A 57,671-nucleotide genomic window follows, 5' to 3' on the forward strand; every position below is an offset into this window, starting at 1 on the left:
GCCAGCGTTCAATCTGAGCCATGATCAAACTCTTCAATTTAAAAGTTTGATGCTCAAAGAATTAAACTTCGTAATGAATTACGTGTTCACTCTTGAGACTTGGTATTCATTTTTCGTCTTGCGACGTCAAGAATCCGTATCTTCGAGTGCCCACACAGATTGTCTGATAAATTGTTAAAGAGCAGTGCCGCTTCGCTTTTTCTCAGTGGCGCGGGGTGTGCATATTACGCTTTCCCGCTTCAGAGTCAAGCGTTTATTTTCGCTTTTCTCCGTGAGGTTCTGGTCTGAACCCCGCTGACCCGGCGGCCTGTATGCCGTTGTTCCGTGTCAGTGGTGGCGCATTATAGGGAGTTATTTCTGCCTGACAAGAGGAAATTTAAAATAATTTTCTGAGTGTCTCTTTTTTCATCAATGGCGTGCTTAACGTGCCATAAAATAAGCAAATTGCCGTTATTGCAACTGCAATCACACTTCCAGGTGGCATACTAATAACCAAACGAAAGAGAAAGGAAGAACATTCATGCCTTTAAGCGCACAACAATTAGCCGCACAGAAAAATCTATCCTATGTTCTGGCTGAAAAGCTGGCGCAGCGGATATTAAAGGGTGACTACGCCCCCGGTACGATTCTTCCCGGCGAAATAGAACTGGGCGAGCAGTACGGCGTAAGTCGAACGGCAGTTCGCGAAGCGGTGAAAACGTTGACGGCTAAAGGCATGGTGCTACCCCGTCCGCGCATTGGTACGCGGGTGATGCCGCAGGGAAACTGGAACTTTCTGGATCAAGAGCTGCTGACCTGGTGGATGACGGAAGAAAATTTTCATCAGGTGGTGGATCATTTTCTGGTGATGCGTATTAGCCTGGAGCCGCAAGCCTGCCTGCTGGCGGCGACTCTTGGCACACCGGAGCAGAAAGCGCGGCTTAATGCCTTAATGGAAGAGATGGTCGCGCTGAAAAAGCATTTTAAGCGTGAACGCTGGATTGAAGTGGATATGGCGTGGCACGAGCATATCTACGAAATGAGCGCCAATCCCTTTCTAATCTCTTTTGCTACGCTATTTCATTCGGTTTATCACACTTACTTTACCTCAATCACCTATAACGAGGTGGTAAAGCTGGATTTGCACCAGGCCATTGTTGATGCCATCGCTGATGGCGACGGCGAACGCGCTTTCCAGGCCTGTCAGGCGTTGTTAATAGCGCCCAATGAGAGACCAGATAATTAACAGGATATTGAATGACCAGCAAAAAAGCGCGCAGTATGGCTGGCCTGCCGTGGATCGCGGCAATGGCCTTCTTTATGCAGGCGCTAGACGCCACCATTTTGAATACCGCTTTACCGGCTATTGCGCATAGTCTTAACCGTTCACCACTCGCCATGCAGTCCGCTATTATCAGTTATACCCTGACAGTAGCCATGTTAATTCCGGTAAGCGGCTGGCTGGCTGACCGCTTCGGTACGCGTCGCGTCTTTATGGTTGCCGTAAGTCTGTTTACGTTAGGCTCGCTGGCCTGCGCGCTCTCCAGTTCACTATCTGAATTGGTTATTTTTCGCGTCGTACAAGGCGTCGGCGGAGCGATGATGATGCCAGTGGCGCGACTGGCGTTATTGCGAGCCTATCCGCGTAGTGAGCTGCTGCCCGTTCTTAACTTTGTCACTATGCCGGGGCTGGTAGGTCCGATTCTGGGGCCGGTATTAGGCGGCGTACTGGTGACCTGGGCAAGCTGGCACTGGATCTTCCTGATTAATATTCCCATTGGGGTTGCAGGCATTCTGTATGCCCGCAAATATATGCCCAACTTCACCACGCCGCGTCGCAAGTTTGACATGACCGGCTTCTTTCTTTTTGGATTAAGTCTGGTTTTATTTTCCAGCGGAATGGAACTGTTTGGCGAAAAGATTGTGGCGACATGGATCGCATCCGCCATTATTTTTTGCAGTATCGTTCTACTATTGGCCTATATCCGCCACGCCCGCCGTCATCCGACACCGTTAATATCACTATCGCTGTTTAAGACACGCACATTTTCCGTCGGTATTGCCGGCAACCTCGCCACGCGTCTGGGGACAGGCTGCGTACCTTTTTTGATGCCGTTAATGCTACAGGTTGGTTTTGGCTACCCGGCTCTGATCGCCGGCTGCATGATGGCGCCGACAGCTTTGGGTTCTATTATCGCGAAATCGACCGTAACGCAGGTTTTGCGACGTTTGGGATACCGGAAGACTCTGGTCGGCATTACGGTATTTATCGGTCTGATGATTGCCCAGTTTTCGTTTCAATCTCCCGCCATGCCGATCTGGATGCTCGTGCTGCCGCTATTCATTCTTGGAATGGCGATGTCCACTCAATTTACGGCAACGAATACGATTACTCTTGCGGATCTGACAGACGATAACGCCAGCAGCGGCAACAGCGTTCTGGCGGTTACGCAGCAATTGTCTATCAGTTTAGGCGTGGCGATCAGCGCGGCGGTGTTACGTATTTATGAAGGTTTTGCGGGCACCAGTACCGTGGAACAGTTCCACTATACCTTTATCACGATGGGGGCGATCACTATCGTGTCCGCGCTGATGTTTATGCTGCTAAGAGCCAAAGACGGCAACAATCTGATTAAAGAACGGCATAAATCTAAACCGACCCACGCACCGTCAAAACCGGAGTAAGCTGAAGTCGCTGTTGTTGCAAGGCGGGCTGCGCCATCCGATGAATCAACACATCAATAGCCAGCTCGCCCAATTCATCTTTCGGCTGATGGATAGTCGTCAGCGGCGGCGTCATATAGCGCGCCAGCTCAATATCATCATAGCCAATGACTGCCATATCCTGCGGAATACGAAGCCCCGCCTGATATAGCGCCTGATAGGCGCCGACAGCCATCGCATCGTTTCCGGTAAAAACCGCTTGCGGTCGCTGTTGATGGGCGAGTAACGCCTGCATGGCGTCAAAGCCGCCGCCAAATTCAAAATCGCCGGTGATCTCATAGCCTTGCGGAATAGCCAGCCCTGCGCGTTTCATCGCCGCCCGATACCCTTCCAGCCGCAAACGCGCTGGCGTTTTGTCCAGCGGGCCGGTAATACAGGCTATTCGGGTAAATCCTTTATCGATAAGGTGTTGGGTGGCAAGATCGCCGCCTAACAACGAATTATCCTGAATGAGATCGCTATCGCCCTCACCATCAAACGGCGACCAGTCCATCATGACGGTAGGAATAGACGGATAACGCTCCATGATTTCACGAGAAGGCTGATGCGTTTCGGTACACAGCAGCAGTAAACCGTCTACCCGTTTTTGCATCAGCGTCTCCAGGTTGCGGTTCATCCGTTGCTCGTCGCCTTCGGTATTGCACAGCACCAGACTATAACCGCGCTCAAAACAGCTTCGCTCAACGCCGCGCACCAGTTCGGAATAAAAAGGGTTGGTACTGGCGGTAATCAGCATACCAATCGTGCGGGTCTGGTTTAACTTGAGGCTTCGCGCCAGCGCAGAAGGCGCATAGTTAAGTGATTTAATCGCCGCTTCAACTTTTTCGGTTATCGTCTCACTCACAAAGCGATCTTTGTTAATAACGTGAGAGACCGTCGATGTAGAGACTCCCGCCAGGCGGGCAACATCTTTCATAGTAGCCAAGCGTTACCCCTGCTGATGTAAAAACGCTTCTATCTCTTCGCGCCACGGAACGGAAGGTTGCGCGCCTTTACGCGTTACGGCAATCGCGGCGGCGGCATGGGCAAAGCGAATCGCTTCCGGCAACGGCGTCTCCTCCAGTATCGCGGTGATAAAGGCGCCGTTAAACGTATCTCCGGCGGCAATGGTATCGACAGCCTCAACGCTAAATCCAGGAACGCGGCGGCCCTCGCCGTTTACGCTGGCCCAGACGCCACGGCTTCCTAAGGTAATTAATACGGTTCGAATGCCTTTATCATGCAAAACCTGCGCAGCTTTCGCGGCATCGTCGTCATTTTCCACACGCACGCCCGTCAGCTTTTCAGCTTCCGTTTCATTTGGCGTGATGATGTCCACCAGCGCCAGCAGTTCATCCGGTAGCTCACGGGCAGGCGCCGGGTTAAGCGCAACAGTAGTATGATGTTGATGGGCGATTTTCGCCGCCGCCAGTACGCTTTCCAGCGGCGATTCCAGCTGCATCAGTAACGCATCCGCCTGCGCGATACGTTCACGTTGCGCATCAACCAACGCCGGCGATAACGCGGCATTCGCTCCGGCATGAATACCGATAACGTTCTCGCCTTCGCCGTTAACGAAAATCAGCGCCACCCCGGTAGACTCGCCTTTAATAACGCTAACTGGCGCGATATCAATACGATCGCTGACTAATTGTTTACGAATACTGTCGCCAATATCGTCATCGCCTGTGCAGGCAATAAACGCAATATTTGCCCCGCTACGTCCCGCAGCAACCGCCTGATTCGCGCCTTTCCCGCCAAACGCGACCTGATAATGGCTACCGGTTACCGTTTCACCCGGGGTAGGGAAGGACTCAAGATTAAGGATATGATCGGCATTAATGCTGCCAAGGACGATGAGATTACCTGCGGTTTTCATATTCGGGGTTCCACGTCAAAGTGCGCCACCGGTTAGGGTGGCGCGTGCCCTGCTTTTCTTTTTTTACGTTCACCTCAGCGGAGGCTCGCGTATTTCTGTCGCCATCAGGCCATAGTTGACCCGTGTCGTTTATTACTGCTTGATGACCAGTTTCAGGTCAACCGGATATTTGGCCTGAACTTTTTCGCCTTTCAGCACCTTATCCGCCACTTCAACGCCTTTGGCGCCGATTTGATCCGGTAACTGAGCGATAGTCGCTGCCAGTTTGCCATCTTTTACGGCCTTTTCGCCATCCGGCGTACCGTCAAATCCAACCACCATCACATCTGCTTTACCGGCAGTTTGCAGCGCGCGCAGTGCGCCCAGCGCCATTTCATCGTTCTGGGCGAAGACAGCCTGAACATCCGGATGCGCGGTCAGCAGGTTCTGCATGACGTTCAGACCCTTAGTACGGTCGAAATCGGCAGGCTGGCTGGCCAGGACATTAAATTTGTGGGCGGCTACCGCCTGCTGGAAACCTTCGCCACGCTCACGCGCCGCGGATGTTCCGGCAATGCCTTGCAACTCAATCACTTTGGCGCCTTCGCCAGCTTTTTTCGCGATATAGTCGCCAGCGATCTTACCGCCCAGCACGTTATCAGACGCGATATGGCTGACGACATCGCCTTTGGTTGCCTGGCGGTCAAGCGTGATAACCGGAATCTTCGCCTGGTTCGCCATCTTCACCGCGTTACCCACCGCATCGGAATCAGTCGGGTTGATCAGCAAAATTTTGGTCCCGCGAACGGTTAAATCCTGCACGTTCGCCAGCTCTTTGGCAGGGTTGTTCTGGGAGTCCAGCACCACCAGGTTATAACCCAGTTTATCCGCCTCTTTTTGCGCCCCGTCTTTTAACGACACGAAGAAGGGATTATTGAGGGTAGAGATCACCAGCGCAATGGTGTCTTTCGCCATTGCATTCGCGCTCACGGTGGCGCTCAGCGCAACAGCAGATACCAGGGTAGCCAGTTTTTTCATGTTCATATTTCAGATGTCCTGTAGTCGTTGTTACTGCTTTTTGTTGTCTACCAGTACCGCCAGCAAAATCACCACCGCTTTGACGATCATCTGGTAATAGGAGGAAACACCTAACAAATTCAAACCATTATTAAGGAAGCCGAGAATCAATGCGCCGATCAATGTCCCAACAATGCGTCCTTTACCGCCTGCAAGGCTGGTGCCGCCCAGCACCACGGCGGCAATAGCATCCAGCTCATAGCCGGTACCCGCCGTCGGCTGCGCGGAAGAGAGGCGCGCCACTTCAATGATGCCCGCCAGCGACGCTGTCAGGCCACAAAGTGAATAGACGATAATTTTCACTTTGCTAACGCTAATGCCAGACAGGCGCGTCGCCGCTTCGTTACCGCCCAGCGCGTAGATATAGCGTCCCAGACGGGTGTGATGCAGCATATACCAGGCGGCGATAAAGACGATAGCCATGATCCAGACCGGCGTAGGAACGCCCAGCGGACGGCCGATACCGAACCAGCCAAACAGATCGGCGTTATCGGTAAAGCCGGTGTTGACCGGGCTACCGTCGGTGTAAACCATCGTCACGCCACGCAGTAGCAGCATCATCACCAGCGTAGCGATAAACGCCTGTACGCGGCCCTTCGCGACGATAACGCCAGTGACGGCGCCAATCGCAGCGCCCAGCGCCAGCGCGGCGGCAACCGCGACCAGCGCATTCACTTCAACGCCGACGATTGAAGCGGCAACCGCGCCGGTGAGCGCCAGCAGGGAACCGACGGACAGATCGATCCCCGATGTCAGAATCACCAACGTCATCCCCACCGCCATAATGGCGTTGACGGAGGTCTGTTGAAGAATATTGAACAGATTATTAACGGTAAAAAAGTTGGGGCTCAACGTCGAAACAATCGCGATCAGCACCAGCAGGGCAATGAGCGACTTCTGCTCAAGAAGCCACGCTTTAGTGAAATAACGGCGACCAGAAACAGCCTGGGTTGTCATCTTTTTTACTCCTGATTCACGCGATTAAGCTTGCCCACTGCGGCAGCCATTAACACTTCCTGGGTGGCCTGCTCGCGAGTAAATTCACCGCTGAGATGCCCTTCATGCATGACGATGATGCGATCGCTCATGCCTAATACTTCTGGCATCTCAGATGAGACCAGAATGATGCTCAGGCCGTCGGCCTTAAACTGGTTGATAAGCTGGTAAATCTCTTTCTTGGCACCGACGTCCACGCCGCGGGTCGGCTCGTCGAGAATGAGCACTTTCGGGCGCGTCATCAACCCGCGAGCAATCGCCACTTTTTGCTGATTACCGCCAGAAAGCAGGCCTATCGCCTGTTCCATTGAAGGCGTCTTGACGTTGAACAGACGGATAAAATCCCCCACCGCCTGCTGCTCATCTTTGTGTTTCAGGCTTCCGCCAGCGCGGCTGAAATAGTCCAGCGCCGTCAGCGACATATTCTCTTTAACTGACATGCCGAGCACCAGTCCATCGCGCTTACGGTCTTCAGAGATATAAACGATGCCATTGGCCAGCCCGTCCTGCGGAGAGCGCGTCACCACTTCGTGTCCATCGAGCGTCACATAACCGCTGGTTCGCGGCATCGCGCCGTACAATACTTTCATCAGCTCGGTGCGACCGGCGCCCATCAGGCCGGAGATGCCAAGAATCTCGCCTTTTCGCAGCACAAAAGAGACATCATTCACGCCCGGTCCGCACAGATTATCGACCTTGAGGCGAATCTCACCCGGCGCGTTATCCAGATGCGGGTACTGATCTTCCAGCTTACGTCCCACCATCATTTCGATAAGAGAATCTTCGGTCAACGTGGCCACTTCACGCTCGGCGATAAATTGCCCATCGCGGAAGACCGTCACGTCATCGCAAATTTCGAAGATCTCTTTCATACGGTGGGAGATATAGACAATGCCGCGCCCCTGCGATTTTAATTCGCGGATAACGCGGAACAGAGAGTCGGTTTCAGTGTCGGTCAGCGCATCGGTCGGTTCATCCATAATGATGACTTTGGATTCGAAGCTCAGTACTTTGGCGATTTCCACCATTTGCTGATCGCCGATAGAGAGTTCGCCCACCAGCTTATCGCTCTTAAAGCGCAGATTGAGTTTGGCTAAGAGGTGGTCGGCTTCGGCATACATCTTTTTCCAGTCGATTTTGCCAAAGCGATTCACAAATTCACGGCCCAGGAAGATATTTTCCGCAATGGTCAACTGCGGAATCAGGTTCAGTTCCTGATGAATAATGCCGATCCCGGCTTCCTGAGACGATTTAGGCCCATTAAAGGTGGTCTCTTTACCCAGCCATAACAACGATCCCGCATCTCGCGTATAGATGCCGGTTAATACTTTCATCATGGTGGATTTTCCGGCGCCGTTTTCCCCCACCAGCGCCATAACGCGGCCAGGATAAACGTTTAACGCGGCGCCGGAGAGAGCCTTCACGCCGGGGAACGCTTTATCGATCCCTTTGAGTTGCAGTAATGCGTCCATAGCGGCCTCAGAACGTGACGCCAGCGCAAAGAATGACGTTCGCATACGGGGAACACTCCCCGCTGCGAATCACCGCCTGACTGTCTGCAGTCAATTTTTTGAATTGTTCGTGTGTCGTATAACTAATTTTTATGGTGTTTCCCTGGTGTTGCTGCAGTTGCTCAAGGTGAGTGAGCAACGTTTCGTGGAGCTGCGGATTCTGTTGTTTGATTTCCGTTGCAAGAATCGCCGCCTCAACCTGCATTTCCCGGGTCACGACATCCACCACCTGCATAAAAGAAGGTACGCCCTGGGTTAGTGCCATATCGATACGCGCGGTGCTATTCGGGATGGGTAAACCCGCATCACAGACCACCAGAGTATCAGTATGCCCCAGACGGGAAATGACCGACGAGATTTCAGAGTTGAGTACGGTGCCTTTCTTCATTTTTCTGCTCCACTAGCGAAACGTTTCGCTGGCCGCAGTGTAACCCTGGATGTGTTCATAAAACCATCATGACGTAACAGAATTGTGATCGCCGTCGAAACGTTTCGCTAGCGGAAATCAGGTGAAGATAATCGCCCAATGGCGATTATCTTGTGGGAATCTACGGATTGGCCAGGCCGGGTAAGCCAACGCGGCCCCCGGCATGTTGATGGGAGGTTAAATCTCGACCTGCGTACCTAACTCAATCACGCGGTTAGGCGGGATCTCGAACTGATCCGGCGCGCGCAGGGCGTTGCGTTGCAACAACAAATACAGCTTGCCACGCAGACGCAAATACCACGGGCGTTTGCCGACAATCAACGACTCGTGCGACATAAAGAACGACGTTTCCATCATCCGACAGCTAAGCCCTTCCAGACCGCAGCGGTGGAACACCTCTTCAACGTTTGGTGTTTCACGCCAGCCGTAGCTGGCCACCACGCGCCAGAATGTCGGAGATAACTGCTCAATCTGCACCCGGCGAACGTTATGCACATAAGGCGCATCTTCCGTACGCAACGTCAGTAAGATTACGCGCTCATGCAACACTTTGTTGTGCTTCAGGTTATGCAATAAAGCAAAAGGGATCACACTGAGCGCGCGCGACATGTATACGGCAGTACCCGGCACCCGAACCGGCGGTGACTTCTCCAGTGAAGCAATCATCGCTTCCAGCGAATTACCATGTTCATGCATACGACGCAACAGACGGAAACGCTCGCTCTTCCAGGTGGTCATGATCGTGAACATGATCAGGCCCAGGCTCAGCGGCAGCCAACCACCGGACAACAATTTATCGAGGTTAGCCGAGAACAGCGGGATATCCACGCACAGGAACGCGATGAGGATCAGCGCGACAAAATATTTGTTCCAGTGCCAGTTCTTACGCGCCACGGTCGTAGAAAGAATAGACGTCAGCACCATCGTGCCGGTCACGGCGATACCATAGGCCGCCGCCAGGTTGCTGGAGTGCTCAAAGCTAACAATAACAACCACGACCGCGAAATAAAGCAGCCAGTTAACGAAAGGGATATAGATCTGACCGGACTCCATCTCGGAGGTATGGATAATGCGCATTGGCGACAAATAGCCAAGACGCACGGCCTGACGCGTCAGCGAAAAGACGCCAGAAATAACCGCCTGGGAGGCGATCACTGTCGCCAGCGCGGCCAGAATCAGCAGCGGAATTAACGCCCAGTCCGGTGCCAACAGGAAGAAGGGGTTTTTAATCGCTTCCGGATGCTTTAGTAGCAATGCGCCCTGACCAAAGTAGTTCAGTACTAACGACGGCAATACCACGGTAAACCACGCCAGGCGAATCGGGAACTTACCGAAGTGTCCCATATCGGCGTACAACGCCTCTACGCCGGTAATCGACAGCACCACCGCGCCCAACGCAATAAACGATACGGTTTTATATTCAAGGAAAAAACGTACCGCCCAGACAGGATTCAGCGCATGTAACACTTCGGGATTGGCGATAATACTGCGCAGGCCAAGTACCGCCAGGATTAAAAACCAGGTCAGCATGATCGGCGCAAAGAGTTTCCCTACCATTCCCGTACCGTGCTTCTGAATCATAAACAACAGAGTCAGCACAATAATGGAAAGCGGGACAATCCAGGTATCCAGCTGCGGCGCGACAATTTCCAGGCCTTCAATCGCCGACATCACTGAAATCGCCGGCGTAATGACCACTTCGCCATAGAAAAAGCTGCCGCCTATCAGTCCCATGATAACTAACATGGATGTGGTGCGCGCCGAGGTATTACGCCCGGCAAGCGACATCAGTGTCAAAATTCCACCTTCACCCGCGTTATCGGCGCGCATCACGAAGGTGAGATATTTGATGGAAACCACAAAGATGAGTAGCCAGAAGATCAGCGACAGAAAACCAAACACGGCATCTCGTTCAACGCCAAAACCAAACTGACCGGACAAACATTCACGAAGCGTATAAAGCGGGCTGGTACCAATATCACCGTAGACAACCCCAATAGCTGCGAGGGTAATCGCAGGCAACGATTGCTTATTATCAGTGCTCATAGACTCATCTTTCGTTTATACACGTCACCCTTCACACTACCTCCTTGTCGGCTGCATTCGCTTACCCCAGTCACACGTTTAAGTCAGTGCCAGGGGATTCACTCCTTTGCCGCCTTGATGTAGTTTGAATGAATGAGTGTATAGATATGAAATGTGTGCTTAGTCCCTTGGCCCACAAAAAAGCGCACAGTATGCACGATTAATCATAAAATCGTACCCCTAAATGAAGCCAGATTAACCTGGCTCAAAGAAAAATAAACAGCGCGTCAGACGATTACAGCCCCGGTGGTGAAACGTCTATACTCGCAATTAGCATGATCCATTTGTCGAAAGGACGCCTCTTTATTATGGCTCACCCACATTTATTAGCGGAAAGAATTTCCCGTCTGAGCAGCGCCCTTGAGAAGGGGCTGTATGAACGTAGTCATGCCATACGCCTTTGCCTACTGGCGGCGTTAAGCGGTGAGAGCGTCTTTTTGTTGGGCCCGCCCGGTATCGCCAAGAGTCTGATTGCCCGCCGCCTGAAGTTTGCTTTCCAGCGCGCCCGCGCTTTTGAATATCTGATGACACGCTTTTCCACGCCGGAAGAGGTGTTTGGCCCGCTCTCTATTCAGGCGCTGAAAGATGAAGGTCGCTATGAACGCTTAACGACCGGCTACCTTCCCGAAGCCGAAATCGTTTTTCTGGATGAAATCTGGAAAGCCGGGCCCGCTATCCTGAACACATTGCTGACCGCCATTAACGAACGCCATTTCCGCAACGGCGCATTTGAGGAAAAAATTCCGATGCGGCTGCTGGTGGCGGCCTCTAACGAACTGCCCGAAGCGGACAGCAGCCTGGAAGCCTTGTACGACCGAATGTTGATTCGCCTGTGGCTGGATAAAGTTCAGGATAAAGCCAATTTCCGCTCCATGCTGGTTAGTCAGCAGGATGAGAGTGATAACCCGGTCCCCGCCTCGTTACAGGTTAGCGACGAAGAATATCAACAGTGGCAAAAAGATATCGGCGCGATTTCACTCCCTGATCCGGTCTTTGAGCTGATATTTACTCTGCGCCAACAGCTGGATAATTTGCCGAATGCGCCTTATGTCTCCGACCGTCGCTGGAAGAAAGCCATCCGCCTGTTACAGGCCAGCGCCTTCTTTAGCGGACGCGACGCGGTTGCGCCGATTGACCTTATCCTGCTAAAAGATTGCTTGTGGTATGACGCGCAGAGTCTGAATCTCATGCAACAGCAACTAGAAATATTGATGACCGGACACGCCTGGCAGCAGCAGGCCATGCTGACTCGCCTCGGCGGTATCGTCCAGCGCCGCCTCCAGTTGCAGCAACAGCAAAGCGATAAAACCGCCTTCACCGTCATTAAAGAAGGCGGTATGTTCAGCCGCCGCCCGCATTACACTTTACCGCCGGAAGCCAGTGCATCAACGTTGACGTTATTGCTACAAAAACCGCTAAAACTGCATGATATGGAAGTGATCCATATTACTTTTGACCGCAGCGCGCTGGAACTTTGGCTGACCAAAGGCGGCGAGATCCGCGGCAAACTGAACGGGATCGGCTTTGCCCAAACGTTGAATATGGAAGTCGATAACGCTCAACATCTGGTGGTGCGCGACATCAGTCTACAAGGTACCCGTCTGGCGTTACCGGGAACGGCTGAAGACAGTATGCCTGCGGAGATCAAACAGCAGCTGGAAACGTTAGAAAACGACTGGCGCCAGCAGCATACCCGCTTCAGCGAACAGCAACATTGCCTGTTTATTCACAGCGACTGGTTAGGGCGCATTGAGGCCAGCCTGCAGGATGTAGGAGAACAGATCCGCCAGGCGAAACAATGCTGACGCTGGATACGCTAAATACCATGCTGGCCGTCAGCGAAGAGGGAATGGTCGAAGAGATGATCCTCGCGCTACTGGCTTCCCCACAACTGGTCATTTTCTTTGAAAAGTTTCCGCGTTTAAAAAACGCCGTGACCGCCGATCTCCCGCGCTGGCGGGAAGCGCTACGCAGCCGTCTTAAAGACGCACGCGTTCCGCCGGAACTCACGGAAGAGGTCATGTGTTATCAGCAAAGCCAACTTCTCTCTACCCCACAGTTCATCGTGCAACTGCCGCAAATACTGGCGTTGCTTCACCGCCTGCATTCACCGTATGCCGCGCAGGCGAAGCAGTTGACGGAGAGCAACAGTACCTTTACCCCTGCGCTACACACGCTTTTTTTGCAACGCTGGCGGTTAAGTCTGGTCGTGCAGGCCACCACGTTAAACCAACAACTACTGGAAGAAGAGCGCGAGCAGTTGCTGAGTGACGTTCAGGAACGGATGACGCTGAGCGGGCAACTGGAACCGACGCTGGCGGAAAATGATAATGCCGCAGGCCGCCTGTGGGATATGAGCGCGGGCCAGCTTAAACGTGGTGATTATCAACTGATCGTAAAATACGGCGAATTTCTCGCCGCCCAGCCGGAGCTAATGCAACTGGCGGAACAACTGGGACGTTCGCGGGAAGCCAAATCGGTACCGAAAAAAGACGCGCCGATGGAAACCTTTCGTACACTGGTACGCGAACCCGCAACGGTGCCGGAGCAGGTTGACGGTATTCAGCAAGGCGATGATATTCTGCGCCTGTTGCCGCCAGAGCTGGCGACGCTCGGCATCACCGAGCTGGAATATGAATTTTACCGCCGGTTAGTGGAAAAACAGCTCCTCACCTATCGCCTGTATGGCGAAGCGTGGCGTGAGAAAGTGACCGAACGGCCGGTAGTACACCAGGATGTCGACGAGCAGCCGCGCGGACCGTTTATTGTCTGCGTCGATACTTCAGGCTCGATGGGAGGATTTAACGAGCAGTGCGCAAAAGCGTTCTGCCTGGCGTTGATGCGCGTTGCGCTGGCGGATAACCGCCGCTGCTTTATTATGCTGTTTTCCACTGACGTTGTGCGTTATGAACTCTCCGGCCCGGAAGGTATTGAGCAGGCCATCCGCTTTTTAAGTCAACGTTTTCGCGGCGGCACGGATATCGCCAGCTGTTTTCGCGCCATTATTGAAAGAATGCAGGGACGGGAATGGTTTGATGCCGATGCGGTGGTCATTTCGGATTTTATCGCCCAGCGCTTGCCGGATGACGTGGTGAGCAAAGTGGGAGAGTTGCAGCGTCTTCACCAGCATCGATTCCACGCGGTGGCGATGTCGGCGCACGGCAAACCCGGCATCATGCGCATTTTCGATCATATCTGGCGCTTTGACACCGGGATGCGAAGCCGCCTGCTGAGACGCTGGCGACGCTAACGGCTTATAAAATAGCAGGAATGCTTTCGCGAACCTGCGCGGGCCATACGCCGCACTGTACCTGACCAATATGCGGCAATTGCAGCAGCAACATCGTCAGACGCGACTGCCCAATCCCGCCGCCGATGGTCTGCGGCATTTCGCCGCGCAGCAGCGCCTGATGCCACTCCAGTTGCAGACGATCTTCATCACCGGTCAACGCCAGCTGGCGCATCAGCGTATCGGCATCTACGCGGATACCCATAGAGGAAAGCTCAAACGCATCTTCCAGCACCGGGTTCCACACCAGGATATCGCCGTTCAGACCGGCGTAGCCCAGCTCAGATGCGGAGCTCCAGTCATCATAATCCGGCGCGCGTACATCATGGCGGTGGCCATCGCTCAGTTTACCGCCGATCCCCACCAGGAAAACGGCGCCAAGTTCTTTGGCGATCGCGCGTTCGCGCCCTTTCGCATCCAGATCCGGGAAACGCGCCAGCAGTTCCTGACTGTGAACAAACTGAATTTGCTCTGGCAGGAACGGCGCCAGACCAAACTGTTTATGCACTTCTGCTTCCGTCGCCTTAATTCCTGCCCATATAGCCTCTACTGTGCTTTTCAGGGTGGAAAATTGGCGCTCGCCATCGCCCATGACACGCTCCCAGTCCCACTGATCCACATAGACCGAGTGGAGCGGAGAGAGTCGGTCTTCATCGGGGCGAAGGGCTTTCATGTGCGTGTACAGCCCTTCGCCCGCGCTGAAGTCATGTTGCCCCAGGGTTTGACGTTTCCACTTCGCCAGTGAATGCACCACTTCGAACTGGGCGTCAGGCAATGCTTTCACTTTTACCTGCACCGCTTTTTCACAGCCGGACAAATTATCCTGCGTACCATCCCCTACGCGACTCAGGATCGGCGCCTGGACCTCAATCAGACCCAGACGCTCCTCCAGCTGGCGAGAGAAATGTGATTTCACGAAGCTAATTTGACGTTGTTTGGCAATGTAAGCGGTTTTCATTTTTTTACTCCTGCGTCCTGTTGCCTATGATTAAGCAACAAAACGAGAGCACTATTCAATAATCAACAGATAAAAAGCTAACTTCGGTTTTGATTCGTTAAAAATAATGGCTAAAATAGAGATAATCATTAATCTGCATAAGAAAAAGCGATGGAAAATTATCAGATCGACAATCTGGACCGCGGCATCCTTGACGCCTTAATGGGAAATGCCCGCACCGCCTACGCCGAACTGGCCAAACAATTTGGCGTTAGCCCTGGAACCATTCACGTTCGCGTCGAGAAAATGAAGCAGGCCGGGATCATTACGGGCGCACGGATTGACGTCAGCCCTAAACAACTGGGCTACGATGTGGGCTGCTTTATTGGCATCATCCTCAAAAGCGCCAAAGACTATCCCTCCGCACTGGCCCGGCTGGAAAGCCTGGATGAGGTGACGGAAGCGTATTACACCACCGGTCACTACAGCATCTTTATAAAAGTGATGTGCAAATCAATCGACGCGCTTCAGCACGTACTTATCAACAAGATCCAAACAATTGATGAAATTCAGTCCACTGAGACACTGATCGTCTTGCAGAACCCGATCATGCGCACCATCAAGCCATGATCGGCTTTTTTAATCCCACATTTTTCCACAGGTAGATCCCAGCTCGTTCACAGAGTACAATGCAGCCTCTTTACCTGAGCGAGCGATCAATGGCAGACATTACTCTTATCAGCGGCAGCACCCTGGGCGGCGCCGAATACGTCGCGGAACATCTGGCGGAAAAGCTGGAAGCTGCCGGTTTTTCAACCGAAACGGTGCACGGTCCGTTATTAGAGGATCTGTCAACTTCCGGGATCTGGCTGATAATCAGCTCAACGCACGGTGCCGGAGACATTCCGGACAACCTGACCCCTTTCTATGAAGACCTTCAGACGCAGAAACCCGATCTTTCCGCGGTACGTTTCGGCGCAATTGGCATTGGTAGTCGAGAATACGACACGTTTTGCGGCGCGATTGAGAAAATAGAAGCGGAACTGAAAGGCGCTGGCGCAAAACAGGTTGGGGAAACACTGAAGATCAACATCCTTGAACATGAGATTCCGGAAGATCCAGCGGAGATTTGGCTCGGATCCTGGATTAATTTACTCAAATAAGTGTAAAGATCGTGCGATCCATTGTGGATAAATCTGGTGGAAAGCTTGGATCAACCGGTAGTTATCCAAAGAATAACCGTTGTTCACTTTTTGAGTTGTGTATAAGTACCCGTTTTGATCCCAGCTTATACGGGCCACGATCACCGATCATTCACAGCTAGTGATCCTTTCCAACGCATTGATCTTTATTACAGGATCCGGGTTATCCACAGCCTGGTGCGATCCTAATAAGAGATCACAATAGAACAGATCTCTAAATAAAAAGATCTTCTTTTTAATAGCCCGGATCCCGGGGCTTTCTCCATCGGCTAAAGTTGAGTAGAATCCACCGCCCGGGCTTCAATCCATTTTCACACCGCGTTATGCGAGGCAATTACCATGTTTTATCAGGATCCTTTTGACGTCATTATTATTGGCGGGGGTCATGCAGGCACTGAGGCCGCGATGGCCGCAGCGCGTATGGGTCAACAGACTCTGCTTTTGACACACAATATTGACACGTTGGGACAGATGAGCTGCAACCCGGCGATCGGCGGTATTGGAAAGGGACATCTGGTAAAAGAGGTGGATGCGCTCGGCGGTCTGATGGCGAAAGCGATCGATCAGGCAGGTATTCAGTTTAGGATACTAAACGCCAGCAAAGGTCCGGCCGTTCGCGCTACCCGGGCTCAGGCGGATCGAGTCTTATACCGCCAGGCGGTGCGTACCGCGCTGGAGAATCAGCCGAATCTGATGATCTTCCAGCAAGCTGTTGAAGATCTGATTGTCGAAAACGATCGCGTTGTCGGCGCCGTGACCCAAATGGGGCTCAAATTCCGCGCGAAAGCGGTGGTACTGACCGTCGGAACCTTCCTGGATGGCAAAATTCATATTGGTCTGGATAACTACAGCGGCGGTCGTGCTGGCGATCCGCCATCCATCCCGCTGTCTCGCCGTCTGCGTGAGCTTCCGCTACGCGTCAGCCGCCTGAAAACCGGCACACCGCCGCGTATTGATGCGCGTACTATCGATTTCAGCGTGTTGTCTCAACAGCATGGCGATAACCCGATGCCGGTTTTCTCGTTTATGGGGAATGCTTCTCAGCATCCGCAACAGGTGCCGTGTTACATCACGCATACCAATGAGAAAACCCATGACGTGATTCGTAATAACCTCGATCGTAGCCCAATGTACGCTGGCGTGATCGAAGGGATCGGCCCACGCTACTGTCCTTCGATCGAAGACAAGGTGATGCGTTTTGCCGATCGTAACCAGCATCAGATCTTCCTTGAGCCGGAAGGACTGACCTCTAACGAGATTTACCCTAACGGTATCTCCACCAGCCTGCCGTTTGACGTGCAGATGCAGATTGTCCGTTCCATGCAGGGTATGGAGAACGCGAAGATCGTTCGCCCTGGTTACGCGATTGAGTACGATTTCTTCGACCCGCGCGATCTGAAACCGACTCTGGAAAGTAAATTTATTCACGGCCTGTTCTTTGCTGGTCAAATCAACGGTACTACCGGCTATGAAGAGGCTGCGGCGCAGGGCTTGCTCGCTGGTCTGAATGCCGCGCGTCTTTCCGCCGACAAAGAGGGCTGGGCGCCTGCGCGTTCTCAGGCTTATCTCGGCGTGCTGGTGGACGATCTCTGTACGCTGGGCACCAAAGAGCCGTATCGCATGTTTACCTCCCGTGCCGAATATCGTCTGATGCTACGTGAGGACAATGCCGATCTGCGTCTGACTGAAATGGGCCGCGAGCTGGGTCTGGTGGATGATGAACGCTGGGCGCGCTTCAACGAGAAGCTGGAAAATATCGAACGCGAACGTCAGCGGCTGAAATCGACATGGGTAACGCCGTCTGCGGAATCCGCCGATGAAGTGAATGCGCATTTGACCACGCCTCTCTCCCGTGAGGCCAGCGGCGAAGATCTGTTGCGTCGTCCGGAAATGACCTACGCGCAGCTCACTTCGCTTGCCGCATTCGCGCCTGCGCTTGAAGATGAGCAAGCCGCTGAGCAGGTGGAAATCCAGGTCAAATACGAAGGCTATATCGCTCGCCAGCAGGATGAGATTGAAAAACAACTACGTAACGAGAATACGTTGCTGCCTGCCACGCTGGATTATCGTCAGGTTTCCGGTCTGTCGAACGAAGTTATCGCCAAGCTGAACGATCATAAACCGGCGTCTATCGGCCAGGCATCGCGTATCTCCGGCGTTACGCCAGCGGCAATCTCCATTCTGCTGGTATGGCTGAAAAAACAAGGTATGCTGCGTCGTAGCGCTTGATAACACTAATTTGGCGGGGGCGCTTCGCTTGCCCGCCCTACAAATTTGTAGGCCCGATAAGCGAAAGCGCATCGGGCATTTGATTATTAACAGGTAATGACCGTGCTCAACAAACTCTCTCGTCTGCTGGCTGATGCCGGTATTTCTCTTACCGATCACCAGAAAACGCTGCTGGTCGCCTACGTTGATATGCTGCACAAATGGAACAAAGCATACAACCTGACGTCAGTGCGGGATCCCAACGAAATGTTGGTACGCCATATTCTCGACAGCATAGTCGTTGCGCCGTATCTTCAGGGACAGCGTTTTATCGACGTAGGAACAGGACCGGGGCTGCCGGGCATCCCGCTGGCTATTGTTCTCCCTGACGCGCATTTCACCTTACTCGACAGCCTGGGCAAGCGGGTACGTTTTCTGCGTCAGGTCCAGCACGAACTGAAACTGGAAAATATCACGCCGGTTCAAAGCCGCGTTGAAGCCTATCCCTCCGAACCGCCGTTTGATGGCGTTATCAGCCGCGCTTTCGCATCGTTGAATGATATGGTGAGCTGGTGTCACCATCTGCCGGGAGAGAAAGGGCGTTTTTATGCCTTAAAAGGGCAATTGCCAGGGGATGAAATTGCCTCACTACCTGACAATTTTAGCGTCGAATCTGTTGAAAAATTACGCGTTCCGCAACTGGAAGGCGAGCGGCATCTGGTGATTATTAAGTCAAACAAAGTTTAATTTTTATCAAAAAAAATAGAAAAAAAACGACGCGGCTTGTGTTAAAAATCGACAGGTATAACGCATTTCAGCGTTGTTACATTTAACTCTGGATTTACGGTTTCGTTTCAACATGACAACGTCGCTTCTTTTGTTAAAACAGAGAGTAATCAACTTTGTAAATATCAGTCTGCTAAAAATCGAATCGAAAAATCACTTTTGCTTGTTAAATTTTTATTATAAATGTCAATGGGGCGTTTTTAAGGTGTAAGCTGGTATTTTTAAAACAGTACTTGGTTTTACGCTTAAATATCAAAAAGATGAAAAGGCATGAATTGACACGTAAATGAATTGCGTAAGCATGAATATGTTTAATGTGTGATCTGGTGCACGCTTTATCGCCAGTGTTTTCGCGCTATTTGCAGTTTTGTACGATCGTTCACACTTTGGCTAAAAGTTAAAAATGCGGGCCAGAGAAAAATATTTAAACATTTATTCACCTTTTGGCTACTTATTGTTTGAAATCACGGGGGCGCACCGTATAATTTGACCGCTTTTTGATGCTTGACTCTAAGTCTTAAAGAACGTTTTATACGACACGCGGCATACCTCGAAGTGAGCAGGAGTAAAAACGTGATGTCTGTGTCGCTCGTGAGTCGAAACGTTGCTCGTAAGCTTCTGTTCATTCAGTTTCTGGCGGTAATAGCAAGTGGATTGCTGTTTTGCCTCAAAGACCCCTTCTGGGGCATCTCCGCAGTATGTGGGGGATTGGCAGTGGCACTGCCTAATATGTTGTTTATGATATTTGCCTGGCGTCACCAGGCGCATACACCTGCTAAGGGCCGCGTGTCCTGGACTTTCGCCTTCGGTGAAGCCTTCAAGGTGTTAGCGATGCTGGTTTTACTGGTGGTGGCGTTGGCGGTTTTAAAGGCGGTGTTTTTGCCGCTGATCGTTACGTGGGTTTTGGTGCTGGTGGTTCAGATACTGGCGCCGGCTGTAATTAACAACAAAGGGTAAAAGGCATCATGGCTTCAGAAAATATGACGCCGCAGGAATACATAGGACACCATCTGAATAACCTTCAGTTGGACCTGCGTACTTTCTCGCTGGTGGATCCGCAGAACCCCCCAGCCACCTTCTGGACGCTCAATATTGACTCCATGTTCTTCTCGGTGGTGCTGGGTCTGTTGTTTCTGGTGATGTTCCGTAGCGTTGCTAAAAAAGCGACCAGCGGCGTGCCAGGCAAGTTTCAGACCGCGATTGAGCTGATAGTCGGCTTTGTGCATGGCAGCGTCAAAGACATGTACCATGGCAAAAGCAAGCTGATTGCGCCGCTGGCCCTGACGATTTTCGTCTGGGTATTCCTTATGAACCTGATGGACTTACTGCCTATCGACCTGCTGCCGTATATCGCTGAGCATTGGCTGGGTCTGCCGGCAACGCGCGTGGTGCCGTCTGCTGACGTGAACATCACCCTGTCGATGGCGCTGGGCGTATTCATCCTTATTCTGTTCTACAGCATCAAAATGAAAGGCATCGGCGGCTTCGCAAAAGAGTTGACGCTGCAGCCGTTCAATCACTGGGCGTTCATTCCTGTCAACTTAATCCTTGAAGGGGTAAGTCTGCTGTCCAAACCGGTTTCTCTCGGTCTGCGACTGTTCGGCAACATGTATGCCGGTGAGCTGATTTTCATTCTGATTGCTGGTCTGTTGCCGTGGTGGTCACAGTGGATTCTGAATGTGCCGTGGGCCATTTTCCACATCCTGATTATTACGCTGCAAGCCTTCATTTTCATGGTTCTGACGATTGTCTATCTGTCGATGGCGTCCGAAGAGCATTAATTTACCAACACTACTACGTTTTAACTGAAACAAACTGGAGACTGTCATGGAAAACCTGAATATGGATCTGCTGTACATGGCTGCCGCTGTGATGATGGGTCTGGCGGCAATCGGTGCTGCGATCGGTATCGGCATCCTCGGGGGTAAATTCCTGGAAGGCGCGGCGCGTCAACCTGATCTGATTCCTCTGCTGCGTACTCAGTTCTTTATCGTTATGGGTCTGGTGGATGCTATCCCGATGATCGCTGTAGGTCTGGGTCTGTACGTGATGTTCGCTGTCGCGTAGTAAGCGTTGCTTGAATTAAGAGCAATATCAGAAGGTTAACTAGATAGAGGCATTGTGCTGTGAATCTTAACGCAACAATCCTCGGCCAGGCCATCGCGTTTATTCTCTTTGTCTGGTTTTGCATGAAGTACGTATGGCCGCCGTTAATGGCAGCCATCGAGAAACGTCAGAAAGAAATTGCTGACGGTCTCGCTTCTGCTGAACGAGCACATAAGGATCTTGACCTTGCAAAGGCCAGCGCGACCGACCAGCTGAAAAAAGCGAAAGCGGAAGCTCAGGTAATCATCGAGCAGGCAAACAAACGCCGCGCTCAGATCCTGGACGAAGCCAAAACTGAAGCAGAGCAGGAACGTACTAAAATCGTGGCGCAGGCGCAGGCGGAAATTGAAGCCGAGCGTAAACGCGCCCGTGAAGAGCTGCGTAAGCAAGTTGCTATCCTGGCTGTTGCTGGCGCCGAGAAGATCATCGAACGTTCCGTGGATGAAGCTGCTAACAGCGACATCGTGGATAAACTTGTCGCTGAACTGTAAGGAGGGAGGGGCTGATGTCTGAATTTGTTACGGTAGCTCGCCCCTACGCCAAAGCAGCTTTTGACTTTGCCGTTGAACACCAAAGTGTAGAGCGCTGGCAGGATATGCTGGCGTTTGCCGCCGAGGTAACCAAGAACGAACAAATGGCAGAGCTTCTCTCTGGCGCGCTGGCGCCGGAAACGCTCGCTGAGTCGTTTATCGCAGTCTGCGGTGAGCAGTTAGACGAAAACGGTCAGAACCTGATTCGGGTGATGGCTGAAAATAATCGTCTGAACGCGCTCCCGGATGTTCTGGAGCAGTTTATTCATCTGCGTGCCGCCAGTGAAGCTACCTCCGAGGTAGAAGTTACGTCGGCAACCGCATTGAGTGAAGAGCAGCTTTCGAAAATCAGCGCCGCGATGGAAAAACGTCTGTCACGCAAAGTGAAGCTGAATTGCAAAATCGATAAGTCTGTAATGGCAGGCGTTATCATCCGGGCGGGTGATATGGTCATTGATGGCAGCGTACGCGGCCGTCTTGAGCGCCTTGCAGACGTCTTGCAGTCTTAAGGGGACTGGAGCATGCAACTGAATTCCACCGAAATCAGCGAACTGATCAAGCAGCGCATTGCTCAGTTCAATGTGGTGAGCGAAGCTCACAACGAAGGTACTATTGTTTCTGTCAGTGACGGTGTTATCCGCATTCACGGCCTGGCCGATTGTATGCAGGGTGAAATGATCTCCCTGCCGGGTAACCGTTACGCTATCGCACTGAACCTGGAGCGCGACTCCGTGGGTGCGGTAGTCATGGGTCCATACGCTGACCTTGCCGAAGGCATGAAGGTTAAATGTACGGGTCGTATCCTGGAAGTTCCGGTTGGCCGCGGCCTGCTGGGACGTGTGGTAAACACCTTGGGTGCGCCAATCGACGGTAAAGGTCCGGTTGATAATGACGGCTTCTCTGCCGTTGAAGCGATTGCGCCGGGCGTTATCGATCGTCAGTCTGTCGATCAGCCGGTGCAGACCGGCTATAAAGCCGTTGACTCCATGATCCCAATCGGTCGTGGTCAGCGTGAACTGATCATCGGTGACCGTCAGACCGGTAAAACCGCGCTGGCTATCGACGCCATCATCAACCAGCGCGACTCCGGCATCAAATGTATCTATGTCGCTATCGGCCAGAAAGCGTCCACCATCTCTAACGTGGTGCGTAAACTGGAAGAGCACGGCGCGCTGGCTAACACCATTGTTGTGGTGGCGACCGCGTCCGAATCCGCTGCGCTGCAATATCTGGCGCCGTATGCCGGTTGCGCAATGGGCGAATACTTCCGTGACCGCGGCGAAGATGCGCTGATCATTTACGATGACCTGTCTAAACAGGCTGTTGCTTACCGTCAGATCTCCCTGCTGCTCCGTCGTCCGCCAGGACGTGAAGCATTCCCGGGCGACGTATTCTACCTCCACTCTCGTCTGCTGGAGCGTGCTGCGCGTGTTAACGCCGACTACGTCGAAGCCTTCACTAAAGGTGAAGTGAAAGGGAAAACCGGTTCACTGACTGCGCTGCCGATTATCGAAACGCAGGCAGGTGACGTTTCCGCGTTCGTTCCGACCAACGTAATTTCCATTACCGATGGTCAGATCTTCCTGGAATCTAACCTGTTTAACGCCGGTATTCGTCCTGCGGTTAACCCGGGTATCTCGGTATCCCGTGTAGGTGGCGCAGCCCAGACCAAGATCATGAAAAAACTGTCCGGTGGTATTCGTACCGCGCTGGCGCAGTATCGTGAACTGGCGGCGTTCTCTCAGTTTGCATCCGACCTTGACGATGCCACCCGTAAACAGCTTGACCACGGTCAGAAAGTGACCGAACTGCTGAAACAGAAACAGTATGCGCCGATGTCCGTCGCGCAGCAGTCTCTGGTTCTGTTCGCAGCAGAACGTGGTTATCTGGCGGATGTCGAACTGGCGAAAATCGGTAGCTTCGAAGCCGCACTGCTGGCTTACGTCGACCGTGATCACGCTCCGCTGATGCAAGAGATCAACCAGTCCGGTGGCTATAACGACGAAATCGAAGGCAAGCTGAAAGGCATCCTCGATTCCTTCAAAGCAACCCAGTCCTGGTAACGTCTGGCGGCTTGCCTTAGGGCAGGCCGTAAGGCATTGAGGAGAAGCTCATGGCCGGCGCAAAAGAGATACGTAGTAAGATCGCAAGCGTCCAGAACACGCAAAAGATCACTAAAGCGATGGAGATGGTCGCCGCTTCCAAAATGCGTAAATCGCAGGATCGCATGGCGGCCAGCCGTCCTTATGCAGAGACCATGCGCAAAGTGATTGGTCACCTTGCGAACGGTAATCTGGAATATAAGCACCCCTACCTGGAAGAGCGCGACGTTAAACGCGTGGGCTACCTGGTAGTGTCGACCGACCGTGGTTTGTGCGGTGGCTTGAACATTAACCTGTTCAAAAAGCTGCTGGCGGATATGAAGGCATGGTCCGATAAAGGCGTTCAGTGCGAACTCGCAATGATCGGCTCTAAGGGCGTGTCATTCTTTAATTCCGTAGGCGGCAACGTTGTCGCTCAGGTGACAGGTATGGGGGATAACCCTTCTCTGTCCGAACTGATCGGTCCGGTTAAAGTGATGTTGCAGGCCTACGACGAAGGCCGTCTGGACAAGCTTTACATTGTCAGCAACAAATTTATTAACACCATGTCTCAGGTGCCGACGATCACTCAACTGCTGCCGCTGCCGGCGTCAGAAGATGATGATCTGAAGCGTAAAGCCTGGGATTACCTGTATGAACCAGACCCGAAAGCGCTGCTGGATACTCTCCTGCGTCGTTATGTGGAGTCTCAGGTTTATCAGGGCGTGGTAGAAAACCTGGCCAGCGAGCAGGCCGCACGAATGGTGGCGATGAAAGCCGCAACCGATAATGGCGGCAGCCTGATTAAAGAGCTGCAGTTGGTATACAACAAAGCTCGTCAGGCCAGCATTACTCAGGAACTCACCGAGATCGTCTCGGGGGCCGCCGCGGTTTAACCAGGTTATTTCGTAGAGGATTTAAGATGGCTACTGGAAAGATTGTCCAGGTAATCGGCGCCGTGGTCGACGTCGAGTTCCCTCAGGATGCCGTACCACGCGTGTACGATGCCCTTGAGGTGCAGAATGGTAATGAGAAGCTGGTGCTGGAAGTTCAGCAGCAGCTTGGCGGCGGTATCGTGCGTACCATCGCGATGGGGTCTTCTGACGGTCTGCGTCGCGGTCTGGATGTAAAAGATCTCGAACACCCGATCGAAGTCCCGGTAGGTAAAGCCACGCTGGGTCGTATCATGAACGTCCTGGGCGAACCGGTCGACATGAAAGGCGAGATCGGCGAAGAAGAGCGTTGGGCGATTCACCGCGCAGCACCTTCCTACGAAGAGTTGTCAAACTCTCAGGAACTGCTGGAAACCGGTATCAAAGTTATCGACCTGATGTGCCCGTTCGCGAAGGGCGGTAAAGTCGGTCTGTTCGGTGGTGCGGGTGTAGGTAAAACCGTAAACATGATGGAGCTTATTCGTAACATCGCGATCGAGCACTCCGGTTACTCTGTGTTTGCGGGCGTAGGTGAACGTACTCGTGAGGGTAACGACTTCTACCACGAAATGACCGACTCCAACGTTATCGATAAAGTATCCCTGGTGTATGGCCAGATGAACGAGCCGCCGGGAAACCGTCTGCGCGTTGCACTGACCGGCCTGACCATGGCGGAGAAATTCCGTGACGAAGGTCGTGACGTACTGCTGTTCGTCGATAACATCTATCGTTACACCCTGGCCGGTACGGAAGTATCCGCACTGCTGGGCCGTATGCCTTCCGCGGTAGGTTATCAGCCGACTCTGGCGGAAGAGATGGGCGTTCTGCAGGAACGTATCACCTCCACCAAAACCGGTTCTATCACCTCCGTACAGGCGGTATACGTACCGGCGGATGACTTGACTGACCCGTCTCCAGCCACCACCTTTGCGCACTTAGATGCAACCGTGGTACTGAGCCGTCAGATCGCATCCTTGGGTATCTACCCGGCCGTTGACCCGCTGGACTCCACCAGCCGTCAGTTGGATCCGCTGGTTGTTGGTCAGGAACACTACGACACCGCGCGTGGCGTTCAGTCCATCCTGCAGCGTTATCAGGAACTGAAAGACATCATCGCCATCCTCGGTATGGATGAACTGTCTGAAGAAGATAAACTGGTGGTAGCTCGCGCGCGTAAAATTCAGCGCTTCCTGTCCCAGCCGTTCTTCGTGGCGGAAGTATTTACCGGTTCTCCGGGCAAATACGTCTCCCTGAAAGACACCATCCGTGGCTTTAAAGGCATCATGGAAGGCGAATACGATCACCTGCCGGAGCAGGCGTTCTACATGGTCGGTTCCATCGACGAAGCCGTGGAAAAAGCCAAAAAACTTTAACGCCTTAATCGGAGGGTGATATGGCAATGACTTACCACCTGGATGTCGTCAGCGCGGAGCAACAAATGTTCTCCGGTCTGGTCGAGAAAATCCAGGTTACGGGTAGCGAAGGCGAACTGGGGATTTACCCGGGGCACGCGCCGCTGCTCACCGCCATTAAGCCTGGTATGATTCGCATCGTTAAGCAGCACGGTCATGAAGAGTTTATCTATCTGTCCGGCGGCATTCTGGAAGTGCAGCCTGGCAGTGTGACCGTTCTGGCGGATACCGCGATTCGCGGTCAGGATCTCGACGAAGCGCGAGCCCTGGAAGCGAAGCGTAAAGCCGAAGAGCACATTAAGAGCTCGCACGGTGACGTGGATTACGCTCAGGCGTCTGCGGAACTGGCCAAAGCGATCGCTAAACTGCGCGTTATCGAGTTGACCAAAAAAGCGATGTAACACCGGCTTGAAAGCATAAAACCAGTCTGATTGCGGACTGGTTTTTTTTTATCCTCTCAATTTTTATTCGATAAACTAGCAACGACAAAAACAAGCGGCTGAAGGCGACGCGTTTTCAGCGACAGCGCTGTTTTCATTAAATCCTTCTTTCTGTCATTGGCATCTGCACATTGTGCGAAGAAGGAAGGAATGGATGCGTTTTTATTGCATAAAATGAGGGATTATTACTATGTCATTTCAGCCATCCTTTGCGGGTCCACAACCCGACTCAAGGATTGATCGTACTACCTTTATTCGTCGCGCTTATCTTCATCTCGCCGTCGCCATTGTCGGTTTTATCGTATTGAGCGCTGCGTGGAGTTTTATAGGGGTCGGGGAGTATGCGCTTGATGTGCTGCTGGCTGGTGGAAGATATAGCTGGTTGGTTGTTCTCGGCGCTTTTATGCTGGTGGGAATGCTGGCGACCCGTCTGGCGGATAATGCGGGGACTAATCAAACGCAACTTATCGGGCTGGGGATTTATGTGTTGGCAGAATCCCTGATTTTTGCCCCCCTGTTAACGGTGGCGGCGTATATTAACCCGTCGAGCATTGGCGCGGCGGCAATAACGACCCTGTTGCTGGTTGGCGGTCTGACGTTTACCGCTTTTTCCATAAAAAAAGACTTTTCTTTTCTGCGCTCGTTTCTGACTATGGCTGGGTTCATTGCTTTTGGCGCGATTATTGCCAGCGTCATCTGCGGCTTCTCGCTGGGCGTCTGGTTTTCTGCGCTAATGGTACTGCTGTGCGCCGGGTTTATACTTTACGATACTTCTAACATTATTCACCATTACCCTACCGATCGCCCTGCTGGCGCGGCATTACATCTGTTCGCTTCTATCGCGACCATGTTCTGGTATATTTTGCGGATTTTTATGTCGCGTAATTAAGTAAAAAATACGCGCAACGGAAAACCAGCGGCCTCTGTCGCTGGTTTTTGCTTTTCTGACTCCCCTGCGCTTTATTACGTTATCTTCTTTATTTATGGAGTAAAAAAACAGCAAAAACATCGGACTACGTTGCCAATACGCGGGTGTTTTTACTTTTCAGGAGACAAGAGGCGCGGTAATGAACGAAAATGATTCATTAGCAGGCGGGGATGTTATCCCGGTGAGCGTTTTATCCTTCTTCCATTTTACGATGAAAAAAATGTAGTATTTTCAACGTGAAACAGTATAAATTCGTTCTCAAATTACAGTCAGGACGCGTATGTTAAATAGTGCTATGAGCGTAGTGATCCTTGCCGCAGGTAAAGGCACACGCATGTATTCCGATATTCCTAAAGTGCTGCACACGCTGGCGGGTAAACCCATGGTGCAGCATGTCATTGATGCAGCTACTAAATTAGGGGCCGCACAGGTTCATCTGGTCTATGGCCACGGTGGCGAGTTGTTAAAACAGACCCTGAAAGATGACAAGCTGAACTGGGTGCTTCAGGCGGAACAGTTGGGTACAGGTCACGCAATGCAGCAGGCCGCGCCCTTCTTTAGCGACGATGAAGATATTTTAATGCTTTACGGCGACGTGCCGCTGATTTCGGTTGAAACCTTACAGCGCCTGCGCGATGCCAAACCGCAGGGTGGTATTGGGTTATTAACCGTGAAGCTGGACGATCCGAGCGGCTATGGCCGTATTACGCGTGAAAACGGTAAAGTGACCGGCATCGTTGAACATAAAGACGCCACTGATGAACAGCGTCAGATTCAGGAAATTAACACCGGTATTCTGATCGCCAACGGCGCGGACCTGAAACGCTGGCTGTCTAAGCTGACTAACAATAATGCGCAGGGTGAATATTACATCACAGATATCATCGCGCTGGCTTATCAGGAAGGACGGGAAATCGCCGCGGTGCATCCGGCTCGCATCAGCGAAACGGACGGCGTGAATAACCGTCTACAGCTTTCTCGTCTGGAGCGTATTTACCAGGCCGAACAGGCGGAGAAACTGCTGTTATCCGGTGTTATGTTGCGCGATCCGGCACGTTTTGATCTCCGCGGCACCCTTCATTGTGGAATGGATGTCGAAATTGACGCTAACGTTATCATCGAAGGTTATGTAACGCTCGGTCACCGCGTGAAGATCGGCGCGGGCTGCATTATTAAAAACAGCGTTATTGGCGATGACTGCGAAATTAGCCCATACAGCGTGGTGGAAGATGCGCATCTGGAAGCGGCCTGCACCATCGGCCCGTTTGCTCGCCTGCGTCCCGGCGCGGAGCTGTTAGCGGGCGCTCACGTCGGCAATTTCGTTGAAATGAAAAAAGCGCGTCTCGGTAAAGGTTCTAAAGCCGGCCATCTGACCTACCTGGGAGATGCGGAAATTGGCGACAACGTGAATATCGGCGCGGGGACCATCACCTGTAACTATGATGGCGCGAACAAATTCAAAACGGTTATTGGCGACGATGTGTTTGTCGGCTCCGATACCCAACTGGTGGCGCCGGTTACTGTTGGTAAAGGGGCCACCATCGCCGCAGGGACTACCGTCACCCGTAACGTAGCTGACAATGAACTGGTATTAAGCCGCGTGCCGCAGGTGCATAAGCAAGGCTGGCAGCGTCCGGTGAAGAAAAAGTGATTTTGTAAGCCGGATAAGCGTCAGCGCCATCCGGCAGACCGGAGATGAGAGGATAAAATAATCCTCCGCTCCATGAGCAGTACTTATAAAAATAACCCCACTCTCTACAAGGCTCGGGGCGCCCGCAACGACGGGCATACAGGTCAGCGACAACGCATGGCGTAATGCCATAATCAGGAAATAAAACTATGTGTGGAATTGTTGGCGCTATCGCGCAGCGTGATGTAGCTGAAATCCTTCTCGAAGGTTTACGTCGTCTGGAATACCGCGGATATGACTCTGCCGGTCTGGCCGTGGTGGATGCAGAAGGTCATATGACCCGCCTGCGTCGCCTCGGTAAAGTCCAGATGCTGGCTCAGGCAGCGGAAGAACATCCTCTGCATGGCGGCACTGGTATTGCTCACACTCGCTGGGCGACGCACGGTGAACCTTCAGAAGCTAACGCGCATCCGCATGTTTCTGAACACATTGTGGTGGTGCATAACGGCATCATCGAAAACCATGAACCGCTGCGTGAAGCGTTAAAAGCGCGTGGCTATACCTTCGTTTCTGAAACCGACACCGAAGTGATTGCACACCTGGTAAACTGGGAACTGAAACAGGGCGGTACTCTGCGTGAGGCTGTTCTGCGTGCTATCCCGCAACTGCGTGGTGCGTACGGTACAGTGATCATGGATACCCGTCACCCGGATACCCTACTGGCGGCACGTTCTGGTAGCCCGCTGGTGATTGGCCTGGGTATGGGCGAAAACTTTATCGCTTCTGACCAGCTGGCGCTGTTGCCAGTGACTCGTCGCTTTATCTTCCTTGAAGAGGGCGATATCGCTGAAATCACTCGCCGTTCGGTAAATATCTTCGATAACACCGGCGCGGAAGTAAAACGTCAGGATATCGAATCTAATCTGCAATATGACGCGGGCGATAAAGGTATTTACCGCCACTACATGCAGAAAGAGATCTACGAACAGCCGAACGCGATCAAAAACACCCTTACCGGGCGCATCAGCCACGGTGAGGTGGATTTAAGCGAGCTGGGACCGAACGCCGATGATCTGTTGTCGAAGGTTGAGCATATTCAGATCCTCGCCTGTGGTACTTCTTACAATTCCGGTATGGTTTCCCGTTACTGGTTTGAATCGCTGGCAGGTATTCCGTGCGACGTTGAAATCGCCTCTGAATTCCGCTATCGCAAATCTGCCGTGCGCCGTAACAGCCTGATGATCACGCTCTCCCAGTCTGGCGAAACGGCAGATACCCTGGCTGGCCTGCGTCTGTCGAAAGAGCTGGGATATTTGGGCTCTCTGGCCATTTGTAACGTGCCGGGATCTTCGCTGGTGCGTGAATCCGATCTGGCGCTGATGACCAACGCGGGTACGGAAATTGGCGTAGCATCTACCAAAGCCTTCACCACCCAGTTAACCGTGCTGTTGATGCTGGTGGCGAAACTGGCGCGTCTGAAAGGTCTGGATACGTCCATTGAGCATGATATCGTTCATGGCCTACAGGCGCTGCCGAGCCGTATTGAGCAGATGCTGTCGCAGGACAAACGTATCGAAGCCCTGGCGGAAGATTTCTCTGACAAACACCATGCGCTGTTCCTGGGGCGTGGCGATCAATATCCGATTGCACTCGAAGGCGCGCTGAAGCTGAAAGAGATCTCTTACATTCACGCGGAAGCCTATGCTGCAGGCGAGCTGAAACACGGGCCGTTGGCGCTGATTGACGCCGATATGCCGGTGATTGTGGTGGCGCCGAACAACGAACTGCTGGAGAAACTGAAATCCAACATCGAAGAAGTTCGCGCACGTGGCGGTCAGTTGTACGTCTTCGCCGATCAGGATGCGGGTTTCGTCAGCAACGACAACATGCACATCATCGAGATGCCGCATGTGGAAGAGGTCATTGCGCCTATCTTCTACACCGTTCCGCTGCAACTGCTGGCGTATCACGTGGCGCTGATTAAAGGCACCGACGTTGACCAGCCGCGTAACCTGGCGAAATCGGTGACGGTAGAGTAAGTACAAATGTTGCACCAGGCAGAAGGCCGTCGACAGACGGCCTTTTTTTGTGCGCTGTGACAGGCGCTGTTCTTTCTCTATGGTGGCTGAAGAGCGACTAAGAGGTGCTACGCCTGCCTGCGCTACGGGCACCCGGTCACATTCTCTTCTTTAAGGCCCTGGCTCAATCCAGGTGGATCGGAAATCAAACCACCCCAGGTTATTCAGGTGGATCCCCCTGGCCCGGTCGGGGCTTTTGAGTCGCATCCAGTGGTGAAAAAGCGGCTGTAGCCAGCCTGAACGGGTGGTTTCCCTGACCAGTTGTTCCGCGCTGATGGTTTCGGCATGCCACTGGGTTTCCCATTGGGCCAGCAGCGCATCATCCCCACCACTGATGGCGTGGCGCAGTAAAGGGGAGCCCAGTAGCCATGTACCGACGTTCCACTCTTCGGGAATGGGGAAATTGACCGTCCCCAGCCAGAGATCCACATTGGCTTTGCCATTCGCCCAGTCATCATAATTCAGCTCAACGCCCTCAAGTAAAATGCCCTGCTGGCGCATGATCTCTTGCATGATATCCAGGAGCATTGGAAATTCAGGGTGCTGATCGTGATAGGCCAGACGCAGTTTTGCGTAGGGCGACGACGAGATAAAAGGTGAACAGGCCGGGCCCGCCTCAATAGTATGAAACCAGGAGGACAGCAGGCTGCCGCCCGGTACCCAGAAGGGGCGAATTGCCTCACTCAGATGCTGGAGTATGGCGTAAGGGCTGAGTGTTTCCCGTAGCCAGCGGCGATGTTCGGCGGTATGCCAGTGCGGGGAGCGGCTGTCGCATAATAAAAAATATCCTCCACGCTCAAGAAACATCTCGCGCAGGTTGTCAGAAGGTTTGCCTGATACCTGGCTAAGCCGTCCGGAAACGTAATCCTCATCGCTCAGGCTGGAACTGAGCCAGGCTGCCGTGTCGTTATCCGACAGCGATTCCGCCAGGTTGTCTGTCTCCGTTAAATTCGGCCAGATAAAGACCTCCACTTCATCCAGCAGCCCGCGCAAACCGAAATAGTGGTCAAAGGCCTTCATTTGCAGATGAAAGCCATTGTTTTCCACCACCTCATAAGGGCCAGTCCCCACAGGATGTGCCGGGAAATCAGCGCGTTGTGTATGGTCAGGCGGTAGGATCATGGCATCAATATGGCTGAGCAGCAGAGGCAGTCGGTTATCCGGGTGCGCCAGCGTAATTTCAAGGCTCAGCGGCCCGGTGGCCTGAATGGTCTGCAAGTGCGAGAACAACGGCAGCTTAGCGCTGCGGGTCAGTGAAGCGATAACCGCGTCGATCGTCAGCTCCTGACCATCATGCCAGAGGACGGCGGGGCGCAGATAAAAACGCCAGCGCAGTGGATCAATCTGCCGCCAGTGGTGGGCAAGATCGGCTTCGACTTCACCTTTTTCCTCATTTATGCGCGTCAGGCCGCTAAAAATCTGCCTGACCAGATGCTGCTCAGAGCGACGCAACGGTATGCCGGGGCACAGCGACGGCATTGTCCGGTAATAGGGGATGCACAGCCGCTGATAGTCTGCCCGCACGCTATAGCCCAGCTTTGAACGCAACAGTTGCGCCACCTGGTGCTTATTTTTACCCAGCAGTTGAATGGCCTGATCAATATGACCAGACTCCAGTAACTGCTCCGCCTTTTCGCTTAACAGCTGTTCTGGTTTATAGCGCAGGTGAAGCCGGGCGCGATGCCCACGTCCGGCCTGTGATTGCCAGATGAGCCACTTTGCCTCCTGCATCTGAAGCAACAGATTACGCATATGCCGCCGGGTGCAGAACAACACATCCGCCAGCTCCTGTAGCGTCACGCTAACGGGCTTATCGCCATAGTGCTGGAGTAGCTTTAAGTATTTTTGTTCAGTGTGCCGGGTTGTCATAAAAGGTGAAATTTCCCGAACGGGAATGAGCAATTTTTAATATCCCCTTTTTAGCCGATGATTTTCTCTATCGCAACTTCTATGAGGATTCATCATGACAAAGCGCATTAATAAAGATACTCAGGTCTGCATGTCCCTGGCGGCACGCCCAAGTAACTTCGGTACACGCTTTCACAACTATCTGTACGAAGCGCTGGATCTCAATTATCTCTACAAAGCTTTCTCGCCGACCGATCTTACGCAGGCCATTAGCGGCGTGCGCGGTCTGGGGATCCGTGGGTGCGCGATCTCTATGCCGTTTAAAGAAGCCTGCATTCCGCTGGTGGATGAACTGGATGCTTCTGCTCAGGCCATTCACTCAGTTAATACCATTGTGAATACCAATGGCCATCTGAAGGCGTACAACACCGATTACATTGCAATAGCTCGCTTGCTGGCGAGTTACAAGGTCTCTCCCGACCTGGTGTTTGCTTTGCGTGGCAGCGGTGGTATGGCAAAGGCGGTGGCCTGCGCGCTGAAGGATGCGGGGTTTACCCGTGGTTATATTGTCGCGATTGATGAAGCGTCAGGTAAACAACTGGCCGAACTCTATGGCTATGAATGGCGCCCGGATACCGACGGTATTGAAGCCGATTTGTTAATTAACGCCACGCCTATCGGAATGGCTGGCGGTAATGATGCCGACAAACTCTCTTATTCCGAACAGGAAGTGGATAAGGCGAGCGTTATCTTTGATGTGGTGGCGCTACCGCCCGTCACGCCGCTGATCCGCTACGCCCGTGAACGCGGTAAAACCGTGATTACCGGTTCCGAAGTGTTTGCTATTCAGGCCGTGGAGCAATTTGTCCTTTATACCGGGATTCGCCCGGATGACGCGCTGTTCCAGAAAGCAGCGGCCTGGTCACGCCTGTAACATTTTTTCCCGCTTTTTCTTTAAATTAAAAGAACAGGGTACCCTACTATGACTAAAAAAATTGTTGCTGTGACGGCCTGTCCGACGGGCGTCGCCCATACCTTTATGGCGGCAGAAGCGTTGGAAATTGAAGCCCGCAAGCGTGGTGACTGGATCAAGGTTGAAACCCGCGGTTCCGTCGGGGCGAAGAACACGCTGACCGCGGAAGAGATAGCGCAAGCGGATGTGGTGATTATCGCGGCGGATATTGAGCTGGATCTGTCAGGCTTTGTTGGCAAAAGACTCTATCGCACCAGTACCGGCGCGGCGCTAAAAAAGAGTGCGCAGGAAATGGATAATGCTTTCAATAGCGCCGAGGTCTATCAGGGGAGTGCAGGGCGTTCTTCTTCAGCTGGTAAAACAGAGCTACCTGGCGTTTATAAGCATTTAATGACCGGCGTATCCCATATGCTTCCTTTGGTGGTGGCGGGAGGGTTGTGTATCGCACTCTCTTTTGTCTTCGGTATCCAGGCCTTCAACGAGCCGGGCACGCTGGCGGCTGCGTTATTTCAAATTGGTGGTAAGGCGGCCTTTGCGCTGATGGTGCCGGTACTGGCTGGGTTTATTGCCTTCTCAATTGCCGATCGTCCGGGTCTGGCCCCGGGGCTTATTGGCGGGATGTTGGCCAGCCTGTGCGGCGCCGGTTTCCTGGGAGGGATTGTGGCCGGTTTTCTGGCCGGTTACAGCGTACGGTTTCTGGCGCAAAATATTAAGCTGCCAGCGTCAATGGAAGCGCTTAAGCCTGTGCTGGTTCTGCCGCTACTGTCTACGCTGGTTACCGGCCTTATCATGATTTACGTGGTGGGTGGCCCCGTTTCTGCGGTGATGGAAGGGCTGACGACGTTCCTGGGGAATATGACCTCTACGAATGCTATCTTGCTGGGAATGTTGCTGGGCGCAATGCAAGGTTTTGACCTTGGTGGGCCGGTGAATAAAGCTGCGTATACCTTCGGCGTCGGTTTACTGGCTTCTCATTCTTATATGCCAATGGCGGCCATTATGGCGGCAGGGATGGTACCGGCATTAGGAATGGGCGTCGCAACCTGGGCGGCCAGAGCGAAATTCACTGCTTCTGAGCATGAAGCGGGTAACGCATCTTTTATCCTGGGGCTGTGCTTTATCTCTGAAGGGGCGATTCCCTTCGCCGCGCGTGACCCGATGCGCGTCATCCCTTCTACGATGGTCGGTGGCGCAATCGCCGGGGGACTATCCATGTATTTCGGTTGTACACTGATGGCGCCACACGGCGGCCTCTTTGTCCTGGCGATCCCACATGCGGTAGAACATGTGATGCAATATCTGCTCTCGATTGCCTTGGGCACTATTGCCTGCGGCCTGATGTACGCGCTGTTGAAACCGTCTGCGGTTGCGCAAACAGTCTAATTCATCTCCCCCTGCAGGCTGGTCTGGTGTCTCCCCGGGCCAGCTTTTTTTATTTCCATTGTCATCAAACCGTCATAATCAAGACATATAACTGTCATCAATTTGTCCTATTTTGCTCATCGTAGCAACTCAAACAACGATTTACCGAAACCGTGCAGGAGACATTATGAAAGTTATGCGTACCACTGTCGCAACTGTTGTCGCCGCGACCTTATCGATGAGCGCGTTCTCTGCCTTTGCAGCAGCAAGCCTGACAGGTGCCGGTGCAACGTTTCCTGCGCCGGTGTATGCCAAATGGGCGGATACCTACCAGAAAGAAACCGGTAACAAAGTCAATTACCAGGGGATAGGCTCTTCCGGCGGCGTGAAACAAATCACCGCGAATACCGTTGATTTTGGCGCTTCCGATGCGCCGCTGTCTGACGAAAAACTGAATCAGGAAGGCCTGTTCCAGTTTCCGACGGTGATCGGCGGCGTGGTGCTGGCGGTGAATATTCCAGGCCTCAAATCCGGTGAACTGGTGCTGGATGGTAAAACGCTGGGTGACATCTACCTCGGTAAAATCAAGAAGTGGGATGATGAAGCCATCACCAAACTGAACCCAGGCGTGAAGCTGCCCTCACAGAATATCGCTGTGGTGCGTCGCGCTGACGGTTCCGGTACCTCCTTCGTGTTCACCAGTTACCTGGCGAAAGTCAACGACGAGTGGAAATCGAAAGTGGGCGCGGGTTCTACCGTGAACTGGCCAACCGGTCTGGGCGGTAAAGGTAACGACGGCATCGCGGCATTTGTACAGCGTCTGCCAGGCGCTATCGGCTACGTTGAATACGCTTACGCTAAGCAGAACAACCTGGCCTACACCAAACTGGTTTCTGCCGACGGCAAACCGGTAAGCCCGACGGAAGAGAGCTTCTCTAATGCGGCGAAAGGCGCAGACTGGAGCAAAACCTTCGCGCAGGATCTGACCAACCAGAAAGGTGACGATGTGTGGCCAATCACCTCCACCACGTTTATCCTGGTCCACAAAGCGCAGAAGAAACCTGAGCAGGGTGCTGAAGTGTTGAAGTTCTTCGACTGGGCCTACAAAAATGGCGCTAAGCAGGCGAATGATCTGGACTACGCCAGCCTGCCGGATAACGTTGTTGAGCAGGTTCGTACCGCCTGGAAGACCAGTATAAAAGACAGCAACGGTAAGGCGCTGTATTAATTAACGAATTGGCGGATGGCGCTACGCTTATCCGCCCTACGGTTTCGACCGCAGGCCCACGTTGTAGGCCGGATAAGCGTAGCGCCATCCGGCAGGGGCAACGTCGTAAAACGCGTTTAATGGAAAGAGTAATTTATGGCTGCAACCAAGCCTGCTTTTAACCCGCCGGGTAAAAAAGGCGACATGATTTTCAGCGCGCTGGTAAAACTGGCTGCGCTGATTGTGCTATTGATGTTGGGCGGTATTATCGTCTCATTGATCATCTCCTCCTGGCCAAGTATTCAGAAATTTGGTTTCTCATTTCTTTGGACTAAGGAATGGGACGCGCCAAACGATATCTACGGCGCTCTGGTGCCCATTTATGGCACGCTGGTGACCTCCTTTATCGCACTGCTGATCGCCGTTCCGGTCAGTTTCGGCATTGCCCTGTTTTTAACCGAGCTGGCGCCAGGCTGGCTAAAGCGTCCGCTCGGCATCGCCATTGAACTGCTGGCGGCAATTCCCAGTATCGTGTACGGCATGTGGGGGCTGTTTATCTTCGCGCCGCTGTTTGCGACGTACTTCCAGGAGCCGGTCGGCAATATTCTTTCCAACATTCCGTTTGTCGGCGCGCTGTTCTCCGGCCCGGCGTTTGGTATCGGCATTCTGGCGGCGGGCGTCATCCTCGCCATCATGATCATCCCCTACATTGCGGCGGTTATGCGCGACGTCTTCGAGCAAACGCCGGTAATGATGAAAGAGTCCGCTTACGGTATCGGCTGTACTACCTGGGAAGTTATCTGGCGTATCGTGCTACCGTTCACCAAAAATGGCGTGATCGGCGGCATTATGCTGGGGCTGGGCCGTGCTCTGGGTGAAACGATGGCGGTCACTTTTATCATCGGCAACACTTACCAGCTCGACAGCGCGTCGCTGTATATGCCGGGCAACAGCATCACTTCCGCGCTGGCGAACGAATTCGCTGAGGCGGAATCGGGTCTGCACGTGGCAGCGTTGATGGAACTGGGGCTGATCCTGTTTGTGATCACCTTTATCGTCCTGGCGGCGTCTAAGTTCATGATTATGCGTCTGGCGAAGAACGAGGGAGCACGTTAATGGCTACGCTTGATATGCAGAACACCGCGCAGCTCGCGGAATCCCGTCGCAAGATGCAGGCGCGTCGCCGCATGAAGAACCGTATCGCACTAACGCTATCAATGGCGACGATGGCATTTGGCCTGTTCTGGCTGATCTGGATTTTGATGTCCACCATCACGCGCGGCATTGATGGTATGTCGCTGGCGCTGTTTACCGAAATGACGCCGCCGCCGAACACGGCGGGCGGCGGGCTGGCGAACGCCCTGGCGGGGAGTGGATTATTGATTCTCTGGGCTACCGTATTGGGTACGCCGCTGGGGATTATGGCCGGGATCTATCTGGCGGAATATGGCCGTAAATCCTGGCTGGCGGAAATCATTCGCTTTATTAACGACATTCTGCTTTCCGCGCCGTCAATTGTTGTGGGGCTGTTTGTTTACACCATCGTGGTGGCGCAGATGCAGCACTTCTCCGGCTGGGCAGGGGTGATTGCGCTGGCGCTGTTGCAGGTACCGATCGTTATCCGTACCACTGAAAACATGCTCAAATTGGTGCCGGATAGCCTGCGTGAAGCCGCTTATGCGCTGGGTACGCCGAAGTGGAAGATGATTTCCGCGATTACGCTGAAAGCCTCTATCTCCGGCATTATGACCGGTATTCTGCTGGCAATTGCCCGTATTGCCGGGGAAACGGCGCCATTGTTGTTTACCGCGCTCTCCAACCAATTCTGGAGCACCGACATGATGCAGCCGATCGCCAACCTGCCGGTGACCATTTTTAAATTCGCGATGAGCCCGTTTGCCGAATGGCAACAATTAGCCTGGGCGGGCGTGCTGATTATTACCCTGTGCGTACTGCTGCTGAATATTCTGGCGCGTGTTGTTTTCGCGAAGAAAAAACACGGTTAAAGACATTGTAGGCCTGATAAGCGTAGCGCCATCAGGCATTATTTTACGGCGTGGCGGATGCGGCGCTGGATGAGGAAAAGAGTGAAATGAGTATGGTTGAAACTGCCCCGAGTAAGATTCAGGTTCGTGATTTGAACTTCTACTACGGCAAATTCCATGCCCTGAAGAACATTAATCTGGATATCGCGAAGAATCAGGTAACGGCATTTATCGGGCCATCCGGCTGTGGTAAATCAACGCTACTGCGTACCTTCAATAAAATGTATTCGCTTTATCCGGAGCAGCGCGCGGAAGGTGAAATTCTGCTGGATGGCGACAATATTCTCACCAACACCCAGGATATCGCGCTGCTGCGCGCAAAAGTGGGGATGGTATTCCAGAAGCCGACGCCGTTCCCGATGTCCATCTATGACAATATCGCCTTTGGCGTGCGTCTGTTTGAGAAGCTGTCTCGTGCCGATATGGACGAGCGCGTGCAGTGGGCGTTGACCAAAGCCGCATTATGGAACGAAACCAAAGATAAATTGCACCAGAGCGGGTACTCTCTCTCCGGTGGTCAGCAGCAGCGCCTGTGCATTGCGCGCGGTATCGCCATTCGCCCGGAAGTGCTGCTGTTGGATGAGCCATGCTCAGCTCTGGACCCGATCTCTACCGGGCGTATTGAAGAGCTGATCACCGAGCTGAAACAGGATTACACCGTGGTGATCGTGACCCACAACATGCAGCAGGCGGCACGTTGCTCCGATCATACGGCGTTTATGTACCTGGGCGAGTTGATTGAGTTCAGCAACACGGACGATCTGTTCACCAAGCCCGCGAAGAAACAAACAGAAGACTATATCACCGGTCGTTACGGTTAATTCAGGAGTGCGTAATGGACAGTCTGAACCTTAATAAACATATTTCCGGCCAGTTCAACGCCGAACTGGAAAGCATCCGCACTCAGGTAATGACCATGGGCGGCATGGTGGAGCAGCAGCTTTCTGACGCTATCACCGCCATGCACAACCAGGACAGCGAGCTGGCGAAGCGCGTGGTAGAAGGCGATCATCAGGTTAATATGATGGAAGTCGCCATCGATGAAGCCTGCGTGCGTATTATCGCCAAGCGCCAGCCGACGGCGAGCGATCTGCGTCTGGTAATGGCGATTATCAAAACCATCGCCGAGCTGGAGCGCATTGGCGACGTGGCGGATAAAATCTGCCGTACCGCGCTGGAGAAATTCTCCCAGCAGCACCAGCCGCTGTTGGTGAGTCTGGAGTCACTGGGCCGCCACACCGTGCAGATGCTGCACGACGTGCTGGATGCGTTCGCGCGCATGGATCTCGACGAAGCTGTGCGTATCTACCGTGAAGACAAGAAAGTTGACCAGGAATATGAAGGCATCGTGCGTCAGCTGATGACCTACATGATGGAAGACTCGCGCACCATTCCAAGCGTGCTGACCGCGCTGTTCTGCGCGCGCTCTATCGAGCGTATCGGCGACCGCTGCCAGAATATCTGCGAATACATCTTCTACTTCGTGAAGGGGCAGGATTTCCGTCACGTGGGCGGCGATGAGCTGGATAAGCTGCTGGCGGGGAAAGATCCGAAAGAGTAATAAAAACGTAGAAAGTAGGCCGGATAAGCGTCAGCGCCATCCGGCATTTCAGTTAACGCGTAATCTCCCACCCGCGCGCTTTCCACAATCCCGGCAACTGCGCCAAATCGGTAAACGTCGTCACGTTAGGGTGATCGATCGGCTTGTTATGCGGATCGGCGCAGAAATAAAACACTTCCATTCCCGCCGCAATTCCTGACTGCGCGCCTGCGCTGGAATCATCCACCAGAATACACTTCTCAACATTGACCTTCATGGCGTTCGCCGCATGGAGCATCAGCGCCGGATCGGGCTTCCAGCGTTGAATATCGTAACCGCTAAACAGCAAATCGGGAAAATAATGCAACATGCCCAGTTTACCCAGCGAATGCTGCATCTTACTGACCGGCCCGTTGGATACCACGCACATCGGCGTCTTAATGCTCTCCAGCAGGGTATTTGCGCCCGCGATCGCTTCCAGTTCGGTATCGAACAGACGCGCCACTTCCGCGCGGTACACCGGCTCCAGCTCCGCCTTTGCCAGCGCAACGCCATACTCTTTACTGATGGTATCGATAATTTCGTAGAGTTTTACGCCTTTAAAGCGTCTGAATACTTCCGTGAGCTCAAGCGTAATGCCGAACTGCCGGAACATAGTGACATAGGCGCGCGAGCAAATCACTTCACTGTCGACCAGCGTGCCGTCACAGTCAAAAAACACTGCTTCGATTTGGGACATGTCATTTCCATTTTAACAAGTTTAACGTTTACGTAATGCTGAATGAGGGGACGCAATCGTTGCCGTACTAACAAATTGAGTGAAAAAAATTACCACACAACTGCGCCAGGTGTCGCATTTTGGTATAGGATAACGGCGAATTTTCCCTCCTTTCTCCGGAAATTGATAATGAGTCAACAACACACCACCCAGGCTTCTGGTCAGGGTATGCTGGAACGCGTGTTTAAACTGCGCGAACATGGCACGACGGCACGAACCGAAGTGATCGCCGGTTTTACCACTTTCCTGACGATGGTTTATATCGTTTTTGTTAACCCGCAAATTCTGGGCGTAGCTGGCATGGACACCAGCGCCGTCTTTGTGACCACCTGTCTGATTGCGGCCTTTGGCAGTATTCTGATGGGTCTGTTCGCTAACCTGCCGGTGGCGCTGGCGCCCGCGATGGGGCTGAATGCGTTCTTTGCCTTCGTGGTTGTGCAGGCAATGGGACTGCCGTGGCAGGTAGGCATGGGCGCCATTTTCTGGGGCGCTGTTGGTCTTTTATTGCTGACTATCTTCCGCGTGCGTTACTGGATGATCGCCAACATTCCGGTCAGCCTGCGCGTGGGCATCACCAGCGGCATCGGCCTGTTTATCGGCATGATGGGGCTGAAAAACGCCGGCGTGATCGTCGCTAACCCGGAAACGCTGGTCAGCATCGGCAACCTGACCTCGCACAGCGTGCTGCTGGGGGTTCTCGGATTCTTTATTATTGCGATTCTCGCTTCGCGCAACATTCATGCGGCGGTGCTGGTGTCCATCATCGTCACGACGCTGCTTGGCTGGATGATGGGTGATGTACACTACAACGGCATTGTCTCCGCGCCACCAAGCGTCACCAGCGTGGTAGGGCATGTCGATTTGGCAGGCTCGTTCAATCTTGGCCTGGCGGGGGTTATTTTCTCCTTCATGCTGGTAAACCTGTTTGACTCCTCCGGTACGCTGATTGGCGTGACCGATAAAGCCGGCCTGGCGGATGAGAAAGGCAAATTCCCGCGCATGAAGCAGGCGCTGTTTGTTGATAGTATCTCTTCTGTCACTGGCGCATTTGTCGGAACGTCTTCTGTGACCGCTTATATTGAGTCCTCTTCCGGCGTTTCGGTGGGCGGTCGCACCGGTTTGACGGCGGTGGTGGTCGGTATTTTGTTCCTGCTGGTTATCTTCCTGTCGCCGCTGGCGGGCATGGTGCCGCCTTACGCGGCGGCGGGCGCGCTGATTTACGTCGGCGTGCTGATGACCTCCAGCCTGGCGCGGGTAAACTGGCAGGATTTAACCGAATCGGTCCCGGCATTTATTACGGCGGTAATGATGCCGTTTAGCTTCTCGATCACCGAAGGTATCGCGCTGGGCTTTATCTCTTACTGCGTGATGAAAATCGGTACCGGTCGCCTGCGCGACCTTAGCCCGTGCGTAGTGATTGTCGCGCTGTTATTTGTGCTGAAGATTGTGTTTATTGACGCACACTGATGAAATGAACCCTCGCCCCATCGGGGGGAGGGTTTTTAAATAACTTACGCTTTAACGCGCTGAATATACTCGCCAAATGCGGTCAGCTGACCGGTCAAATGATCTAACGTTCCCTGATCCACCACTTCTCCAGTCTGCGGGTCGACTTTATTCTGAATCACGCCGCCCATAAACTCCGGTTTGTTCATCACCATCGCATCAAGGAACACCAGAATCTGGCGCAGATGATACTGGCAGCGCGCGCCGCCAATCGCCCCCATTGAGCTGGTCTGGATAAGAACGGGCTTACCCGCCAGCGGCTGCTCAGGCAGACGGGATAGCCAGTCGATGGCATTCTTCAGGCCGCCGGGAACGGAATAGTTATATTCCGGCGTCACAATGACGACGCCTTCGGCGTTGCGAATCTGCTCCGCCAGCGCCTCTACGCTGGCTGGAAATCCCTCGTCCTGCTGGATATCGGCGTCATACAGCGGAATATCCCCGATCGAAGGCAGCGGCGATACCGTCATTCCTGCCGGCGCGACTTTAGGCAGCGTACGCGCCACCATCCCGTTAAAGGAACCTTTGCGTAAACTTCCCAGCAGTGTAACCACATTCAGCGTTTCAGACATACGTGCCCCTTTTTTCATTATGAACGATTAAGCGTATACGATTTGGCGGCGGGGAGTTGGGCGAATCGCATCAGACGACCGGTTGGCTCATTGGCGCGCGTCTGGATATCGGGCAGGCTTTTCCAGCCCAGTTTGCCATCGAACTCCCACACTTTTAATTTTTCTATCGCTGGCGTAACGGTTACGGACCATACCAGCACATCTTCCGCATCGCATACGGCTTCAAGCTGTGTGACATGCGCGCACTTCAGGCGTCCGGCAACGGGTAAAAGTTGCAGCTCCCGCGGATCGTCATTCATGACATCGCCGGTGAGTTTTAACACGCTCTGGCGCAATGTGATGAGTTGCGCTCGCGCTTCGTTGGGATCGTTTTGATTGGCTACCCATAAGTTTTCATTACGGGAGAAAGGGTGGCGTTCGAGCGAATGCGGATGGTGAAAGCCGCGGGAGGTGCGCTGTAATTCCATATCCAGCCCGCACTCTCCTTCGGTGGTCAACGCCACGCCAACCATATTTCCGGCGTAGGAGATAGAAAAGCCTGGCAGATTTTTGTCACGAAACGCGGGTTTACCTTTCGCCTGAATAATGATTTCCGGCAGCTCGCTAATTCCGTACAGCATAAACATCAGTTCGGCAAGAAGGCCTCTGGAGGCGAGAAAACGCGTTCGTCGGTGAGCAGGCAGGTTTCTGGCTTCAATATGGCAAGACGAAGAGAGACGAATTGAAACCAACTGTCCCTCCGTAAGTATCCCTCTGGCAAAGTGAGTCGCCATTTTTCGCTCCGTGATTAATGGGCCGTGATAATGACGAGAGTAACATTAACGTAAATTATGGACAGGTTTTACGCGCTAAAAATTCAATTTCAGAAGGTTCTTTAATCAGACGGTGACATTTCTGGTAAGAGTAAGGTTAATTTATCAACACAGGTGGTCAGATAAGGCGACGGCAGAGCGTGTTGATAGCCTGTCGTAGCCACACAATCTTGGGATTATGACTATTACGTTTGTGCCATAATAGGGTAAATGGCACCATCAGCTTTTCCCGCTGTTGCGCATCAAAAGGCAGGGGGCGCGCCACTAACGGTAGCTGGTGGAGCTGATTGTAGTGCTGGCAATAGCGCGGCGCGGTTGCTATCAGGGTGTGATCCGGCTGGGCGGCCATAAAGAGCGACTGCTCGAACCCCGGCAGGCTCAACGCAATATGGCGTTTGCGTCCCATTTCTTGCAGGACATCATCCAGCGCCCAGGTATCGCTTTGCTCCCAGCAAATACTGATATGCGGGTAGCGCAGAAAAGTGTCCAGATCCCACGCTTCGCGCAGCGCCGGATGATCTTCCCGCAGCCAGACCCACGGTAAATCGCTAAACAGTACCTCAAAATCAATCGCGAGCGGTAACAGACTGAGCAATTCTCGCGAGCGGGGATGGCTTTCGCGTCCGGTAAATCCGATATCGACTTCCCCACGCGTAATCGCCTCCAGCGAGTCATAATCCCAGTTGCGAACCTTAATGGTAGCCTGCGGATAGCGCTGATAAATCTGCTGCGACAGTGAATTAAACATAATCATCATCAGCGGCGACTCTGCTGCCAACTCAAATTTTAAACCGCGCGGCGTTTGATGATGCGGTTTATCAAGCAGTTGATTCCCCATCTGCATCCAGTCCGCCAGACTTTGCTCCATACTGACCATCAGCGGCGTCGGCGCCAGGCCCAGCGGCGTATTGACGAACAGCGGATCGTCAAACCATGCCCGGAGTTTCGCCAGCGATTTGCTGACCGCTGAGGGCGTTACGTTCATCCGTTTTGCAGCTTTAGTGACGCTGCGCTCCTGCATGAGTAACTGTAGGCATAACAGCAAATTAAGGTCGAGATTGGTAAGGGATTTCTTCATGCTCGGCTACGGACCTGTTGGGCGTGACGGAGAAGATCAGCAGAATACTCACTATGCTACAACCAATCAGAATCCCGATCAGCATATTCATCGCGCTGATACCGAGTATTGCCGCCAGCCAAATCCACAGTGATGAACCGCAAACCTGCGCGATACCGAGCGTGGAACTGGCCACTCCGGCGCGCAGCGAAAACGGCCCCAGCGCCTGGCTCATCGCGACGCCAAAACCAACCGAGAATCCGGCGCAGATAAGCGTCAGGCCAAAGAGTGTGACGGTATTGGTATGAGCAAGGCTTAACGTCACGCCAGCCGTCAAAAACAGCCCCTGTGAGACGAGCATTAAGGTTCGCGGCTTAAATAACCCAAGCGCAAAAGTGGTGGAAAAAGAGACGACCATACTGACGCCTGCGGTGAGCGCCATGGTAATGGCATAGTCGCCACGGCTAAATCCCATCACCTCCATCAGCAGCACTGGAGAGGCATTGACAAAGGTCAGGATCACCGACACGCTAAGGGTGGTGATCGCCAGTCGACTAACGAAAAAACGGTTAATCAGCGACTCGGCGGCGGGCGACGATCGTGATAAATCGCGTGGAGCCAGCCTTACCGGGCGCGTCTCGCGCAGGATAAACAGTGATAACAGGCCCACAATAATGCCCATCGCGGACATCGTATAGAACAGACTTTGCCAGGGGAAACGAAGCATAATCAAATGCCCCACCACCGGGGCGAGTACCGGCACAATACAGGTAATCCCATTCAATAATGACAGCACTTTCGCCCGGCGATGCTCGTCGAGCGTGTCGCGCAGAATGGCGAACGCCACCACATAGCAGCCGCCTGCACCTATTCCCTGAAGAAAACGCCCACTCAGAAATAGCGAGCCTTCCGACGCCCGTGAACAAAGCAGTGAGGCCATCATAAAGACGATCGCGCCGACGATCGCGACCGGTTTGCGGCCTGACTGATCGGCTATCTTCCCGGCAAACAGCATGGCCGTCGCCATTCCGGCCAGGTAAACGGAGAAGGCGATATGCAACTGCGACTCACTGGCGTTCAGATCGACGGCTATACGCGGTAAACCGACCAGATACATATCAATACCGGCAGGATAGAGTAAAACCAGGGCAAAACTACACAGTAGAAAACGTTTCATAGCGGCCTCACGAAAAGTGTGGCGCTAAGAATACGGGGCGACGTTGCGCGAGACGAGTTGCCATTTGGACAACAGTGATTTCCTCATGGGAAATTATTGCTGCCGGATGGCGGCATAAACGCCTTATCCGGCTTACGGGTTTTGTAGGCCCGGTAAGCATCGTGCCACCGGGCAACACAACGTTATTTACCAATACAGAAGCTGGAGAAAATCCGTCCCAGCAGGTCGTCGGAGGTAAACTCGCCGGTAATCTCGCTTAAGCTTTGCTGCGCCAGGCGCAACTCTTCCGCCAGCAGTTCCCCCGCCCATGCGCCTAATAACTGCGCTTTGCCCTGCTCAAGATGTTCAGCGGCTTCCGCCAGCGCCTGTAGGTGACGGCGGCGGGCCAGGAAGCCGCCTTCCATATTGGTATCAAACCCCATGCTCTGCTTGAGGTGGTTACGCAACACGTCGACGCCTTCGCCGGTACGCGCCGAGAGGCGAACCAGTGAGTGACCGTTTACTTCACTAATACCCAACGTTTCGCCGGTGATATCCGCCTTGTTACGTACCACGGTAATCGGTAGATTTTTGGGCAGACGGGCGATAAAGTCCGGCCAGATGTCGGCAGGGTCAACGGCGTCCGTCGTGGTGCCATCCACCATAAACAGCACGCGATCGGCCTGTTCAATCTCCTGCCAGGCGCGTTCGATGCCGATACGCTCAACTTCGTCGCTGGCGTCGCGTAGTCCGGCGGTATCGATGATATGCAGCGGCATCCCGTCGATGTGAATATGCTCGCGCAACACGTCGCGCGTGGTACCGGCGATATCGGTAACAATGGCCGCTTCACGGCCTGCCAGCGCATTCAGCAGGCTGGATTTCCCGGCATTCGGGCGTCCGGCAATCACTACCTTCATCCCTTCGCGCAGCAGGCTGCCCTGGCGCGCTTCGGTGCGCACGGCGTCAAGATCGGCGATGACGCCATTGAGCTGCGCTTCAATTTTGCCGTCAGAGAGAAAGTCGATCTCCTCATCCGGAAAATCGATAGCCGCTTCGACGTAGATTCGCAGGTGAGTAAGTGCTTCCACAAGGTGGTTAACGCGGGTGGAAAATGCCCCCTGTAATGAGTTTAGCGCCGAACGCGCCGCCTGTTCGGAACTGGCATCGATCAGGTCGGCAATGGCTTCCGCCTGGGCTAAATCGAGCTTATCGTTGAGGAACGCTCGCTCGGAGAACTCGCCCGGTCGGGCAATTCGCACGCCTGGAAGCGTCAGGATACGTTTTAACAGCAGGTCCAGGATCACCGGACCGCCGTGCCCTTGTAGCTCCAGCACATCTTCACCGGTGAAGGAGTTCGGGCCGGGAAACCACAGCGCAATACCCTGATCCAGCGCGCTGCCGTCAACGTCTTTAAACGGCAGGTAGTCGGCATAGCGCGGCTTCGGCAGCTTGCCCAGCACCTCTTGCGCAACGTCGCGCGCCTTCAGACCAGAGATACGCAGGATACCCACGCCACCGCGTCCCGGTGGGGTTGCCTGGGCGACGATAGTGTCGTTATGGCTCATGGTTAGTCTCAACTTTGTTGCAATAAAAAAAGGCGGTCATATGACCGCCTTTTGATTGTAGGCCTGATAAGCGTTAGCGCCATCAGGCTGACCGGCGCGCCTTGCCGGATGGCGGCTTCGCCTTATCCGGCCTACACCGAATCAGGATTTTTTCTTCTCGCGGCTATGCAGACCACGCTTCTCCAGACCACGGTAGATCAGCTGCTGCTGAATGATGGTGACCAGGTTGCTGACGATATAGTACAGCACCAGACCTGACGGGAACCACAGGAAGAACACCGTAAAGATGACCGGCATAAAGGTCATGATCTTCTGCTGCATCGGGTCGGTCACGGTGGTCGGCGACATCTTCTGAATGAAGAACATCGTTACGCCCATCAGGATCGGCAGAATGTAGTACGGGTCCTGTGCGGACAGGTCATGAATCCACAGCGCGAACGGCGCATGACGCAGTTCAATGGAACCCATCAGCATGTAGTACAACGCCAGGAAGATAGGCATCTGGATGATCAGCGGGAAGCAGCCGCCCAGCGGGTTAACCTTCTCCGCTTTGTACAGGGCCATCATCTCCTGGCTTTGGCGCTGTTTATCATCGCCAAGACGTTCGCGCATCGCCTGAATTTTCGGCTGCAGCATACGCATCTTCGCCATTGACGTGTACTGCGCTTTGGTCAGCGGGTACATGATACCGCGAACGATAAAGGTAATGATGATAATGGAGAAGCCCCAGTTGCCCACAAAGCTGTGGATCCACTTCAGCAACTTGAACAGCGGCTGAGAGATGAACCACAACCAGCCGTAGTCCACGGTCAAATCCAGGTGCGGTGCAACAGCCGCCATTTTATCCTGAATTTCCGGGCCGACCCACAGGGTGCTGGTCATCGCGCCAGTCTGGCCTGGCTGTACCAGTACCGGCTGCGCTTTATAGCCGATAGCGACAATGCCGTTGCCCAGATTGGCGGTGTAGAAATTGTTGGTGCCGTCGTTACGCGGAATCCATGCGGTAGCGAAATACTGCTGCAACATTGCCACCCAACCGCCTTTGGAGCTGACGTTGAGGTTTTCGTTATCGGCAATAGTGTCGAATTTGTATTTCTCATACTTCTCATCCGGCGTGGAGTACGCTGCGCCGCGGAATGTATGCAGCGCAAAGTTGCTGCTGCCGGTGTCGCGATGAGGAGGCAGGTTGACGGATTGTTTTAACTGACCAAAGGTGGAGACTTCCAGCGGTTTTTCGCCGGTGTTCTGCACGCTATAGTTCACGTTAACCGCATAATCGCCACGCTTAAAGACAAACGTTTTGGTAAACGTGTTGCCTGCGGCGTCAGTATAAGTCATCGGAACCTGCAGTTCGTTCTGACCGTCGGCCAGTACAAACGCATCTTTCTCGACGTTGTACAGCGGACGCGGGCCGTTCGCCGGGTTATCCGGGCCGTCGCGGCCTGTCAGGCCGCTTTGCGCCTGATAGATAAACTGCGGGGTGGTTTCCAGCAGCTGGAACGGTTCGTTGGAACCCAGTTCTTTCGGGTAAGCCGGGAGCAAGGCCTGCTCGACATCACCACCACGGGTGTTGATAGTCAAATCAAGCACATCGGTTTTCACCGTAATCATTTTCCCCTGGCCACTGGCTGGTACGCCCTGGTCGGCGGCGCTACCCGCTGCGGTGGTCGTTGTCTGCGTGGTCTGTTGAGTCTGAGGTTGCGGATTTTTATCCTGCTCCCAGGCTTGCCAGATCATGAAAGACACGAACAGCAAAGCGATGACTAAAAGATTGCGTTGCGAATCCATCGTTAGTGTTCTCTGGTATCAAATGGTCCGGGCGGGACGGGATCGTCACCACCAGGGTGTAAAGGGTGGCATTTTAATACGCGTTTCACCGTCAACCAACTGCCTTTTATCACTCCAAACCTGCGCAATGCCTCAATTCCGTAGCTTGAGCACGTTGGCGTGAAACGACAATGCGGCCCAAGCAGCGGACTGATCAGGCGTTGATAGACCCGAATAAGGGCTATCAGGACCCGCGAGCCAGGCGACAGTGGCGGCGCCATAATTTTTCCAACGCTTCCGAGAGAGCACGGTTATCGAGGTCGGCAACCCCTTTTTTCGCCACCACCACGAAATCCATTGCAGGAAGTTCATGCTGGCGCAGACGGAAGCTTTCACGCGTCAGACGTTTAATCCGGTTGCGTTCATGCGCACGTCGAACGTTTTTCTTGGCGACGGTAAGACCGATACGGGGATGCCCCAGCGAATTCAGGCGGCCGAGGATGGTGATTTGCGGCGTGCCAGCCCGTTGAGGTTGCTGGAAGACGAATGTGAAATGAGCGGGAGTTAACAAACGTAACTCCCTGGGAAATGCGAGCTTAACCACTCAGGGGTTAGCTTTATTACTTGGAAACGGTCAGACGAGCGCGGCCTTTAGCACGACGACGTGCCAGAACCTGACGACCATTTTTAGTAGCCATACGAGCACGGAAGCCGTGAGAACGGTTGCGCTTCAGTACAGACGGTTGAAAAGTGCGTTTCATGGCGATTTCTACCTAAACTTGAATAAATTCACTGACTTTTGCGTATACCCGAACAAACTTTGAACGACTTACGCCACAGTGTGGGTGATTAAAGAGGCCGGATTGTAATAATTGTACACTCCGGAGTCAATTCTCTTTCCTTATTTTCCCGCGATTTTCCACGCCTTTTTGTGCGGAAAATAAGCAGCGTTGACGCCATATGACGGGCATTGCGCGACGGGTGGAGAATTATACGGACTGCCAGGTAAAGCGCAAGGATCGCCCTGGATCTTTATGCGATCTTTTAGGCGTCTGCTCACCTTTACCTATTAATTTTTTCAATATGCGCGCGAAAGCGTACAGGAGTTCCCCAGGATCGATTACACTTATCCTTTCCTGGAAAGTCCTGTGGATAAATCGGGAAGAATCTGTGAGAAACAGAAGATCTCTTGCTCAGTTTAGGCTATGATCCGCGGTCCTGATCGTTTCAAACGATCCTGGTCAGGCATGAACACGAAATCTTTCAGACTGCGTGAAGTCGCGATCGTTTGAAAGATCCGTGAAAACCGCAGACAGCGGTTCGTGCGTCACCCTTCATGCAGGGTCTTATCGACGTGCGCCAACAATCATTAATGTATCAGCCTTTGTCATTTATCGACTTTTGTTCGAGTGGAGTCCGCCGTGTCACTTTCGCTTTGGCAGCAGTGTCTTGCCCGATTGCAGGATGAGTTACCAGCCACAGAATTCAGTATGTGGATACGCCCGTTGCAGGCGGAACTGAGCGATAACACGCTGGCTTTGTATGCGCCAAACCGTTTTGTGCTCGATTGGGTAAGAGATAAGTACCTCAACAATATCAATGGATTACTCAACACATTCTGCGGCGCGGATGCCCCACAACTGCGTTTTGAAGTGGGAACAAAGCCCGTTACGCAAACGCTAAAAACGCCTGTGCATAACGTTGTCGCGCCTGCGCAGACAACAACGGCGCAGCCGCAGCGCGTAGCGCCTGCGGCCCGTTCGGGCTGGGATAACGTACCAGCGCCGGCGGAGCCGACCTACCGCTCCAACGTCAATGTTAAACATACATTTGATAACTTCGTCGAAGGTAAATCCAACCAACTGGCGCGCGCGGCGGCACGTCAGGTGGCGGATAATCCTGGCGGCGCCTATAACCCGTTATTCCTCTATGGCGGCACCGGTCTGGGTAAAACTCACCTGCTGCACGCGGTGGGTAACGGCATTATGGCGCGCAAACCCAACGCGAAAGTCGTGTATATGCACTCCGAGCGCTTTGTGCAGGACATGGTAAAAGCCCTGCAAAATAACGCCATCGAAGAGTTTAAACGCTACTACCGCTCCGTTGACGCATTGCTGATCGACGATATTCAATTCTTCGCCAATAAAGAACGATCCCAGGAAGAGTTTTTCCACACCTTTAACGCTCTGCTGGAAGGCAATCAGCAGATCATTTTGACGTCGGATCGCTATCCGAAAGAGATCAACGGCGTTGAGGATCGTCTCAAGTCCCGCTTTGGTTGGGGGCTAACAGTGGCGATCGAACCACCAGAGCTGGAAACCCGCGTGGCGATCCTGATGAAAAAAGCGGACGAAAATGATATTCGTCTGCCAGGCGAAGTAGCGTTCTTTATCGCCAAGCGTCTACGCTCTAACGTACGTGAACTGGAAGGCGCGCTGAACCGGGTGATCGCCAATGCCAACTTTACCGGCCGGGCGATTACTATCGACTTTGTGCGCGAAGCGCTGCGCGATTTACTGGCGTTGCAGGAAAAACTGGTCACCATCGACAATATTCAGAAGACGGTGGCCGAGTATTACAAAATCAAAATTGCGGATCTGCTTTCTAAGCGTCGATCTCGCTCGGTAGCACGTCCGCGCCAGATGGCTATGGCGCTGGCAAAAGAGCTCACCAACCACAGTCTGCCGGAAATCGGTGATGCGTTTGGCGGGCGCGACCACACTACCGTACTTCATGCCTGTCGTAAAATTGAGCAACTGCGTGAAGAAAGCCACGATATCAAAGAAGATTTTTCGAATTTAATCAGAACATTGTCGTCGTGATCCTATGAAATTTACCGTTGAACGTGAACATTTATTAAAACCGCTTCAGCAGGTCAGCGGCCCGCTGGGCGGTCGTCCTACGCTGCCGATTCTCGGTAACCTGCTCCTCCAGGTAGCGGACGGTACGCTTTCTCTGACCGGCACCGATCTTGAAATGGAGATGGTCGCGCGCGTTACGCTTTCTCAGCCGCATGAGCCAGGCGCCACTACCGTGCCGGCGCGGAAATTCTTTGATATCTGCCGCGGCCTGCCGGAGGGCGCGGAGATTGCCGTTCAGTTGGAAGGCGATCGGATGCTGGTGCGTTCTGGCCGTAGCCGCTTCTCGCTGTCTACGCTGCCTGCCGCCGATTTCCCGAATCTTGACGACTGGCAAAGCGAAGTTGAATTTACGCTGCCGCAGGCCACGATGAAGCGCCTGATTGAAGCGACCCAGTTTTCGATGGCTCATCAGGATGTGCGCTACTACTTAAACGGTATGCTGTTTGAAACGGAAGGTAGCGAACTGCGCACTGTCGCGACCGACGGCCACCGTCTGGCGGTGTGCTCAATGCCGCTGGAAGCGTCTTTACCCAGCCACTCGGTGATTGTGCCGCGTAAAGGCGTGATTGAACTGATGCGTATGCTCGACGGCGGCGAAAACCCGCTGCGCGTGCAGATTGGCAGTAATAATATCCGCGCGCACGTCGGCGACTTTATCTTTACCTCGAAGCTGGTGGATGGTCGTTTCCCGGATTACCGTCGCGTTCTGCCGAAGAATCCGGATAAACATCTGGAAGCGGGCTGCGATATCCTCAAGCAGGCGTTTGCCCGCGCGGCAATCCTCTCGAATGAGAAATTCCGCGGCGTGCGTCTGTACGTCAGTGAGAATCAGCTCAAAATCACCGCCAATAACCCGGAACAGGAAGAAGCGGAAGAGATTCTGGACGTGAGCTATGGCGGGACGGAGATGGAAATCGGCTTTAACGTCAGTTACGTGCTGGACGTGCTCAATGCGCTGAAGTGCGAAACCGTGCGCATTATGCTGACGGATTCCGTATCGAGCGTACAGATTGAGGATGCGGCGTCACAGAGTGCTGCCTACGTTGTTATGCCAATGAGGCTGTAGAATCTGAAAAGGGGCTGGTTTACTTGCCATTTCGCCTCCCGGCAGTGCTCGAAATGCTCACGTACTTCGTGTACGCTCCGCTTTCTGCGCGCTGGCGGTAGACGAACTGGCTGCGACACACACGCCCCTGGACGAATGTACTAATATATGTCACTGACGCGCCTTTTAATCAAAGACTTCCGCAACATAGAAAATGCGGATCTCGCTTTATCCCCCGGCTTTAATTTCCTGGTTGGCGCCAACGGCAGCGGCAAAACCAGCGTGCTGGAAGCTATCTATACGCTTGGCCATGGTCGGGCGTTTCGCAGTTTGCAGCCTGGCCGCGTGATTCGTCATGAGCAGGAAGCGTTTGTTCTTCACGGGCGATTACAGGGCGAAGAGCGTGAGACGTCGATTGGTTTAACCAAAGATAAGCAGGGCGACAGCAAAGTCCGTATCGATGGTACCGACGGTCACAAGATCGCGGAGCTGGCGCATTTAATGCCGATGCAGTTGATTACGCCGGAGGGGTTTACTTTACTCAACGGCGGCCCCAAATACAGAAGAGCGTTCCTTGACTGGGGATGCTTTCACAACGAAGCCGGATTCTTCACCGCCTGGAGCAACCTGAAACGATTGCTGAAACAGCGTAATGCCGCGCTGCGCCAGGTGAGTCGTTATGAGCAATTGCGCCCGTGGGATAAAGAGCTGATTCCGCTGGCGGAACAAATTAGTACCTGGCGGGCGGAGTACAGTAGCGCTATCGCACAGGACATGGCGGATACCTGTCAGCAGTTTTTACCTGAATTTTCCCTGACGTTCTCTTTCCAGCGCGGCTGGGAGAAAGAGACGGACTATGCGGACGTGCTGGAGCGAAGCTTTGAGCGTGACCGTATGTTGACCTACACCGCGCACGGGCCGCATAAAGCGGACTTTCGCATTCGCGCTGACGGCGCGCCGGTGGAAGATACCCTGTCGCGCGGGCAGCTAAAGTTATTGATGTGCGCCTTACGTCTGGCGCAGGGCGAGTTCCTCACCCGCGAAAGCGGGCGGCGCTGCCTGTACCTGATAGATGATTTTGCCTCTGAACTTGACGATGCGCGTCGCGGACTGCTGGCCAGCCGCTTAAAAGCCACGCAATCGCAGGTCTTTGTCAGCGCAATTAGCGCTGAACACGTTATAGACATGTCGGATGAAAATTCGAAGATGTTTACCGTGGAAAAGGGTAAAATAACGGATTAACCCAAGATTAAATGAGCGAGAAACGTTGATGTCGAATTCTTATGACTCCTCCAGTATCAAAGTCCTGAAAGGGCTGGATGCGGTGCGTAAGCGCCCGGGTATGTATATCGGCGACACGGATGACGGCACCGGTCTGCACCACATGGTATTCGAGGTGGTAGATAACGCTATCGACGAAGCGCTCGCGGGTCACTGTAAAGATATCGTCGTGACTATTCACGCCGATAATTCCGTGTCCGTAACGGATGATGGCCGTGGCATTCCGACCGGTATTCACCCGGAAGAAGGCGTCTCGGCGGCGGAAGTGATCATGACCGTTCTGCACGCGGGCGGTAAATTTGACGATAACTCCTATAAAGTCTCCGGCGGTCTGCACGGCGTGGGTGTCTCGGTAGTCAACGCTCTGTCGCAAAAACTGGAACTGGTTATCCAGCGAGATGGCAAAATTCACCGTCAGATCTACGAGCACGGCGTGCCGCAGGCACCCCTTGCCGTCACTGGCGATACCGATAAAACCGGCACGATGGTACGTTTCTGGCCGAGCCACGAAACCTTCACTAACGTCACTGAATTTGAATATGAGATCCTGGCGAAACGCCTGCGTGAACTGTCATTCCTGAACTCTGGCGTTTCCATCCGCCTGCGCGACAAGCGCGATGGCAAAGAAGATCATTTCCACTACGAAGGCGGCATCAAGGCGTTTGTTGAATATCTGAACAAGAATAAAACGCCGATCCACCCGAATATCTTCTACTTCTCCACCGAAAAAGACGGTATCGGCGTCGAAGTAGCGCTGCAGTGGAACGATGGTTTCCAGGAAAATATCTACTGCTTTACCAACAACATTCCGCAGCGTGACGGCGGTACTCACCTTGCAGGCTTCCGTGCGGCGATGACCCGTACGCTGAACGCCTACATGGACAAAGAAGGCTACAGCAAAAAAGCCAAAGTCAGCGCCACTGGCGACGATGCCCGTGAAGGTCTGATTGCGGTGGTTTCCGTAAAAGTACCGGACCCGAAATTCTCCTCGCAGACCAAAGACAAGCTGGTCTCTTCCGAGGTGAAATCGGCGGTGGAACAGCAGATGAACGAACTGCTGAGCGAATACCTGCTGGAAAACCCATCTGACGCGAAAATTGTCGTCGGCAAAATTATCGACGCCGCGCGTGCGCGTGAAGCGGCGCGTCGCGCCCGTGAAATGACCCGTCGTAAAGGCGCGCTGGATTTAGCGGGCCTGCCGGGCAAACTGGCGGACTGCCAGGAACGCGACCCGGCGCTGTCCGAACTGTACCTGGTGGAAGGGGACTCCGCGGGCGGCTCTGCGAAGCAGGGGCGTAACCGCAAGAACCAGGCGATTCTGCCGCTGAAAGGTAAAATCCTCAACGTCGAGAAAGCGCGCTTCGACAAGATGCTCTCCTCTCAGGAAGTGGCGACGCTGATCACCGCGCTGGGCTGCGGTATCGGTCGCGACGAGTACAACCCGGACAAGCTGCGCTATCACAGCATCATCATCATGACCGATGCGGACGTCGACGGCTCGCACATCCGTACGCTGCTGTTGACCTTCTTCTATCGTCAGATGCCGGAAATCGTCGAGCGCGGCCACGTCTACATTGCGCAGCCGCCGCTGTACAAAGTCAAGAAAGGCAAGCAGGAACAGTACATTAAAGACGACGAAGCGATGGATCAGTACCAGATTTCCATCGCGCTTGACGGTGCGACTCTGCACGCGAACGCTCATGCGCCAGCGCTATCCGGCGAAGCGTTAGAAAAACTGGTCTCTGAATATAACGCCACGCAGAAAATGATTGGTCGTATGGAGCGTCGCTTCCCGAAAGCGCTGCTCAAAGAGCTGGTGTATCAGCCAACTCTGACCGAAGCCGATCTTTCTGATGAGCAGACTGTAACGCGCTGGGTGAATGCGCTGATTACCGAGCTGAATGAGAAAGAGCAGCACGGCAGTCAGTGGAAGTTCGATGTTCATACTAATACGGAACAGAATCTGTTCGAGCCGATCGTTCGCGTGCGTACGCATGGCGTGGATACCGATTATCCGTTGGATCACGAGTTTGTGACCGGCGCGGAATATCGTCGTATCTGCACGCTGGGCGAGAAGCTGCGCGGTCTGATTGAAGAGGACGCGTTTATTGAACGCGGCGAGCGTCGCCAGCCGGTAACCAGCTTCGAGCAGGCGCTGGAGTGGCTGGTGAAAGAATCACGTCGCGGTCTGGCTATCCAGCGTTATAAAGGTCTGGGTGAAATGAACCCGGATCAGCTGTGGGAAACCACCATGGACCCGGAAAGCCGCCGTATGCTGCGCGTGACCGTCAAAGATGCGATTGCTGCCGACCAGCTGTTCACCACGCTGATGGGTGATGCCGTTGAGCCGCGTCGTGCCTTTATCGAAGAGAACGCCCTGAAAGCGGCGAATATCGATATTTAACCTGCCTTAATCCCCGGCCTACCGCTGGTTGGCCGGGGCATCATGATGTTCTCCGACATAGCTGAATAAAAAATCTCTAAAGCGCTGCGTGGCGGGCGTTTGTGCGCGCCACGCATGGTAATACACGTTCATATTGCGCCGCAGCGGAGGCGTGAGCGAACAGGTCGCTAATTGGTAGCTTTTGGCGTAATGGCGGGAAAAGGTTCCGGCGATCACCACGCCTTCACACTGCGCCGCCAGCGACATGGCGGTCGCCATATGTTCCACCGTCATTTTGGGCTTAATGCGCACGCCAGCGGTTGCGGAGATCATCGGAATGGATTCGTTGCCAACGGCGATCAGCTCTTCGCTTTGAATCTCTTCCCAGCGAACCGTTTTTTTATGCAGCCGATAGTCCGGATGGCAGTACAGGGCGATTTCCGTTGTGAACAGCGTTTGTTTGTCGATTTCCGGTTCCAGCGGCCGCTCCGGGCCGATACCAAAATCGGCTTCTCCCAACATAATGCTTTTTTGTAATTGCGACATGGGCTTATCAATAAGCTGTACGTGGGTATGCGGATGCTGCCGCTTAAAGGCATGGATGATTTGCGGCAGAAAAGCACAGGCGATCAGCGGCGCGCCAACAACCCGCACCAGGGATTTTTTGATCTCTTTCAGGTCGCGGGCATAATTTTCGGCCCGTTGAAACTCTTCA

General features: G+C 53.4%; 52 protein-coding genes (1 of these 52 running past the window's edge). 32 read left to right on the plus strand and 20 right to left on the minus strand.

Annotated features, from left to right (window positions below; translation table 11 throughout):
* The first annotated feature begins 520 nt into the window (after positions 1–520).
* On the plus strand, positions 521–1,225 hold the full coding sequence (locus J4728_RS21720) for a FadR/GntR family transcriptional regulator (RefSeq protein WP_001131144.1): 705 nt from the start codon (positions 521–523) through the stop codon (positions 1,223–1,225).
* 11 nt (positions 1,226–1,236) lie between these two features.
* Positions 1,237–2,664 (plus strand): multidrug transporter subunit MdtD, encoded by a 1,428-nt coding sequence (mdtD, locus tag J4728_RS21725; protein ID WP_208212385.1) that lies wholly within the window; start codon positions 1,237–1,239, stop codon positions 2,662–2,664.
* Here mdtD and rbsR read toward each other — a convergent pair.
* The 7 genes from rbsR to kup form a co-directional block, all read right to left on the minus strand.
* Positions 2,630–3,628, minus strand: coding sequence for a ribose operon transcriptional repressor RbsR (gene rbsR, locus J4728_RS21730; protein ID WP_000224487.1), 999 nt, complete (start codon positions 3,626–3,628; stop codon positions 2,630–2,632). The genes mdtD and rbsR overlap by 35 nt on opposite strands.
* 3 nt (positions 3,629–3,631) lie before the next feature.
* A complete protein-coding gene (rbsK, locus tag J4728_RS21735) occupies positions 3,632–4,561 on the minus strand; it encodes a ribokinase (RefSeq protein WP_000844730.1) in 930 nt (309 codons plus the stop codon).
* A gap of 132 nt (positions 4,562–4,693) precedes the next feature.
* The gene (rbsB, locus tag J4728_RS21740; RefSeq protein WP_001056260.1) at positions 4,694–5,584 is read right to left on the minus strand and encodes a ribose ABC transporter substrate-binding protein RbsB; all 891 of its coding nucleotides are present in this window, start codon (positions 5,582–5,584) and stop codon (positions 4,694–4,696) included.
* Between the two features lie 24 nt (positions 5,585–5,608).
* Positions 5,609–6,574: a ribose ABC transporter permease gene (gene rbsC, locus J4728_RS21745; RefSeq protein ID WP_000211345.1), complete on the minus strand. Its 966-nt coding sequence runs from the start codon at positions 6,572–6,574 to the stop codon at positions 5,609–5,611.
* Between the two features lie 5 nt (positions 6,575–6,579).
* Positions 6,580–8,085 (minus strand): ribose ABC transporter ATP-binding protein RbsA, encoded by a 1,506-nt coding sequence (gene rbsA, locus J4728_RS21750; protein WP_000339359.1) that lies wholly within the window; start codon positions 8,083–8,085, stop codon positions 6,580–6,582.
* A 7-nt stretch (positions 8,086–8,092) separates the two neighbouring features.
* Positions 8,093–8,512 (minus strand): D-ribose pyranase, encoded by a 420-nt coding sequence (gene rbsD / locus J4728_RS21755; RefSeq protein ID WP_000715944.1) that lies wholly within the window; start codon positions 8,510–8,512, stop codon positions 8,093–8,095.
* 216 nt (positions 8,513–8,728) lie between these two features.
* Positions 8,729–10,597, minus strand: a complete 1,869-nt coding sequence (kup, locus tag J4728_RS21760) for a low affinity potassium transporter Kup (protein WP_000102338.1) — start codon at positions 10,595–10,597, stop codon at positions 8,729–8,731.
* 347 nt (positions 10,598–10,944) lie between these two features.
* Here kup and ravA point away from each other — a divergent pair, with 347 nt between their 5' ends.
* Together ravA and viaA are read left to right on the plus strand one after the other, a co-directional pair.
* Positions 10,945–12,441 (plus strand): ATPase RavA, encoded by a 1,497-nt coding sequence (gene ravA, locus J4728_RS21765; RefSeq protein ID WP_000940991.1) that lies wholly within the window; start codon positions 10,945–10,947, stop codon positions 12,439–12,441.
* Positions 12,435–13,886 (plus strand): ATPase RavA stimulator ViaA, encoded by a 1,452-nt coding sequence (viaA, locus tag J4728_RS21770; protein ID WP_208212387.1) that lies wholly within the window; start codon positions 12,435–12,437, stop codon positions 13,884–13,886. The genes ravA and viaA overlap by 7 nt, the downstream gene beginning before the upstream one ends.
* Positions 13,887–13,890: 4 nt before the next feature.
* On the opposite strand, the gene asnA is transcribed toward viaA, so the two are convergent.
* Positions 13,891–14,883, minus strand: a complete 993-nt coding sequence (gene asnA, locus J4728_RS21775; protein WP_000845121.1) for an aspartate--ammonia ligase — start codon at positions 14,881–14,883, stop codon at positions 13,891–13,893.
* Between the two features lie 150 nt (positions 14,884–15,033).
* On the opposite strand from asnA, the gene asnC reads away from it, so the two are divergent.
* From asnC to glmS, 16 genes are all read left to right on the plus strand, one after another.
* Positions 15,034–15,492 (plus strand): transcriptional regulator AsnC, encoded by a 459-nt coding sequence (asnC, locus tag J4728_RS21780; protein ID WP_000433018.1) that lies wholly within the window; start codon positions 15,034–15,036, stop codon positions 15,490–15,492.
* A gap of 89 nt (positions 15,493–15,581) precedes the next feature.
* Positions 15,582–16,025, plus strand: coding sequence for an FMN-binding protein MioC (gene mioC / locus J4728_RS21785; RefSeq protein WP_000763722.1), 444 nt, complete (start codon positions 15,582–15,584; stop codon positions 16,023–16,025).
* Between the two features lie 378 nt (positions 16,026–16,403).
* Positions 16,404–18,293, plus strand: a complete 1,890-nt coding sequence (gene mnmG / locus J4728_RS21790; protein WP_208212389.1) for a tRNA uridine-5-carboxymethylaminomethyl(34) synthesis enzyme MnmG — start codon at positions 16,404–16,406, stop codon at positions 18,291–18,293.
* Positions 18,294–18,395: 102 nt separating this feature from the next.
* Positions 18,396–19,019: a 16S rRNA (guanine(527)-N(7))-methyltransferase RsmG gene (gene rsmG, locus J4728_RS21795; protein ID WP_001519938.1), complete on the plus strand. Its 624-nt coding sequence runs from the start codon at positions 18,396–18,398 to the stop codon at positions 19,017–19,019.
* Positions 19,020–19,634: 615 nt separating this feature from the next.
* Entirely contained in the window at positions 19,635–20,015 is a 381-nt protein-coding gene (gene atpI / locus J4728_RS21800) for a F0F1 ATP synthase subunit I (protein WP_000116685.1), read from the plus strand.
* 8 nt (positions 20,016–20,023) lie between these two features.
* Positions 20,024–20,839, plus strand: coding sequence for a F0F1 ATP synthase subunit A (atpB, locus tag J4728_RS21805; RefSeq protein ID WP_000135632.1), 816 nt, complete (start codon positions 20,024–20,026; stop codon positions 20,837–20,839).
* Positions 20,840–20,885: 46 nt separating this feature from the next.
* Positions 20,886–21,125: a F0F1 ATP synthase subunit C gene (atpE, locus tag J4728_RS21810; RefSeq protein WP_000429386.1), complete on the plus strand. Its 240-nt coding sequence runs from the start codon at positions 20,886–20,888 to the stop codon at positions 21,123–21,125.
* 59 nt (positions 21,126–21,184) lie between these two features.
* Positions 21,185–21,655, plus strand: coding sequence for a F0F1 ATP synthase subunit B (gene atpF, locus J4728_RS21815; RefSeq protein WP_001052212.1), 471 nt, complete (start codon positions 21,185–21,187; stop codon positions 21,653–21,655).
* Positions 21,656–21,669: 14 nt separating this feature from the next.
* Positions 21,670–22,203, plus strand: coding sequence for a F0F1 ATP synthase subunit delta (gene atpH, locus J4728_RS21820; RefSeq protein WP_001288957.1), 534 nt, complete (start codon positions 21,670–21,672; stop codon positions 22,201–22,203).
* 12 nt (positions 22,204–22,215) lie between these two features.
* Complete coding sequence (atpA, locus tag J4728_RS21825) at positions 22,216–23,757, plus strand: F0F1 ATP synthase subunit alpha (protein WP_001176751.1); 1,542 nt, start codon at positions 22,216–22,218, stop codon at positions 23,755–23,757.
* 50 nt (positions 23,758–23,807) lie between these two features.
* Complete coding sequence (gene atpG / locus J4728_RS21830; protein WP_000896506.1) at positions 23,808–24,671, plus strand: F0F1 ATP synthase subunit gamma; 864 nt, start codon at positions 23,808–23,810, stop codon at positions 24,669–24,671.
* A gap of 26 nt (positions 24,672–24,697) precedes the next feature.
* The gene (atpD, locus tag J4728_RS21835) at positions 24,698–26,080 is read left to right on the plus strand and encodes a F0F1 ATP synthase subunit beta (protein WP_000190499.1); all 1,383 of its coding nucleotides are present in this window, start codon (positions 24,698–24,700) and stop codon (positions 26,078–26,080) included.
* 20 nt (positions 26,081–26,100) lie between these two features.
* Positions 26,101–26,520, plus strand: a complete 420-nt coding sequence (locus J4728_RS21840; RefSeq protein WP_001251971.1) for a F0F1 ATP synthase subunit epsilon — start codon at positions 26,101–26,103, stop codon at positions 26,518–26,520.
* Between the two features lie 229 nt (positions 26,521–26,749).
* Positions 26,750–27,448, plus strand: coding sequence for a Bax inhibitor-1 family protein (locus tag J4728_RS21845; RefSeq protein ID WP_000009908.1), 699 nt, complete (start codon positions 26,750–26,752; stop codon positions 27,446–27,448).
* A gap of 319 nt (positions 27,449–27,767) precedes the next feature.
* Positions 27,768–29,138, plus strand: coding sequence for a bifunctional UDP-N-acetylglucosamine diphosphorylase/glucosamine-1-phosphate N-acetyltransferase GlmU (glmU, locus tag J4728_RS21850; RefSeq protein WP_000934851.1), 1,371 nt, complete (start codon positions 27,768–27,770; stop codon positions 29,136–29,138).
* A 188-nt stretch (positions 29,139–29,326) separates the two neighbouring features.
* Entirely contained in the window at positions 29,327–31,156 is a 1,830-nt protein-coding gene (gene glmS, locus J4728_RS21855; protein ID WP_000334052.1) for a glutamine--fructose-6-phosphate transaminase (isomerizing), read from the plus strand.
* Between the two features lie 150 nt (positions 31,157–31,306).
* Here the strand turns inward: glmS and J4728_RS21860 are convergent, their stop codons facing one another.
* On the minus strand, positions 31,307–33,064 hold the full coding sequence (locus J4728_RS21860) for an SgrR family transcriptional regulator (RefSeq protein WP_000213163.1): 1,758 nt from the start codon (positions 33,062–33,064) through the stop codon (positions 31,307–31,309).
* Positions 33,065–33,158: 94 nt separating this feature from the next.
* Between J4728_RS21860 and J4728_RS21865 the strand changes: the two genes are divergently transcribed.
* From J4728_RS21865 to phoU, 7 genes are all read left to right on the plus strand, one after another.
* Complete coding sequence (locus J4728_RS21865; RefSeq protein WP_000166716.1) at positions 33,159–33,977, plus strand: shikimate 5-dehydrogenase; 819 nt, start codon at positions 33,159–33,161, stop codon at positions 33,975–33,977.
* Between the two features lie 48 nt (positions 33,978–34,025).
* A complete protein-coding gene (locus tag J4728_RS21870; RefSeq protein ID WP_208212392.1) occupies positions 34,026–35,399 on the plus strand; it encodes a fructose-specific PTS transporter subunit EIIC in 1,374 nt (457 codons plus the stop codon).
* A gap of 166 nt (positions 35,400–35,565) precedes the next feature.
* Entirely contained in the window at positions 35,566–36,606 is a 1,041-nt protein-coding gene (gene pstS / locus J4728_RS21875) for a phosphate ABC transporter substrate-binding protein PstS (protein WP_000867131.1), read from the plus strand.
* Between the two features lie 135 nt (positions 36,607–36,741).
* Positions 36,742–37,701 (plus strand): phosphate ABC transporter permease PstC, encoded by a 960-nt coding sequence (gene pstC, locus J4728_RS21880; protein ID WP_000741630.1) that lies wholly within the window; start codon positions 36,742–36,744, stop codon positions 37,699–37,701.
* Positions 37,701–38,591 carry a phosphate ABC transporter permease PstA gene (gene pstA, locus J4728_RS21885; RefSeq protein ID WP_000212197.1) on the plus strand — a complete coding sequence of 297 codons (891 nt, stop codon included), beginning with the start codon at positions 37,701–37,703 and terminating at the stop codon, positions 38,589–38,591. The genes pstC and pstA overlap by 1 nt, the downstream gene beginning before the upstream one ends.
* Positions 38,592–38,677: 86 nt before the next feature.
* A complete protein-coding gene (gene pstB / locus J4728_RS21890; RefSeq protein WP_000063118.1) occupies positions 38,678–39,451 on the plus strand; it encodes a phosphate ABC transporter ATP-binding protein PstB in 774 nt (257 codons plus the stop codon).
* Between the two features lie 14 nt (positions 39,452–39,465).
* Positions 39,466–40,191, plus strand: coding sequence for a phosphate signaling complex protein PhoU (phoU, locus tag J4728_RS21895; protein ID WP_000377800.1), 726 nt, complete (start codon positions 39,466–39,468; stop codon positions 40,189–40,191).
* A gap of 52 nt (positions 40,192–40,243) precedes the next feature.
* Here phoU and yieH read toward each other — a convergent pair whose 3' ends face one another.
* Positions 40,244–40,909, minus strand: a complete 666-nt coding sequence (gene yieH, locus J4728_RS21900; RefSeq protein ID WP_000078086.1) for a 6-phosphogluconate phosphatase — start codon at positions 40,907–40,909, stop codon at positions 40,244–40,246.
* Positions 40,910–41,077: 168 nt separating this feature from the next.
* On the opposite strand from yieH, the gene adeP reads away from it, so the two are divergent.
* Positions 41,078–42,415, plus strand: coding sequence for an adenine permease AdeP (gene adeP, locus J4728_RS21905; protein ID WP_001519317.1), 1,338 nt, complete (start codon positions 41,078–41,080; stop codon positions 42,413–42,415).
* 44 nt (positions 42,416–42,459) lie between these two features.
* Here adeP and J4728_RS21910 read toward each other — a convergent pair whose 3' ends face one another.
* The 9 genes from J4728_RS21910 to rpmH all read right to left on the minus strand — a co-directional run bounded on the left by J4728_RS21910 (position 42,460) and on the right by rpmH (position 50,147).
* Positions 42,460–43,044 carry an NADPH-dependent FMN reductase gene (locus J4728_RS21910; protein ID WP_208212394.1) on the minus strand — a complete coding sequence of 195 codons (585 nt, stop codon included), beginning with the start codon at positions 43,042–43,044 and terminating at the stop codon, positions 42,460–42,462.
* Entirely contained in the window at positions 43,044–43,799 is a 756-nt protein-coding gene (locus J4728_RS21915; RefSeq protein WP_000190678.1) for a 4'-phosphopantetheinyl transferase family protein, read from the minus strand. The genes J4728_RS21910 and J4728_RS21915 overlap by 1 nt, the downstream gene beginning before the upstream one ends.
* 157 nt (positions 43,800–43,956) lie before the next feature.
* Positions 43,957–44,916 carry an HTH-type transcriptional regulator YidZ gene (gene yidZ, locus J4728_RS21920; RefSeq protein WP_000749365.1) on the minus strand — a complete coding sequence of 320 codons (960 nt, stop codon included), beginning with the start codon at positions 44,914–44,916 and terminating at the stop codon, positions 43,957–43,959.
* Complete coding sequence (locus tag J4728_RS21925; protein ID WP_208212396.1) at positions 44,885–46,072, minus strand: MFS transporter; 1,188 nt, start codon at positions 46,070–46,072, stop codon at positions 44,885–44,887. The genes yidZ and J4728_RS21925 overlap by 32 nt, the downstream gene beginning before the upstream one ends.
* Positions 46,073–46,254: 182 nt before the next feature.
* Positions 46,255–47,619: a tRNA uridine-5-carboxymethylaminomethyl(34) synthesis GTPase MnmE gene (gene mnmE / locus J4728_RS21930; RefSeq protein WP_208212399.1), complete on the minus strand. Its 1,365-nt coding sequence runs from the start codon at positions 47,617–47,619 to the stop codon at positions 46,255–46,257.
* A 141-nt stretch (positions 47,620–47,760) separates the two neighbouring features.
* On the minus strand, positions 47,761–49,407 hold the full coding sequence (gene yidC / locus J4728_RS21935; RefSeq protein ID WP_000378278.1) for a membrane protein insertase YidC: 1,647 nt from the start codon (positions 49,405–49,407) through the stop codon (positions 47,761–47,763).
* A gap of 2 nt (positions 49,408–49,409) precedes the next feature.
* On the minus strand, positions 49,410–49,667 hold the full coding sequence (gene yidD / locus J4728_RS21940) for a membrane protein insertion efficiency factor YidD (RefSeq protein ID WP_001307474.1): 258 nt from the start codon (positions 49,665–49,667) through the stop codon (positions 49,410–49,412).
* Positions 49,631–49,990, minus strand: coding sequence for a ribonuclease P protein component (gene rnpA / locus J4728_RS21945; protein ID WP_000239725.1), 360 nt, complete (start codon positions 49,988–49,990; stop codon positions 49,631–49,633). Before rnpA ends, yidD begins: the two co-directional genes overlap by 37 nt.
* Before the next feature lie 16 nt (positions 49,991–50,006).
* Entirely contained in the window at positions 50,007–50,147 is a 141-nt protein-coding gene (rpmH, locus tag J4728_RS21950; RefSeq protein WP_000831330.1) for a 50S ribosomal protein L34, read from the minus strand.
* A gap of 660 nt (positions 50,148–50,807) precedes the next feature.
* Here rpmH and dnaA point away from each other — a divergent pair.
* The 4 genes from dnaA (at position 50,808) to gyrB (ending at position 56,977) form a co-directional block, all read left to right on the plus strand.
* Positions 50,808–52,208 carry a chromosomal replication initiator protein DnaA gene (dnaA, locus tag J4728_RS21955; RefSeq protein ID WP_000059093.1) on the plus strand — a complete coding sequence of 467 codons (1,401 nt, stop codon included), beginning with the start codon at positions 50,808–50,810 and terminating at the stop codon, positions 52,206–52,208.
* Positions 52,209–52,212: 4 nt separating this feature from the next.
* Positions 52,213–53,313, plus strand: a complete 1,101-nt coding sequence (dnaN, locus tag J4728_RS21960; protein ID WP_000673474.1) for a DNA polymerase III subunit beta — start codon at positions 52,213–52,215, stop codon at positions 53,311–53,313.
* A gap of 147 nt (positions 53,314–53,460) precedes the next feature.
* Entirely contained in the window at positions 53,461–54,534 is a 1,074-nt protein-coding gene (gene recF, locus J4728_RS21965) for a DNA replication/repair protein RecF (RefSeq protein WP_000060081.1), read from the plus strand.
* A gap of 28 nt (positions 54,535–54,562) precedes the next feature.
* Positions 54,563–56,977 carry a DNA topoisomerase (ATP-hydrolyzing) subunit B gene (gyrB, locus tag J4728_RS21970; protein WP_000072047.1) on the plus strand — a complete coding sequence of 805 codons (2,415 nt, stop codon included), beginning with the start codon at positions 54,563–54,565 and terminating at the stop codon, positions 56,975–56,977.
* 18 nt (positions 56,978–56,995) lie between these two features.
* On the opposite strand, the gene J4728_RS21975 is transcribed toward gyrB, so the two are convergent.
* Positions 56,996–57,671 carry the 3' portion of a LysR family transcriptional regulator gene (locus J4728_RS21975; protein ID WP_001054596.1) on the minus strand. 221 nt of this gene lie beyond the right edge of the window, so the window shows 676 of its 897 coding nt (coding positions 222–897); the start codon falls outside the window, past its right edge — the gene reads right to left on this strand; its stop codon occupies positions 56,996–56,998.

The sequence above is a fragment of the Salmonella sp. 32070601201500089SM genome (genome assembly GCF_017573605.1).
Taxonomy (GTDB): Bacteria; Pseudomonadota; Gammaproteobacteria; order Enterobacterales; family Enterobacteriaceae; genus Salmonella; species Salmonella enterica.

Excerpts from the sequence above, each read along its gene's own strand:
- J4728_RS21720 (WP_001131144.1), top strand. The coding sequence starts at position 521 with ATGCCTTTAAGCGCACAACAATTAGCCGCACAGAAAAATCTATCCTAT.
- mdtD (WP_208212385.1), top strand. The coding sequence starts at position 1,237 with ATGACCAGCAAAAAAGCGCGCAGTATGGCTGGCCTGCCGTGGATCGCG.
- rbsK (WP_000844730.1), bottom strand. The coding sequence starts at position 4,561 with ATGAAAACCGCAGGTAATCTCATCGTCCTTGGCAGCATTAATGCCGAT.
- rbsB (WP_001056260.1), bottom strand. The coding sequence starts at position 5,584 with ATGAACATGAAAAAACTGGCTACCCTGGTATCTGCTGTTGCGCTGAGC.
- rbsC (WP_000211345.1), bottom strand. The coding sequence starts at position 6,574 with ATGACAACCCAGGCTGTTTCTGGTCGCCGTTATTTCACTAAAGCGTGG.
- rbsA (WP_000339359.1), bottom strand. The coding sequence starts at position 8,085 with ATGGACGCATTACTGCAACTCAAAGGGATCGATAAAGCGTTCCCCGGC.
- rbsD (WP_000715944.1), bottom strand. The coding sequence starts at position 8,512 with ATGAAGAAAGGCACCGTACTCAACTCTGAAATCTCGTCGGTCATTTCC.
- kup (WP_000102338.1), bottom strand. The coding sequence starts at position 10,597 with ATGAGCACTGATAATAAGCAATCGTTGCCTGCGATTACCCTCGCAGCT.
- ravA (WP_000940991.1), top strand. The coding sequence starts at position 10,945 with ATGGCTCACCCACATTTATTAGCGGAAAGAATTTCCCGTCTGAGCAGC.
- viaA (WP_208212387.1), top strand. The coding sequence starts at position 12,435 with ATGCTGACGCTGGATACGCTAAATACCATGCTGGCCGTCAGCGAAGAG.
- asnA (WP_000845121.1), bottom strand. The coding sequence starts at position 14,883 with ATGAAAACCGCTTACATTGCCAAACAACGTCAAATTAGCTTCGTGAAA.
- asnC (WP_000433018.1), top strand. The coding sequence starts at position 15,034 with ATGGAAAATTATCAGATCGACAATCTGGACCGCGGCATCCTTGACGCC.
- mioC (WP_000763722.1), top strand. The coding sequence starts at position 15,582 with ATGGCAGACATTACTCTTATCAGCGGCAGCACCCTGGGCGGCGCCGAA.
- mnmG (WP_208212389.1), top strand. The coding sequence starts at position 16,404 with ATGTTTTATCAGGATCCTTTTGACGTCATTATTATTGGCGGGGGTCAT.
- atpI (WP_000116685.1), top strand. The coding sequence starts at position 19,635 with ATGTCTGTGTCGCTCGTGAGTCGAAACGTTGCTCGTAAGCTTCTGTTC.
- atpB (WP_000135632.1), top strand. The coding sequence starts at position 20,024 with ATGGCTTCAGAAAATATGACGCCGCAGGAATACATAGGACACCATCTG.
- atpE (WP_000429386.1), top strand. The coding sequence starts at position 20,886 with ATGGAAAACCTGAATATGGATCTGCTGTACATGGCTGCCGCTGTGATG.
- atpH (WP_001288957.1), top strand. The coding sequence starts at position 21,670 with ATGTCTGAATTTGTTACGGTAGCTCGCCCCTACGCCAAAGCAGCTTTT.
- atpA (WP_001176751.1), top strand. The coding sequence starts at position 22,216 with ATGCAACTGAATTCCACCGAAATCAGCGAACTGATCAAGCAGCGCATT.
- atpG (WP_000896506.1), top strand. The coding sequence starts at position 23,808 with ATGGCCGGCGCAAAAGAGATACGTAGTAAGATCGCAAGCGTCCAGAAC.
- atpD (WP_000190499.1), top strand. The coding sequence starts at position 24,698 with ATGGCTACTGGAAAGATTGTCCAGGTAATCGGCGCCGTGGTCGACGTC.
- J4728_RS21840 (WP_001251971.1), top strand. The coding sequence starts at position 26,101 with ATGGCAATGACTTACCACCTGGATGTCGTCAGCGCGGAGCAACAAATG.
- J4728_RS21845 (WP_000009908.1), top strand. The coding sequence starts at position 26,750 with ATGTCATTTCAGCCATCCTTTGCGGGTCCACAACCCGACTCAAGGATT.
- glmU (WP_000934851.1), top strand. The coding sequence starts at position 27,768 with ATGTTAAATAGTGCTATGAGCGTAGTGATCCTTGCCGCAGGTAAAGGC.
- glmS (WP_000334052.1), top strand. The coding sequence starts at position 29,327 with ATGTGTGGAATTGTTGGCGCTATCGCGCAGCGTGATGTAGCTGAAATC.
- J4728_RS21860 (WP_000213163.1), bottom strand. The coding sequence starts at position 33,064 with ATGACAACCCGGCACACTGAACAAAAATACTTAAAGCTACTCCAGCAC.
- J4728_RS21865 (WP_000166716.1), top strand. The coding sequence starts at position 33,159 with ATGACAAAGCGCATTAATAAAGATACTCAGGTCTGCATGTCCCTGGCG.
- J4728_RS21870 (WP_208212392.1), top strand. The coding sequence starts at position 34,026 with ATGACTAAAAAAATTGTTGCTGTGACGGCCTGTCCGACGGGCGTCGCC.
- pstS (WP_000867131.1), top strand. The coding sequence starts at position 35,566 with ATGAAAGTTATGCGTACCACTGTCGCAACTGTTGTCGCCGCGACCTTA.
- pstC (WP_000741630.1), top strand. The coding sequence starts at position 36,742 with ATGGCTGCAACCAAGCCTGCTTTTAACCCGCCGGGTAAAAAAGGCGAC.
- pstA (WP_000212197.1), top strand. The coding sequence starts at position 37,701 with ATGGCTACGCTTGATATGCAGAACACCGCGCAGCTCGCGGAATCCCGT.
- pstB (WP_000063118.1), top strand. The coding sequence starts at position 38,678 with ATGAGTATGGTTGAAACTGCCCCGAGTAAGATTCAGGTTCGTGATTTG.
- phoU (WP_000377800.1), top strand. The coding sequence starts at position 39,466 with ATGGACAGTCTGAACCTTAATAAACATATTTCCGGCCAGTTCAACGCC.
- yieH (WP_000078086.1), bottom strand. The coding sequence starts at position 40,909 with ATGTCCCAAATCGAAGCAGTGTTTTTTGACTGTGACGGCACGCTGGTC.
- adeP (WP_001519317.1), top strand. The coding sequence starts at position 41,078 with ATGAGTCAACAACACACCACCCAGGCTTCTGGTCAGGGTATGCTGGAA.
- J4728_RS21910 (WP_208212394.1), bottom strand. The coding sequence starts at position 43,044 with ATGAAAAAAGGGGCACGTATGTCTGAAACGCTGAATGTGGTTACACTG.
- J4728_RS21915 (WP_000190678.1), bottom strand. The coding sequence starts at position 43,799 with ATGGCGACTCACTTTGCCAGAGGGATACTTACGGAGGGACAGTTGGTT.
- yidZ (WP_000749365.1), bottom strand. The coding sequence starts at position 44,916 with ATGAAGAAATCCCTTACCAATCTCGACCTTAATTTGCTGTTATGCCTA.
- J4728_RS21925 (WP_208212396.1), bottom strand. The coding sequence starts at position 46,072 with ATGAAACGTTTTCTACTGTGTAGTTTTGCCCTGGTTTTACTCTATCCT.
- mnmE (WP_208212399.1), bottom strand. The coding sequence starts at position 47,619 with ATGAGCCATAACGACACTATCGTCGCCCAGGCAACCCCACCGGGACGC.
- yidC (WP_000378278.1), bottom strand. The coding sequence starts at position 49,407 with ATGGATTCGCAACGCAATCTTTTAGTCATCGCTTTGCTGTTCGTGTCT.
- yidD (WP_001307474.1), bottom strand. The coding sequence starts at position 49,667 with ATGGCGCCGCCACTGTCGCCTGGCTCGCGGGTCCTGATAGCCCTTATT.
- rpmH (WP_000831330.1), bottom strand. The coding sequence starts at position 50,147 with ATGAAACGCACTTTTCAACCGTCTGTACTGAAGCGCAACCGTTCTCAC.
- dnaN (WP_000673474.1), top strand. The coding sequence starts at position 52,213 with ATGAAATTTACCGTTGAACGTGAACATTTATTAAAACCGCTTCAGCAG.
- recF (WP_000060081.1), top strand. The coding sequence starts at position 53,461 with ATGTCACTGACGCGCCTTTTAATCAAAGACTTCCGCAACATAGAAAAT.
- gyrB (WP_000072047.1), top strand. The coding sequence starts at position 54,563 with ATGTCGAATTCTTATGACTCCTCCAGTATCAAAGTCCTGAAAGGGCTG.